The organism is Bordetella tumbae, assembly GCF_054780995.1.
In genome coordinates this window covers 57,672-110,559 of the sequence record NZ_BAAGVG010000019.1, presented here as the reverse complement: position 1 = coordinate 110,559, position 52,888 = coordinate 57,672, and the positions used below count along the sequence as shown (strand labels likewise).

General features: G+C 60.2%; 45 protein-coding genes (1 of these 45 running past the window's edge). 15 read left to right on the top strand and 30 right to left on the bottom strand.

The features are described from left to right. From ACYVI2_RS20605 to ACYVI2_RS20585, 5 genes are all read right to left on the bottom strand, one after another. Positions 1 to 645, bottom strand: a 645-nt coding sequence (locus tag ACYVI2_RS20605; RefSeq protein ID WP_460490347.1) for an ABC transporter ATP-binding protein, incomplete at its 3' end; no start/stop codon positions are given. Then, a complete protein-coding gene (locus ACYVI2_RS20600; protein WP_415822553.1) occupies positions 639 to 1,454 on the bottom strand; it encodes an ABC transporter ATP-binding protein in 816 nt (271 codons plus the stop codon). The genes ACYVI2_RS20605 and ACYVI2_RS20600, both read right to left, overlap by 7 nt. After that, the gene (locus tag ACYVI2_RS20595; RefSeq protein WP_415822551.1) at positions 1,451 to 2,407 is read right to left on the bottom strand and encodes a branched-chain amino acid ABC transporter permease; all 957 of its coding nucleotides are present in this window, start codon (positions 2,405 to 2,407) and stop codon (positions 1,451 to 1,453) included. The genes ACYVI2_RS20600 and ACYVI2_RS20595 overlap by 4 nt, the downstream gene beginning before the upstream one ends. 3 nt (positions 2,408 to 2,410) lie before the next feature. Then, positions 2,411 to 3,325: a branched-chain amino acid ABC transporter permease gene (locus ACYVI2_RS20590; RefSeq protein WP_415822550.1), complete on the bottom strand. Its 915-nt coding sequence runs from the start codon at positions 3,323 to 3,325 to the stop codon at positions 2,411 to 2,413. Between the two features lie 128 nt (positions 3,326 to 3,453). After that, entirely contained in the window at positions 3,454 to 4,617 is a 1,164-nt protein-coding gene (locus tag ACYVI2_RS20585; protein ID WP_415822549.1) for an ABC transporter substrate-binding protein, read from the bottom strand. Positions 4,618 to 4,804: 187 nt separating this feature from the next. Here ACYVI2_RS20585 and ACYVI2_RS20580 point away from each other — a divergent pair, with 187 nt between their 5' ends. The 4 genes from ACYVI2_RS20580 to ACYVI2_RS20565 all read left to right on the top strand — a co-directional run bounded on the left by ACYVI2_RS20580 (position 4,805) and on the right by ACYVI2_RS20565 (position 8,689). Beyond that, positions 4,805 to 5,293 (top strand): MarR family winged helix-turn-helix transcriptional regulator, encoded by a 489-nt coding sequence (locus ACYVI2_RS20580; RefSeq protein WP_415822548.1) that lies wholly within the window; start codon positions 4,805 to 4,807, stop codon positions 5,291 to 5,293. 275 nt (positions 5,294 to 5,568) lie between these two features. Beyond that, on the top strand, positions 5,569 to 6,795 hold the full coding sequence (gene argJ / locus ACYVI2_RS20575; RefSeq protein ID WP_415822547.1) for a bifunctional glutamate N-acetyltransferase/amino-acid acetyltransferase ArgJ: 1,227 nt from the start codon (positions 5,569 to 5,571) through the stop codon (positions 6,793 to 6,795). Positions 6,796 to 6,867: 72 nt separating this feature from the next. Then, positions 6,868 to 7,734, top strand: coding sequence for an ATP-binding protein (locus ACYVI2_RS20570; RefSeq protein ID WP_415822546.1), 867 nt, complete (start codon positions 6,868 to 6,870; stop codon positions 7,732 to 7,734). Further along, positions 7,727 to 8,689, top strand: a complete 963-nt coding sequence (locus tag ACYVI2_RS20565) for a Nudix family hydrolase (protein ID WP_415822545.1) — start codon at positions 7,727 to 7,729, stop codon at positions 8,687 to 8,689. Before ACYVI2_RS20570 ends, ACYVI2_RS20565 begins: the two co-directional genes overlap by 8 nt. Positions 8,690 to 9,673: 984 nt before the next feature. Here the strand turns inward: ACYVI2_RS20565 and ACYVI2_RS20560 are convergent. The 7 genes from ACYVI2_RS20560 to ACYVI2_RS20530 all read right to left on the bottom strand — a co-directional run bounded on the left by ACYVI2_RS20560 (position 9,674) and on the right by ACYVI2_RS20530 (position 21,371). Next, on the bottom strand, positions 9,674 to 11,170 hold the full coding sequence (locus tag ACYVI2_RS20560; RefSeq protein ID WP_460490346.1) for an efflux transporter outer membrane subunit: 1,497 nt from the start codon (positions 11,168 to 11,170) through the stop codon (positions 9,674 to 9,676). Between the two features lie 41 nt (positions 11,171 to 11,211). Then, positions 11,212 to 14,328, bottom strand: a complete 3,117-nt coding sequence (locus ACYVI2_RS20555) for a multidrug efflux RND transporter permease subunit (protein ID WP_415821873.1) — start codon at positions 14,326 to 14,328, stop codon at positions 11,212 to 11,214. Continuing rightward, positions 14,325 to 17,501, bottom strand: coding sequence for an efflux RND transporter permease subunit (locus ACYVI2_RS20550; RefSeq protein ID WP_415821872.1), 3,177 nt, complete (start codon positions 17,499 to 17,501; stop codon positions 14,325 to 14,327). Before ACYVI2_RS20550 ends, ACYVI2_RS20555 begins: the two co-directional genes overlap by 4 nt. Then, positions 17,498 to 18,799, bottom strand: coding sequence for an MdtA/MuxA family multidrug efflux RND transporter periplasmic adaptor subunit (locus ACYVI2_RS20545; protein ID WP_415821871.1), 1,302 nt, complete (start codon positions 18,797 to 18,799; stop codon positions 17,498 to 17,500). Before ACYVI2_RS20545 ends, ACYVI2_RS20550 begins: the two co-directional genes overlap by 4 nt. Before the next feature lie 115 nt (positions 18,800 to 18,914). After that, positions 18,915 to 19,667, bottom strand: coding sequence for a cell division protein ZapD (zapD, locus tag ACYVI2_RS20540; protein WP_415821870.1), 753 nt, complete (start codon positions 19,665 to 19,667; stop codon positions 18,915 to 18,917). Between the two features lie 41 nt (positions 19,668 to 19,708). Further along, on the bottom strand, positions 19,709 to 20,356 hold the full coding sequence (coaE, locus tag ACYVI2_RS20535; RefSeq protein ID WP_415821869.1) for a dephospho-CoA kinase: 648 nt from the start codon (positions 20,354 to 20,356) through the stop codon (positions 19,709 to 19,711). 142 nt (positions 20,357 to 20,498) lie between these two features. Further along, a complete protein-coding gene (locus ACYVI2_RS20530) occupies positions 20,499 to 21,371 on the bottom strand; it encodes a prepilin peptidase (protein ID WP_415821868.1) in 873 nt (290 codons plus the stop codon). A gap of 179 nt (positions 21,372 to 21,550) precedes the next feature. Here ACYVI2_RS20530 and ACYVI2_RS20525 point away from each other — a divergent pair, with 179 nt between their 5' ends. Next, positions 21,551 to 22,288, top strand: a complete 738-nt coding sequence (locus ACYVI2_RS20525) for a copper resistance protein NlpE N-terminal domain-containing protein (RefSeq protein ID WP_415821867.1) — start codon at positions 21,551 to 21,553, stop codon at positions 22,286 to 22,288. Positions 22,289 to 22,759: 471 nt separating this feature from the next. After that, entirely contained in the window at positions 22,760 to 24,796 is a 2,037-nt protein-coding gene (locus ACYVI2_RS20520; protein WP_460490345.1) for a PIG-L family deacetylase, read from the top strand. Positions 24,797 to 24,884: 88 nt separating this feature from the next. On the opposite strand, the gene ACYVI2_RS20515 is transcribed toward ACYVI2_RS20520, so the two are convergent. The 4 genes from ACYVI2_RS20515 to ACYVI2_RS20500 form a co-directional block, all read right to left on the bottom strand. Beyond that, complete coding sequence (locus tag ACYVI2_RS20515; protein ID WP_415821866.1) at positions 24,885 to 25,118, bottom strand: LuxR C-terminal-related transcriptional regulator; 234 nt, start codon at positions 25,116 to 25,118, stop codon at positions 24,885 to 24,887. A gap of 186 nt (positions 25,119 to 25,304) precedes the next feature. Then, positions 25,305 to 26,147 carry a pantoate--beta-alanine ligase gene (gene panC, locus ACYVI2_RS20510; RefSeq protein ID WP_415821865.1) on the bottom strand — a complete coding sequence of 281 codons (843 nt, stop codon included), beginning with the start codon at positions 26,145 to 26,147 and terminating at the stop codon, positions 25,305 to 25,307. Positions 26,148 to 26,180: 33 nt separating this feature from the next. After that, positions 26,181 to 27,068 carry a segregation and condensation protein A gene (locus tag ACYVI2_RS20505; RefSeq protein WP_415821864.1) on the bottom strand — a complete coding sequence of 296 codons (888 nt, stop codon included), beginning with the start codon at positions 27,066 to 27,068 and terminating at the stop codon, positions 26,181 to 26,183. Positions 27,069 to 27,100: 32 nt separating this feature from the next. Next, positions 27,101 to 27,289, bottom strand: a complete 189-nt coding sequence (locus ACYVI2_RS20500) for a DUF3460 family protein (protein ID WP_415821863.1) — start codon at positions 27,287 to 27,289, stop codon at positions 27,101 to 27,103. Positions 27,290 to 27,454: 165 nt separating this feature from the next. Between ACYVI2_RS20500 and ACYVI2_RS20495 the strand changes: the two genes are divergently transcribed. Together ACYVI2_RS20495 and glpK are read left to right on the top strand one after the other, a co-directional pair. Next, positions 27,455 to 28,819, top strand: coding sequence for a DHA2 family efflux MFS transporter permease subunit (locus tag ACYVI2_RS20495; protein ID WP_415821862.1), 1,365 nt, complete (start codon positions 27,455 to 27,457; stop codon positions 28,817 to 28,819). 132 nt (positions 28,820 to 28,951) lie between these two features. Then, a complete protein-coding gene (gene glpK / locus ACYVI2_RS20490; protein ID WP_415821861.1) occupies positions 28,952 to 30,493 on the top strand; it encodes a glycerol kinase GlpK in 1,542 nt (513 codons plus the stop codon). A 17-nt stretch (positions 30,494 to 30,510) separates the two neighbouring features. Here glpK and ACYVI2_RS20485 read toward each other — a convergent pair whose 3' ends face one another. Continuing rightward, on the bottom strand, positions 30,511 to 31,539 hold the full coding sequence (locus ACYVI2_RS20485; protein WP_415821860.1) for a Bug family tripartite tricarboxylate transporter substrate binding protein: 1,029 nt from the start codon (positions 31,537 to 31,539) through the stop codon (positions 30,511 to 30,513). A gap of 191 nt (positions 31,540 to 31,730) precedes the next feature. Between ACYVI2_RS20485 and ACYVI2_RS20480 the strand changes: the two genes are divergently transcribed. After that, complete coding sequence (locus ACYVI2_RS20480; protein ID WP_415821859.1) at positions 31,731 to 33,794, top strand: TonB-dependent copper receptor; 2,064 nt, start codon at positions 31,731 to 31,733, stop codon at positions 33,792 to 33,794. A gap of 67 nt (positions 33,795 to 33,861) precedes the next feature. On the opposite strand, the gene ACYVI2_RS20475 is transcribed toward ACYVI2_RS20480, so the two are convergent. From ACYVI2_RS20475 to ACYVI2_RS20440, 8 genes are read right to left on the bottom strand one after another with little or no spacing between them, the layout of a single operon-like run. After that, positions 33,862 to 34,383 carry a MarR family winged helix-turn-helix transcriptional regulator gene (locus ACYVI2_RS20475; protein ID WP_415821858.1) on the bottom strand — a complete coding sequence of 174 codons (522 nt, stop codon included), beginning with the start codon at positions 34,381 to 34,383 and terminating at the stop codon, positions 33,862 to 33,864. Positions 34,384 to 34,438: 55 nt separating this feature from the next. Next, a complete protein-coding gene (locus tag ACYVI2_RS20470) occupies positions 34,439 to 35,413 on the bottom strand; it encodes a hydroxymethylglutaryl-CoA lyase (RefSeq protein ID WP_415821857.1) in 975 nt (324 codons plus the stop codon). Then, a complete protein-coding gene (locus ACYVI2_RS20465; protein ID WP_415821856.1) occupies positions 35,410 to 37,071 on the bottom strand; it encodes an AMP-binding protein in 1,662 nt (553 codons plus the stop codon). Before ACYVI2_RS20465 ends, ACYVI2_RS20470 begins: the two co-directional genes overlap by 4 nt. A gap of 5 nt (positions 37,072 to 37,076) precedes the next feature. Continuing rightward, positions 37,077 to 37,838: an enoyl-CoA hydratase/isomerase family protein gene (locus ACYVI2_RS20460; RefSeq protein ID WP_415821855.1), complete on the bottom strand. Its 762-nt coding sequence runs from the start codon at positions 37,836 to 37,838 to the stop codon at positions 37,077 to 37,079. Between the two features lie 20 nt (positions 37,839 to 37,858). After that, entirely contained in the window at positions 37,859 to 38,842 is a 984-nt protein-coding gene (locus ACYVI2_RS20455; protein WP_415821854.1) for a Bug family tripartite tricarboxylate transporter substrate binding protein, read from the bottom strand. 24 nt (positions 38,843 to 38,866) lie between these two features. Further along, complete coding sequence (locus ACYVI2_RS20450; RefSeq protein WP_415821853.1) at positions 38,867 to 40,063, bottom strand: CaiB/BaiF CoA transferase family protein; 1,197 nt, start codon at positions 40,061 to 40,063, stop codon at positions 38,867 to 38,869. 1 nt (position 40,064) lies between these two features. Beyond that, positions 40,065 to 40,802, bottom strand: a complete 738-nt coding sequence (locus tag ACYVI2_RS20445) for an enoyl-CoA hydratase/isomerase family protein (RefSeq protein ID WP_415821852.1) — start codon at positions 40,800 to 40,802, stop codon at positions 40,065 to 40,067. 44 nt (positions 40,803 to 40,846) lie between these two features. Then, positions 40,847 to 41,803: an NAD(P)H-dependent flavin oxidoreductase gene (locus ACYVI2_RS20440; RefSeq protein WP_415821851.1), complete on the bottom strand. Its 957-nt coding sequence runs from the start codon at positions 41,801 to 41,803 to the stop codon at positions 40,847 to 40,849. A gap of 219 nt (positions 41,804 to 42,022) precedes the next feature. Here ACYVI2_RS20440 and ACYVI2_RS20435 point away from each other — a divergent pair, with 219 nt between their 5' ends. After that, positions 42,023 to 43,126 carry a mandelate racemase/muconate lactonizing enzyme family protein gene (locus ACYVI2_RS20435; RefSeq protein WP_415821850.1) on the top strand — a complete coding sequence of 368 codons (1,104 nt, stop codon included), beginning with the start codon at positions 42,023 to 42,025 and terminating at the stop codon, positions 43,124 to 43,126. 188 nt (positions 43,127 to 43,314) lie between these two features. After that, positions 43,315 to 44,154 (top strand): tripartite tricarboxylate transporter substrate binding protein, encoded by an 840-nt coding sequence (locus ACYVI2_RS20430; protein ID WP_415821849.1) that lies wholly within the window; start codon positions 43,315 to 43,317, stop codon positions 44,152 to 44,154. A gap of 68 nt (positions 44,155 to 44,222) precedes the next feature. On the opposite strand, the gene ACYVI2_RS20425 is transcribed toward ACYVI2_RS20430, so the two are convergent. The 4 genes from ACYVI2_RS20425 to ACYVI2_RS20410 all read right to left on the bottom strand — a co-directional run bounded on the left by ACYVI2_RS20425 (position 44,223) and on the right by ACYVI2_RS20410 (position 48,461). Then, positions 44,223 to 44,963 (bottom strand): amino acid ABC transporter ATP-binding protein, encoded by a 741-nt coding sequence (locus ACYVI2_RS20425; RefSeq protein ID WP_415808803.1) that lies wholly within the window; start codon positions 44,961 to 44,963, stop codon positions 44,223 to 44,225. A gap of 60 nt (positions 44,964 to 45,023) precedes the next feature. Further along, positions 45,024 to 46,124, bottom strand: coding sequence for an amino acid ABC transporter permease (locus ACYVI2_RS20420; RefSeq protein ID WP_415821848.1), 1,101 nt, complete (start codon positions 46,122 to 46,124; stop codon positions 45,024 to 45,026). A 1-nt stretch (position 46,125) separates the two neighbouring features. Next, positions 46,126 to 47,316, bottom strand: a complete 1,191-nt coding sequence (locus ACYVI2_RS20415; protein ID WP_415821847.1) for an amino acid ABC transporter permease — start codon at positions 47,314 to 47,316, stop codon at positions 46,126 to 46,128. Between the two features lie 128 nt (positions 47,317 to 47,444). After that, positions 47,445 to 48,461 (bottom strand): amino acid ABC transporter substrate-binding protein, encoded by a 1,017-nt coding sequence (locus ACYVI2_RS20410; protein ID WP_415821846.1) that lies wholly within the window; start codon positions 48,459 to 48,461, stop codon positions 47,445 to 47,447. A 214-nt stretch (positions 48,462 to 48,675) separates the two neighbouring features. Here ACYVI2_RS20410 and ACYVI2_RS20405 point away from each other — a divergent pair, with 214 nt between their 5' ends. The 3 genes from ACYVI2_RS20405 (at position 48,676) to mutY (ending at position 51,577) form a co-directional block, all read left to right on the top strand. Beyond that, complete coding sequence (locus ACYVI2_RS20405; protein WP_415821875.1) at positions 48,676 to 49,344, top strand: cell division ATP-binding protein FtsE; 669 nt, start codon at positions 48,676 to 48,678, stop codon at positions 49,342 to 49,344. Beyond that, positions 49,341 to 50,249, top strand: coding sequence for a cell division protein FtsX (locus ACYVI2_RS20400; protein WP_415821845.1), 909 nt, complete (start codon positions 49,341 to 49,343; stop codon positions 50,247 to 50,249). Before ACYVI2_RS20405 ends, ACYVI2_RS20400 begins: the two co-directional genes overlap by 4 nt. 269 nt (positions 50,250 to 50,518) lie before the next feature. Further along, entirely contained in the window at positions 50,519 to 51,577 is a 1,059-nt protein-coding gene (mutY, locus tag ACYVI2_RS20395) for an A/G-specific adenine glycosylase (RefSeq protein WP_460490344.1), read from the top strand. 14 nt (positions 51,578 to 51,591) lie between these two features. Here the strand turns inward: mutY and ACYVI2_RS20390 are convergent, their stop codons facing one another. After that, positions 51,592 to 52,413: a helix-turn-helix transcriptional regulator gene (locus ACYVI2_RS20390; protein WP_415821843.1), complete on the bottom strand. Its 822-nt coding sequence runs from the start codon at positions 52,411 to 52,413 to the stop codon at positions 51,592 to 51,594. A gap of 99 nt (positions 52,414 to 52,512) precedes the next feature. Here ACYVI2_RS20390 and ACYVI2_RS20385 point away from each other — a divergent pair, with 99 nt between their 5' ends. Beyond that, positions 52,513 to 52,888, top strand: partial view of a class I SAM-dependent methyltransferase gene (locus ACYVI2_RS20385; RefSeq protein WP_415821842.1) — the beginning only. Its footprint extends 395 nt past the window's final position; 376 of the gene's 771 nt are visible here — the first part of the coding sequence; the start codon lies at positions 52,513 to 52,515; the stop codon falls past the right edge of the window.

The following is a 52,888-nucleotide window of genomic DNA, read 5'->3' as shown; positions in this document are numbered from 1 at the left end:
CGCCCAAACCACCCGCCCCCGTTCCAGCACCACGTGATAATCCGCCAACCCCAGCAGCCTCTCCACGTACTTATCAATCACCAAAATCGTCTGCCCCGCCTCCCGCAACGTAGCCACACAATTCCAGATTTCCTCACGCACCAACGGCGCCAGCCCCTCGGTCGCCTCATCCAGAATCAACAGTCTGGGATTCGTCACCAACGCCCGCCCGATTGCCAGCATCTGCTGCTCGCCGCCAGACAATTGATTCCCCATATTGCCCGCCCGTTCCTCCAGCCGAGGAAACAGCGCAAATACCCTCTCCACCGTCCAGGGCACCCCAATATCCGGATTACGTGCCGCGACAAAAGCCGTCAGATGTTCTCGCACCGTGAGATTCGGAAAACACTGCCGCCCCTCGGGCACAATCGCCAGCCCCGCGCGGGCAATGCGGTCCGGCGCCCAGCCGCCGATATCCTGGCCCGCAAAACGAATAGTGCCGGCCCGCAACGGCAACTGGCCGAACATCGTCCGTAACAGGGTGCTCTTGCCCATGCCATTGCGTCCCAATAGCGTGACCACCTGCCCCGCACTGATATCCAGGTCCACCCCGAACAACACCTGGCTGGCCCCGTACCCGCTCTCGACAGCACGCATACTCAACATGGCGCTTGCTCCTGTGTACGTACCTCTCCGGCGTGAGGAGAATCATCGTCGCCCAGATAGGCCTTGCGCACTTCAGGATTGGCGCGGATCTCCTCTGGCGTCCCGGTCGCGATGATGCGCCCATACACCAGCACCGAGATGCGATCGGCCAGCCGAAATACCGCTTGCATATCGTGTTCCACCAACAGCATGGTGGTCTGCCCTCGCATTGACTCGATCAGGTCGGTCAAACGCAATGTTTCATCAGGCCCCATGCCCGCCATAGGCTCGTCCAATAACAACACGCTCGGCCTGGCAGCCAAGGCCAACGCGAACTCGAGCTTGCGCTGCTCGCCATGTGGCATGGTCGCTGCGGGACGATCGAGCAACGCATCGTCAATCGCACATTGACGAGCCAGCGCATGCGCCGTGTCGTATAGCGAGGTATCGGCCGTGCGCGGTTTCCAGAAACGGAAACTGCTGCCCGCATGCGCCTGCGCCGCGAGCAACAGGTTGTCGAGCACGCTGAACGACTTGAAAATATTCGTGATCTGATACGAACGCGACAAACCGGCCGCCACGCGCTGGTGCGCATTCAGGCGCGTCACATCGACGCCGCCTAACACCAGGCTGCCCTCATCGGCCGGCAAGGTCCCGGACAATAAATGGATCAAGGTTGATTTGCCGGCCCCATTGGGACCGATCAGGGCGTGGATCTCGCCAGGCGCCAGCGACAACGACACATGATCGGTCGCCAGCAACGCGCCGAAACGTCGAACCAGGCCCGTCGCTTGCAACACCGGCGCCGAGGTCTTTGCTACACCAGTCATGCCCGACCTCCCCGCACTCTCGCGCCCGCAAACCACGGCGCGACCAAGCCTGCCAAGCCACGTGGAGCCCCGAACACCACGCACAACAGCAAGATGCCCAACGGCAGATGCCAGTATTCCGTCCACATGCGCAAGACTTCCTCCAGCGCCAGCATCACCACGGCGCCCACCACGCCGCCGTAACGCAGGCCGATGCCGCCTACCAGCACCATAACCAGCAGATTGGCCGACTGCGTCCAATGCATCAGGCTGGGTGAAATAAACAGGTTGTGATTGGCCAGCAACGCCCCCGCCAGCCCCGCCACGGCGCCGCTGATGGCAAATGCCGCGAGCTTCAATCGAAACACGGGATAGCCCAGCGCCTCCATACGCGATTCGTTTTCGCGTATCCCTTGCAGCGCAGTGCCGAATCGCGAGTTCACTAACCGCCCGAAGGCCCACATCAGCACGGCGAATAACACCAGGACAACGTAATAAAAGCTGTTGCTGTCGGCCAGATCCACGCCAGGCAAGGATGAATACCCCGCCAGATTCAGGCCGTCTTCTCCGCCATACTGACGCAGCGAGATGAAGACGTAATACACCATCTGTGCAAAAGCGAGGGTGATCATGATGAAGTAGACCCCGCGCGTGCGCAGCGACACGGCGCCGATCAGTAATGCCAGGACGCCTGCCAGCGCAGCGGCGGCGGGCCAGACGATCAGCCCCGCCTGGACGCCGTAGGACTCCAGAATTCCCACGACATAAGCTCCCGCACCAAAGAACGCCGCATGGCCCAGCGCCACCATGCCGCCATAACCCAGGATCAAATTCAAACTCGTCGCTGCTACTGCGTAGATCAGCACCCGCCGTACGACTGACACATAAAAATCCAGCCCCATGGCCTCGGCCACCAGCGGGAATGCCGCCAGGGCCAACAGCACGATCCAACTGCCTATGATTGCTTTACGCATCGCTCACCCACGCGCCGGAAACAGCCCAGCCGGCCGGAATACCAGCACCACAGCCATGAGCAGATAAATGGAAATCGCCGCGAACGTCGCGGCCAGGCTGGACGCCATCGCAGGCGGCAAGACTTCGCGCAACAGCATGGGCAGAAATGCCCGGCCAGCGGTATCGACCATCCCGACCAACAAGGCGCCGACAAACGCGCCGCGTATCGAGCCGATGCCACCGATCACGATGCATACCAGTACCAGAATCAGGATTTCTTCGCCCATCCCGACTTGCACTGCAGTGATCGGCCCCAGCAATGCGCCCGCCACCGCAGCCAGCATGGCGCCGATGGTGAATACTCCTAGAAACAGCAATGGCACGCGCACGCCCATCAGCGTCGCCATTTGCCGATTGGAGGCGCCCGCTCTCACCAGCACGCCCGCGCGGGTACGCGTCACGAACCAGTACAAGCCGACCGCTGCGGCCAGCCCGCAAGCGATGATCATCAACCGGTAAGCGGGATACATCAGATCGGGCAGCAAACGCACGGGCCCGGACAAAGCGGCCGGCAAATTCAACATCACCGGCGCAGGGCCCCAGATAATTTTGACCAGATCATTGGCAATCAAGATGACGGCATAGGTGCCCAAGACCTGCGCCAGGTGATCGCGCACAGCGAGGCGGCGTATCAAGAGGCGCTCCAGCACCAGGCCCACTACCCCCGTCGCCAACGCGGCGACCAGAACCGCGGTGAGAAAAGAACCAGTGCGCTGCATGGTTTCGGCTGCGACATAGGCGCCCGCCATGTACAAAGAACCGTGCGCCAGGTTCATGATGTCCATGATCCCGAACACCAACGTCAACCCGGCGGCAATCAAAAACAACATCAGCCCGAACTGCAGGCCGTTTAGCAACTGCTCGACCACTAGCGTCATCTATTACTCCGAGAACCTCGGGTCTGCGCAGGCAGTTGCAAACGCCTGCGTCAACTCAGGATCCGGTCAAGAAACCTGTTTTCCCCATTGCCGCGGGCCAGCACCGGCCCGCGGGGCGGTCTACATGGTTACAGCTTGCACTGGCCCACGTATACGTCCTGATAATTGTCGAATACCTTGCCTACCAGCTTGTTGGTGATGCGGCCATCGCCGTCTTTTTCGATCACGCGCAGGTAATAGGCCTGAATGGGGTAATGGTTCTTGCCGTAGGTGAACTTGCCGCGCACCGAGGGATAATCGGCCTTGGCGAGTGCCGCCACGACGGCTTCGCGGTCAGAGGCCTTGCCGCCGGCTTGTTTCACGGCTGCATCCATGGCCATGATGACGTCATAGGCCTGCGCCGCATAGACGGACGGATAACGGCCGCCGTATTCTTTGCGGAAAGCTTCCACAAACTGCTTGTTTTGCGGCACATCCAGATCGTGAGCCCACTGTGCGGTGTTGAACATGCCCAGCATCGGGTCGCCGACGGCCTGGATCACATCCTCGTCAGCCGAAAAACCCGGACCGATGAGTTTCACGCTTTGCGACAGGCCCGTCGAGACGAATTGCTTGACGAAATTAATGCCCATGCCGCCCGGCAGAAAGATAAACACCGCATCCGGCTTGGCCGCACGGATCTGCGCCAACTCGGCCGCGTAATCGAGCTGGCCGAGCTTGGTGTAGACCTCTTCGGCGACTTCGGTCTTATAGCCGCGCTTGAATCCTGTCAGTGCATCCTTGCCCGCCGGATAGTCGGGCGCCATGATCAGCACTTTCTTGAAGCCCTTGTCCGCGGCGACTTTGCCTGCGGCCTCGTGAAACGCGTCGTTTTGATACGAGGTGCCGAACCAGTATTGATTGCAGCGATCACCGGCAAACTGGCTGGGGCCAGGATTATTGGAAAGATAAGGCACCTTGGCGGCGAACAACGCGGGGCCCACGGCGAGCGCGACATTCGAGCCGATGGGGCCGGTAAAGAAATCGATCTTGTCGCGCTGGATGTAGCGTGACACCAGCTGACGCGCCTGATCGGGGTTGCCGCCCATGTCTGTTTGCAGGAACTCGGCCGGCTGGCCGCCCAGCTTGCCGCCCAACTGCTTGATCGCCAGATTGAACCCGTCGCGTGCCTCGGCGCCAAGCGCAGAAAACGGACCCGATATATCATTAGCAATACCGACCTTGACGGGATCGGCAGATGAGAGGGCCGGCAGCAGCACAATAGCAGCCGCCAAAGAAGTCATGAAACGCATCGTGGTACTCCTGCGCCGCGGGCGGCGGATGTTTTTTATAAGGGAATGCGAATGCGAAACGGCTGTCGCTGGCCTGAGCACATCTCCCGGACGACACAAACAGGACTAGCGTGTCTCATAGTTTAGGTTTAAAGTATCTGGCAAGACAAGACTAGGGTTTTTACCGAGACTCGCTCTGCGCCATATCATGACCGACACGCCTGACCTGGAAACACGCGCTGCGCCCGATGATCACCATGCGTTGCGCCTATGGCTGCGCATGCTGACTTGCTGCAATCTGATCGAGTCTGAGATTCGCAGCCGCCTGCGCACCGAATTCGACACCACCTTGCCCCGTTTTGACCTGATGGCGCAACTGCAGCGAGCGCCCAAGGGGATGAAAATGGGCGAGCTGTCGCGCCGCATGATGGTCACCAACGGCAATATCACCGGCATCACCGACCAGCTCGAAAAAGAAGGCATGGTCATGCGCACCAAGGTGGAAACCGACCGGCGCAGCTCCGTCCTGAAACTCACCCCGCAAGGCCGCCGGGTGTTCACCCGCATGGCGCGCGCCCATGAGGGCTGGGTGAAAGGGATGTTCGCCGATCTGCCCGAGGATCATCGGGATGCCCTGTATCAGGCGCTGGGCGAATTGAAACTGCAAGTCGTCGCCGCTCGCAAACACGATCGCTGATCGCAACCGCCGCTGCCCTGGCTTCAGTTCAGCGTCGCGAATATCGCGGGCTTACACGATCACGGTCGGCCACCGCACGTTGCGCTGCGGCGCCTGAGACAAGCCTGCCCTGAGCCGCCATACGCCCAGGAGTGTTGACTGCGTGAGGCAGGAAAATAAGGCAACCCCGGGCAATCCCTTGGCCCGTCACTCGATGGTGGGATAATACGCGGAGCCCCCGTCCGACGGACGGGGTTTTCGAGATTCCTTTTGCCCCCCGCCACAGAGACGAAGTCATGGCCGTTAACCTGCAGATCCCCTCCGAGTCCGATATTTTTCCCGTTGCCGGCGTAGACATCGGCGTTACCGAAGCCGGTATCCGCAAGGCCAACCGACGTGACTTGACCGTGTTCCAGCTGGCGCCTGGCTCCAATGTGGCGGGCGTGTTCACCCGCAACCGTTTCCGCGCCGCACCGGTGCAGGTCTGTGAGGCGCATCTGGCCGCAGGCGGCCCGATCCGCGCTCTGGTGATCAACACCGGCAACGCCAATGCCGGCACCGGCGCCGAGGGCCTGAAAAAGGCCCAGGACACCTGCGTGGCTCTGGGCAAGCTGCTGAACGTTCCCGCCCAGCAGATCCTGCCGTTTTCGACCGGCGTCATTCTTGAGCCCCTGCCCCTGGACCGCCTGACCGCCGCCCTGCCTGCGGCCCTGGGCAATCTGGGTCCGAACGAATGGTTCAATGCCGCCCACGGCATCATGACCACCGACACGCAACCCAAGATCCACTCGCAGCGCCAGCAGATTGGCGGCAAGACCGTCACCTTTACCGGCATCAGCAAGGGCGCAGGCATGATCCGCCCCAACATGGCCACCATGCTGAGCTTCCTGGCTACGGACGCGGGCATTGCGCAGCCCGTGCTGCGCAAGCTGGCCCTGGAAATCGCCAACCAGTCGTTTAACCGCATCACCGTCGACGGCGATACGTCCACCAACGATTCGTTCATCATCATTGCCACCGGCCAATCGGGCGTGGAGATCGCCTCCGAGGCCGATCCGCACTATGCGGCCGTGCGCGATGCGCTGGCCGCGGCTGCACTGGACCTGGCACAGAAGATCGTGCGCGACGCCGAAGGCGCGACCAAATTCATGACCGTGCGTGTCGAAGAGGCCCTGACCACCGAAGAAGCCCTGAAGATCGCTTACTCGGTTGCCCACTCCCCGCTGGTCAAAACGGCGTTTTTCGCCTCCGACCCCAACCTGGGCCGCATCCTGGCTGCCATCGGCTACGCCGGCGTAGACGATCTGGACGTCTCGAAGCTGCGCCTCTGGCTGGACGACGTACTGGTCGCCAAAGACGGCGGCCGCAACCCTGACTACCAAGAGGCAGACGGTCAGCGTGTCATGAAGCAGGCGGAAATCACCGTACGCATCGCACTGGCGCGTGGCCAGGCGGCTGACACCGTGTACACCTGCGATTTCTCGCACGAGTACGTCAGTATCAACGCCGATTACCGCTCTTGATACATTGATCGCTGAGGGCGCCTGATCTCGCGCCCTTGTTGTCTTGTTGTTGTCCCTGCAGGAAATACTGACGTGAGTGCTGCTGATTTTTCCGTTCTGATCGAACGTGCCGAACGCGTGCTGGCCCAACTGGAAGCCTGGCTGCCCGCCGCACCGCCCGAGATTGATTGGTCCGCCCATGCCTACCGCTGGCGCAAGCGCGGCGCCCGCGGCTGGCTGGATGCCGTGCGCCACGTGGCCCGGATCGACATGGCTGATCTGCAGCACATCGAACGCCAAAAAGGCATCATCGATCGCAACACGCGTCAGTTTCTGCAGAAAAAGCCGGCTAATAATGTGCTGATGACCGGCGCGCGCGGCACAGGCAAGAGCTCGCTGGTCAAGGCCATGCTGGCCGCCTATGGTGATCAAGGGCTGCGTTTGATCGAGGTCGACAAATCCGACCTGGGTGACCTGGCCGACATTGTCGAGCTGATCGCGGCGCGTCCTGAACGCTATATCGTGTTTTGCGACGATCTGTCTTTCGAGGAAGGCGAAGCCGGCTACAAGGCCCTGAAATCGGTGCTGGATGGCTCGGTGTCGGCATCGGGCGACAACGTGCTGATCTATGCGACGTCCAACCGGCGTCACCTGATGCCGGAATACATGAGCGAAAACCTGCAGGCCAAACACCAGGCCGATGGCGAGATTCATCCGGGCGAAACCGTCGAGGAAAAAATCTCGCTGTCCGAGCGTTTCGGGCTGTGGCTGTCATTTCATCCGTTCAAGCAGGATGACTATCTGGATATCGTGTACCACTGGCTAAAAGAACTGAACTGCCCCGCAGATCAGATCGAGGCCAGCCGCACGGAGGCGTTGCAATGGGCGCTGGAACGCGGCTCGCGCTCAGGCCGGGTGGCCTATCAATTTGCCCGTGATTGGGTGGCACGCCATGTCTGACGGCATCATCGACGTCGCCGCTGGCCTGATTCTGCGGCCCGACGGCCAGCTCCTGCTGGGGCAACGGCCCGAGGGCAAACCTTGGGCAGGCTGGTGGGAGTTGCCTGGCGGCAAACTGGAGCCGGGCGAAACCGTGCTGCAAGCGTTGGCGCGCGAGCTGCAAGAAGAAATCGGCATCGAGGTCACGCAAGCGGTGCCGTGGGTGACTTATGTGCACGCCTATCCCCACACCACCGTCCGCTTGGCGTTTTGCCAAGTCACGGGCTGGAAAGGCGAGCCGCGCAGTCTGGAAAATCAGCGTCTGGAATGGGTCAATCCCGCCGAGGCGTCGAGTGTCGGCGATCTGCTGCCGGCCACGCTGCCGCCCTTGCGCTGGCTGCAGTTGCCCAACACTTACGGCATCACGTCCATCGGCGGGCGTGCAGGATTGCCCGCATTTCTCGAACGGCTGGAACGTGCCCTGGCGCGTGGCCTGAAGCTCATACAAGTGCGCGAGCCGGATTGGCCGGATGGTCCTGGGGCCACGTCGCTACGCGATGCGGTACAGACCATCGTCAAGCTTTGTCATGCTGCAGGTGCTCGTGTGCTGATCAACAGTGCGCATCCGGCAGCCTGGTGGCGTCAGGCAGACGGCGTGCATTTACGCACGAACGATGCAGCCGCGTTGCATACGCGGCCGGAGTTGCCTGAGGGCGCTTTAGTCGGCGTATCGGCTCACGACAATGCGCAGATCGTGCATGCACGGGAAATGGGTGCGGATTTTGCGGTGCTGGGGGCAGTGTTGGAAACACCTTCGCATCCGGGGCAACCTGGGATGGGATGGGATGGTTTCGTTGCCGGCAATCGGGATGCGGGGCTGCCTGTGTATGCGTTAGGGGGGCAGTCTGGCGATACCCTGGATGAGGCGCGTCGGCATGGGGCGCATGGCATTGCGGGGATTCGGGGGCTGATTTAGCGGGTTTCTTTTGTCGTTTCGTTAGTGGTTATTGGGCTCACAGTGTTGAGTGTCTGGGGGTGTGGGGTCTTAGTGCTATTGGCGTCGATGCGGGGCAGTGGCCGCGTGGGGGCTTCACGTGGCCGGTCCGGCGCCCTGCGCGCCGGACACCGTGTTCGCTCGCTTCGTCCGGCCCCTTCGGGCCTCCCTTCAGCGTCCGCTCCACTCGGCCACGAGGCGCCCCCACGCGGCCACTGCCCCGCATCGACTCGCACTGTCTCTAATTTCCCGCATCGCCGGCACGAACTTCTTGCTTGGCATTTTTCTGCATCAGCCGGGGTAGAGAGAAGGATCTTGCAGGGCTGCGATTTTCGGGGGCCCTGCACCCCCGAAAATCGCATTCGGGATCGGCATGCACAGGCTGTGGCACCGTTGCATGACAAAAGATCTCTCGAGTCACATTGACGTAATGCCACCCATGGCACTCGTTGTAGCGCCATCATGGTGAGCGCAAATCATGTCCGCGGCGATGAACTCTGATCCAGAGCACAGGCATGCTATGGATACCCCGCCAAAAAAAAGTGCCCTACGCATCATCGCCGCATGCATCAAACGCAGCCAAGCAGATCCTCCAACCAGGCACCACGCCACCCCTACCGCATGCCCGGACCGATCGCTTGAGGGGGACGCGCTGGGCGTCCGCCGAAAGCAGCACCGCAAGATCTTTCTCTCTACCAATGCGGCTGCGAAAAAACGCCAAGCAAAAAGATCGTGCCAGCGATGCAGAGAATTCTAATTGCTGCCAGTCGAGCCGAGGCAATCGGCCCGGCCGGGCGCCTCAAAGTCGAGTGGAGCGGACGCTGAAGGTAGGCCCGTAGGGGCCGGACGAAGCGAGCGAACACGGTGTCCGGCGCGCAGGGCGCCGGACCGACTTTGTGAAGCCCGGCCGGGCCGATTGCCTCGGCTCGACGACCAATAGAACTCCACCCTCACGCAAAAACACCCTCACTCCTCAGCAACCACCCCCTCCCATCCCCCACCCAGCGCCGCAATCAACTGCACACTAGCCGTCAACCGATTAGCCATCAACGTCAACGCTGTCCGCTCGCTATTGAGCGCCCCAGCCTCCAACGTAGCCACATCCAGATAGTCAATCGTCCCAGCCTGGTATTGATTCCGAGCCAACTGCAACGATTCCCGCGCCGCTTCCAGTGCCCGATGCTGCACCACCTGCTCTTGTCCCATTACCCGCAATTGGATGAGATAGTTCTCCACCTCTTGCAAGGCGCTCAATACCGTTTGACGATATGCAGCAGCCTGCGCATCGTAGGCTGCGCGGGCCTGTTCCAATTGAGCCTGCCGTGCGCCGCCATCGAACAAGGTCAACGCCAATGCAGGCCCCAGGGACCAGAAACGCGCCGGTGCCGTCAGCCATTGTGCAAACTCACCGCTGCGAAATCCGCCACTGGCGCTTAACGTCAGATCGGGAAACCACGCCGACTGCGCCACGCCGATCTGTGCATTCGCAGCCGCCGTCAAACGTTCAGCCGATGCGACGTCCGGACGGCGTTCCAGCAATTGCGATGGCAATCCCACAGGAATCTGAGGAATCACCTGCGCGAAAGGCTGAGCCGCCAGCGTAAAGCGCGATGGCGCCAAACCGATCAACACCGCGATCGCATGCTCATACTGACCACGTTGCCATTCCAGGTCCACCAACTGTGCGCGCGTACCCTCTAATTGGGCCAATGCCACCGTCACGTCTGATTTGCCGACAACACCTGCGTTATAGAGGTTTTGCGTCAATTTCAACGAGCGCTCATAGGCTGCGACTGTCGACTCCAGCAATCGCTTTTGCTCATCCAGCACGCGCAATTGAAAGTAGTTTTGCGCGAGCGATGACTGCGTACTCAACCGGGTATTCGCCAAATCCGCAAAACTCGCTTGGGCCTCGGCACGGCTGGCTTCGACCTGGCGGCGCACGCGTCCCCAGATGTCGACCTCCCAACTGACCGATGCATTCAGGTCGTATTCATTGCCGGTGCTGCTGGTAGAGCCGCTGCCCGATCCTGATCGGGTCGCGCCGGCACCCGTCCCGACATTAGGGAAAAAGCTGGCACGCGCGCCACGCACCAACGCCTGCGCCTGCCGGTAGTTGGCCTCGGCCTGCACAATGGTCTGATTCGATGCGTTCAACTGGTCCATCAGACCGTCCAGCGTGGCGTCTCCGTAAATCCGCCACCATGCGCCACGTTCGGCAGCGTCCTGCGGTTTCGCCGGCGTCCAGCCGTCCGTTTGGACGGCGTCATTGGGCGGCTGAGCCTGAGCGTCCTTACCCTGCATAGCAGGGCTCGATGGGACAGACACCTGACTCTCGGCTTGCCTATACCCTTCGCCCACGTCAATCTCGGGACGCTGATAATCCGGCCCGACCGCGCACGCAGCCAACAAAGCGCAACACGTCATGGCCGCAGTCAAACGCGGTAAACGTACATCGGCCATTCGACCAGGCCGGAACGATAAAAAAGAAAAAGATGCGCGACTCATTGGCGTTCTACATCAGGTTGCGGGCCTATCGTGCGACGTGCAGCACGGCGGCGAGCCCATAAACGGAAGCGGTCCAGATAAAGATAGACCACAGGCGTGGTGTACAGCGTCAAAATCTGGCTGAGGATCAGACCGCCCACGATCGTCACCCCCAGAGGCTGGCGCATCTCTACACCTGCCCCCGTGGCCAGCAACAACGGCAGCGCCCCGAAAATCGCCGCCATCGTGGTCATCATAATGGGCCGGAACCGGGTCAGGCAGGCCTCGAAAATCGCATCGCGCGGCGACAGATTCAACCTGCGCTCCGCATCCAAGGCGAAGTCGACCATCATGATGGCGTTCTTCTTGACAATGCCGATCAGCAAGAACACTCCTATCAACGCGATGACCGTGAACTCGCTGCCCACCAGCATCAACGCCAACAGCGCCCCGATACCGGCCGACGGAAGCGTCGACAGAATGGTCAAAGGATGCACGAAGCTCTCGTACAAAATCCCAAGCACGATATACATCGTGACCAGTGCGGCCAGAATCAGCCATGGCTGCTGGCTCTGCAAGGCCTGCTGCGCCGCAGCTGTACCGAGGAAACCGGCCTGGATCTGGTCCGAAGGCAGTCCAATACGTGCGACCGCAGCATCGATCGCACGTATTGCCTGGTCTTGCGACACACCCGGCGCGAGGTTGAAAGAGATTTCGTCGGCGGCAAACAAGCCATTATGTTGCACGCTCAATGGTGCGTTGCCCATTTCAAATCGCGCAAAGGCCGCCAATGGCACACGAGACCCGTCGCTCGTAATGACATGCACCTGCTTGAGCGACTCGGCATCCTGGGCAAAGCGCTGATCCACACCCAACACGACGCGGTACTGGTTCAACGGCCCATACATCACCGACACCTGGCGTTGGCTGAACGAGTTGTTCAACACCGCCGAAATATCCGACATATTGATGCCCAGCCGTGTCGCCGCCTCGCGATCAATGATCAAATCGACCTGGCGGCCTTTGTCTTCAACGCTGGAATCCACATCCGTCAGCTCGGGTAACTCGGCCATGGCCTGCCGGACCTTGGGTGTCCACGTGCGCAGCAACGACAGCTCTCCGGCCAGCAGCGTGTAGTCGTACGAACCACTACCCTGCCCGCCGCCCAAAAAGATATCCTGCTGAGGAATCAGGAACACGCGCGCGCCAGCGACGCTCTGCAATTGCCCTCTCAGGCGATTCACGACATCGACTGCACCGGCTTTCCGCTCGTCCTGCGGCTTGAGCTGGATCATCATAAAGCTGCTGTTACTGCCACCGCGGCCGCCCGCGTGAACCGTAATACTCGCCACTGCCGGATCGGCCAGGATGACTTTGCGAAAGTACTCCAGCTTGGGAACCATGGCTTGAAACGAGGTGCCTTGGTCTACGCGAAAAATCCCGATCAATTGCCCCGTATCCTGCTGCGGGAAAAATCCCTTTGGTACGGCGGTATACAGGTACACGTTCAAGCCGATGGTCACTGCCAGCAACACCAGCATCAGACGCCCATGCGTCAACGCCCACGCCAGCGAGCGGCGATAGCCACGCAGCAATGCGTCAAAGAATGACTCGAGCATCCGCCACACACGGCCAGGAGGCTGCTGTTCTAATGCCTGCTGACGCAGCAGCCGTGCGCACATCATGGGCGTCAAGGTCAGTGACACGACCATGGATACCATGACCGATGCCGACAGCGTCACGGCAAATTCGCGAAAAAGCCTGCCAACCACGCCGCCCATCAGCAAGATCGGAATGAAAACCGCCACCAGCGACAGGCTCATCGACAACACCGTAAAGCCTACCTCACGCGATCCACGCAAGGCCGCCCGCAATGGCGACGCACCACGCTCGATATGCCGCATGATGTTTTCAAGCACCACGATGGCATCGTCCACCACAAAGCCGGTCGCCACGATCAACGCCATCAGCGAAATCGTATTCAACGTAAAGCCGCACCAATACATGATGCAGAACGTGCCAATCAACGATACCGGCACTGCCACGCTGGGAATCAGCGCCGCACGCCAATGCCGCAGGAACAGCAGCACCACCAGCATCACCAGGCCGACCGCCACCACCAGCGTGAGTTCAGCCTCGTGCAATGAGGCGCGGATGCTGGGCGTGCGATCCTGTGCAACGGTCAGATCGACATCACCCGGCAAGAGCGCCGCCAACTGCGGCAATTGCGCCCGCACGGCCTCGACCGTCTCGATGATGTTGGCGTCTGCCTGACGCCGCATGATGATCAGAATGGCATTGCGATTGTTGTAGTAGCCCGTCTGGAACAGGTCCTCGACCGAGTCCTCGACGGTCGCGACATCCGACAGCCGGACAGCCGATCCATCGCGCCATGCCACGATCAGGGGTCGATATTGTTCGGCGCGATCGAGTTGATCACTGGCCATGATTTGCCAGTGATACTCGTCGCTTTCGATCATGCCCTTGGGTTTGTTGGCGTTGGCTTCGCTCAGGGCCGTGCGTACCTCGTCCAGCGACACGCCGCGACTGGACAATGCACCAGGAATCAAATTGACGCGCACAGCGGGCAAGGAGCTGCCCCCGACGGTGACTTCGCCGATGCCGTTCACCTGCGCAAGCTTTTGCGCCACGATGGTCGAGGCCAGGTCATACAGTTTGCCCTGGCTCAATGTTTCCGACGTCATGGCCAGCACCATGATGGGCGCCGACGATGGGTTGACCTTGTGATAAGTCGGGTTGCTGCGCATCCCTGTGGGCAGCAACGATCTCGCCGCATTGATGGCGGCCTGTACATCTCGGGCGGCGCCGTCGATATCGCGGCTCAGGTCAAATTGCAGCGTGATGCGCGTAGAGCCCTGCGAATTACGCGAAGTCATTTCGGTAATGCCGGCAATGCTCCCGAGGGAACGCTCTAATGGTGTCGCCACACTGGAGGCCATCGTCTCGGGACTCGCGCCGGGCAAACTGGCCGACACGGAAATGATCGGCAAATCGACTTGAGGCAGCGGCGCGACAGGCAGCAGGCGAAACGCCAGCACGCCTGCCAACACCATCCCCAGGCACAACAGTACGGTGGCGACCGGACGAACGATGAACGGCGCCGACAAAATCATGGCTGCTCCGCCGCGACGCGCGCGCGGCCCCCGCCTCGTCGCGCCAGACGGTCAAACATCAGGTAAATCACCGGCGTGGTGTAGAGCGTCAGGATTTGGCTCAACAAGAGTCCGCCCACCATGACCAGGCCCAATGGCTGGCGCAACTCCGCCCCCGTTCCGGTGGATAGCATCAACGGCAATGCGCCAAACAACGCCGCCAACGTCGTCATCAGAATCGGACGAAAACGCAGCAAGGCGGCCTCGTGTATCGCGGCTCTGGGCGCGAGCCCGCGCTTGCGCTCGGCCTCCAGCGCGAAATCGATCATCATGATCGCGTTTTTCTTGACGATGCCGATCAACAGGATGATGCCGATGATCCCGATCATATCGAGCTGCGTACCGCTGATCATCAAGGCCAGCAAAGCACCCACCGCCGCCGAAGGCAAGGTCGACAGAATCGTGATCGGGTGGATATAGCTCTCATACAGCACGCCCAGCACGATGTACATCGTGACAACCGCTGCCAGGATCAACCATAGCGTGCTCGACAACGAGTTCTGGAATGCCAGCGCCGCCCCTTGAAAACGCGTCTCGATGCCTGCCGGCATGCCGATTTCTGCCTCTGCTGCAGTAATCGCCTCGACCGCGCCCGATAGCGATGCGCCCGGCGCCAGATTGAACGACAACGTCGTCATCGGGAACTGATCCAGCCGGCTGATCGCCAGCATGGTGTGCCCCTCTGAGATGTGCGCCACCGTGGACAGGGGGACTTGTGTACCCGATTCGGATGTCAGGTAAACCTGATTCAATGATTCAGGCGATTTGCTGAATTGAGGCAAGACCTCCAGCACCACACGATACTGATTGGACTGAGTAAAGATGGTCGAGATCAGCCGCTGGCCAAAGGCGTTGTACAGCGCCTCGTCGATCGCTGATGTGGTGATCCCCAAACGCGCCGCCGCATCGCGATCGATATCGACCCAAGTCTGCAACCCGTCGTTTTGCAGATCGTGGGTCACGTCCGTCACCTCCGGCAGCGCAGACAGGCGATCGACCAATTTTGGGGCCCATTCGGCCAACACGTCAATGTCCGGATTGGACAGCGTCATCTGGTATTGCGTGCGGCTGACGCGATCCTCGATGGTCAGATCCTGCACCGGCTGCATATATACCGTCAGCGGCGGTTGCGTCGTCGTGGTGGCCTGGAGCGCTGGCGCAGCCCCTGACACATCGCGGCCAGAGGCGGCCGTTCCTGGTGATCCAAAATGGTCTTTCAAGGCGTCCTGCAACCGCTCGCTGATGGTAGCCAGATCGGCATCACGCTCCTTGTTCGGTTTCAGCGCAATCTGTATGCGGCCGCTGTTCAGCGTGGCGTTCGTGCCGTCCACACCGATGAACGACGACACGGACTCGACGTCTGGATCCTGCAGGATGATTTGTGCGGCCTCTTGCTGGCGTTTTGCCATCGCCGCAAACGAGATCGAAGCCGGCGCCTGAGTGATCGCCTGAATCATGCCGCTGTCTTGCTGCGGAAAGAAACCCTTGGGGATCGCGATATACAGCAGCACAGTGAACGCGAATGTCCCCAACGCCACCAGCAGTGTCAGCGGCTGATGGCGCAGCACCCATTGCAACGAACGATCATAGCCGGCAATGCATCTATCGATAAACGCTCCCGTCGTCCGGTGAAAGCGTCCATAGCGATGCTCCGATTCCGGGCGCAACAAGCGTGCGCACATCATGGGCGTCAACGTCAGCGACACCACCAGTGAGATCAATATCGCCACTGCCAAGGTAATGGCAAACTCGCGAAACAGCCTGCCTACCACCTCGGTCATGAACAGCAGAGGGATCAGTACGGCGATCAACGAAAAGGTCAGCGACACCAGCGTAAAGCCGATTTGCGCGGCGCCTTTTAACGCGGCTTGCATCGGCGTTTCGCCGTCCTCCAGGTGACGGGCGATGTTTTCGATCATGACGATGGCATCGTCCACCACAAACCCGGTCGCGATCGTCAACGCCATCAGGGTCAGGTTGTTGATACTGAAGCCCGCCAGATACATGATGCAGAAGGTGCCCACCAACGACAGCGGCACCACCACGCTCGGGATCACCGTGGCGGTCAAGCTCCGTAAAAAGACAAAGGTCACCATCACGACCAGAGCCACCGCCAGCAACAACTCGAACTGCACATCGGCCACGGACTCACGGATCGTCTGCGTCCGATCGGAAACCACACTGAGGTCCAGCGTAGCGGGCATCGATGCCTGCAACTGCGGCATCATGGCGCGAATCTGGTCCACCACATCAATGACATTGGCGCCGGGCTGCCGCTGCACATTCAATAGAATCGCAGGATTGCCGCCTGCCCAGGCCGCTTGGCGAACGTCCTCGGCGCCTTGCACGGCGGTCGCGATATCGGACAGGCGCAGCGGCGCATTATTGCGATAGGCAATGATCAGATCGTTGTACTCGGTGGGAGACTTCAACTGATCATTAGCGTCGATCGTCGTCGAGCGCTCGGGCCCATCCAGATTCCCTTTAGGCTGATTGACGTTGGCCCCCACCACAGCCGTGCGCAAATCCCCCAATGACATGCCGGTCGAGGCCAACGCAATGGGATTGACCTGAATACGCACAGCAGGCCGCTGGCCTCCGGCCACACTGACCAGCCCCACACCCGGCACCTGCGAGAGTTTTTGCGCCATCCGGGTATCGACCAGATCACGCACCTGCGGCAGCGGCATGGTCGGAGAGCTGATGGCCAGCGTCATGACAGGCGCATCGGCCGGATTGACCTTGTTATATACGGGAGGCACCGGCAAATCGCTGGGCAGCAGATTTGACGCGGCATTGATTGCCGCCTGCACTTCTTGCTCGGCCACATCCAGCGCCAGGTCCAGGCTGAATTGCAGCGTAATCACCGATGCGCCGCCCGAGCTGGTCGACGACATCTGATTCAGGCCAGGCATCTGGCCAAATTGGCGCTCCAGAGGCGAGGTCACCAACGAGGTCATCACATCCGGGCTCGCCCCCGGATACAGAGTCACCACCTGAATCGTGGGGTAGTCGACCTCGGGCAGCGCCGACACCGGCAGCAAACGATAGGAAATAAAGCCGGCAATCAGGATTGCCACCATCGATAAGGTGGTGGCAACCGGCCTCAGGATGAACAGGCGAGAGAGACTCACGGCGTCTTCGTTGCAGGTTGGCCTTGAGCGGGGCGCCCTGATGGCCCTGTGCCCATGGCCTCACCCGGTGTTGCGGGAATGGGCGCGGTGCCCGTCACGATGCTTACCTTCGCTCCCGTGCGCAATCGATCGGTACCCTCAACGACTACACGATCTCCGGGCACCAGGCCTTGATTGACGCCGACACGGTCGCCATTGATAGGCCCCAATTGCACTTGCCGGACTTCGACGGTCTTGTCCTCACGCATCAGGAACACAAAAGGCCCTGCCGACCCTTGCTGCACGGCGGCGGTGGGAATCACCGTCGCATCGTCACGTGTTTGCACCAGCAACCGCACATTGACGAATTGATTGGGAAACAACAGATCGTCCTTGTTATCGAAACGCGCCTTGAGCTTCACGGTACCCGTGGTGATGTCTATCTGATTGTCGACGGTTTCCAATTGCCCCGTGGCAATCACTTTTTCATCGGCACGATCATAGGCCTGTACTTGCAACGTATGGCCCTGTCGAACCTGCGCCAGTACCTCTGGCAATTGCGTTTCAGGCAACGAAAACACGACCGCGATGGGCTCTGTTTGCGTGATCACGACCAACCCGTCGGTGTCCCCAGTCGACACCAGGTTGCCCGGATCGACCTTGCGCAGGCCCAAACGGCCACTGATGGGCGCGGTGATCCGGGTATAGCTCAATTGCAGCTGAGCATTGTCGACAGCAGCCTGGTCGACTTTCTGTGTGCCTTCGTACTGGCGGACCAGTGCCGCTTGCGTATCGAGTTGCTGGCGTGCGATGGAGTCTTGTTTGAACAAGGTCTGATACCGCTGCAAGTCACGCCGAGCATTCGCTAATAACGCCAGGTTCTGTTGCTGCTGGCCCTGGGCCTGCGCTAATGCCACCTCGTAGGAACGTGGATCGATCTGCGCCAGCAAATCCCCCGCCTTGACGCGTTGGCCCTCGTTGAAATTTACCCGGATCAATTCCCCGTCGACACGGCTGCGCACGGTCACGGTGTTATACGCGGTCACCGTGCCCAGAGCACGCAGCACGATGTCGATATTCTGAGTCGATGCTGAGGCGACACGTACAGGCGTTTCAGCCATCGCGCCGGCCCCCATGCCGCGCATTGCCCCGCCTGCCCCGCGCCCATTGCCGCTACCGCGCTGCGCAGCGGGGGTCGATGCCGTCGGCTCGGCGGGCTTGTAAAAGACCCACCACACGACTACAGCGGCGACTGCCAGCAGGATGATGACAACCCATAGGGTCTTGCGGCGAGGCGTGGCAGATCGGCTTTCAGGCATAAGAGGTCAAGACGGACTTCGGGAGCCGATATTGTCCCCTAAGTCAGTGGAATTGCCATATCCACAAAACCGAACTGAAATACGCCGCAACAGATATCAGAGCCGCCTGGAAACGCTAGGCACTGCAAAGCGACATCTGAAACTCGATGTCTTTTGCCACTTGCTGGGGTTTGGCATCACCGTCCTGAGACGAGAAGCGGATCCAGATCATGTACTTATTGGCGCTGATTTCCGGGAAAACACCGCGGGTCGGGTCCACCCAGACGCGTAACAGTTGGAATAGCTTGCCCGCGAGCATTTGCTGATAACCGCCCTGCTCGGCCACGATATCGGTCCGGCGGCCAGACTCTCGCAGTAAACGCAGCGCCATGGCAACCGCATCGTATAAAGGCCGCAGAGGGGAGATCCAGGCTTGCAGATCTGCGACACGGTCTGCTTCGGATTTGTGTTGCCACGCATGATAGGACGGCATATCGACCTGGGTGGCGCCTCCGGGAACGGCCAGCCGGCCGCGCAGGCTGATCAACCATTCGTTTTCGCGCAAAGGCTGGCCCGCACGCCCTTGGCCCGCCAATGCGCTGACGGTACGCTCCATGTCGCCCAGCATGGCTTCCAGGGCATCCTGCGCGACACCGGGGTGATCACGCAATGCGACCAGCGCCATGCGCTGGCGTTCGAGGTCTTGGAGGACGGAGGTCTTGACGTCGGCCCGTTCGGTGGCATCCAGGATGTCGAACAAGGTCGAGACAGCAATCTGATGATGATGGGGGTCGCCTTCGCCGGCGAAAAAGAAAAGCCTATCGAATAGATATTCCAGCCGAAGGTAGGCTCGGATGCGTTCGTTAAATGGATATTCGAAAAGAATCACGCTTGCTACAGGCCTGTTGGTGATCGGCCTCATGGGCCGGATTATTCAGGGAAGCCGTCCACACCACTACGATGCGGCCGGCGCGATGCCGCCGCCATGTGGCACCAGCGGTCATGCAGAGCCTTTGCCCGCGCGCGCAACTGTTCGGCAGTGGTCGCACCATCGTTCACGATGACATCGTCCGCTGCCGCCAGCCGGGTAGCCCGCGCGGCCTGTGCTGCCATGATACGCTGGATAGACTCTGGCGTCAGCCCGCTGCGTGCCTGCACCCGGGCAACCTGGGTTTCCGGATCGCAATCGACGACGCAAATGCGGTCGACCCGGTCGCGCCAACGCCCGGACTCTACCAATAACGGCACGACGTACACGAGATACACGCCCTGGGCTTGTGCAGCGGCACGCTCGGTATGCAGGCCGATGAGCGGATGCAGTATGCCCTCCAGCCGCGCACGGGACTGCGGTTCGCGAAACACCAGGTCCCGCATCCAGGCGCGATCCAGCGCCCCCTCAGCGGTAGCGGCCTCGGCCCCGAACGCCTCAATGATAGCGGGCATCGCCTCTCCGCCCAGTGCGGTCAGGGTATGGGCGATGGCATCGGTATCGACCAACGCTGCCCCCCATTCGGCCAACATATCTGCCACCCGCGTCTTGCCGGACCCGATCCCGCCGGTCAAGCCGATTTTGTACATACCAAGTCATCCAGAGAGTCTTGTTCGTTACCAGATGCCCCTCAAGGAGCGAGGAACCCGTATGTTCCTGAACAGGATACGCCGCCGGGATATTTGGCCGCAATGGCTACGCTGATACGCGATAACCTTGCCGCGATCCGGCTTAGAACCAAGCAGGACGCCCTGCCACCGCAAACAACGCGACCACCCCTGCCAGCGCCAGGTAGGGACCGAAAGGCAAAGCCTGGCCCCGCTGAGCATGGCCGGTGACGCGCAGGCAGCCAGCCGCCAGCACCCCGGTCAGCGACGCCACCAACAATAACGAGGGTAGCGCCGCCAATCCAAACCATGCCCCTAATGCCGCCAGCAGCTTGAAATCGCCATAACCCATGCCCTCGCGCCCAGTTAGCAAACGAAACATGTGAAACAGCAGCCACAAGAAAACATAGCCCACCGCCGCCCCCAACACCGCCAAGGGTAGAGGCGCCAAGGCGTCATTGAGATTGATCAACAACCCGGCCCACACCAGGGGTAAAGTGATTGCGTCGGGCAGCAGGCTGGTTTGCAGATCGATCCAGGACAGCACCACCAGCGCCGCACACAACCCCATGGCACATAGGGCGATCGGCGTGGGTCCGAAACGCCACGCGCACAAACCGAATAGCAACGCGGTCAATATTTCGGTCAACGGATAACGCCAGCCAATATTGCGCCGGCAAGACTGGCAGCGCCCCCGTGCGAGGGTCCAGCCCACGAGCGGTACGCGGCGCCAACCTCGCACCGGCGCCGCACAGAACGGACAGTGCCAACCTGGCCGCCACAAGCTATAGGAAGAACGTGCGGGCGCCGCATCGGAACCATCCGAGAGACTGTCCTGCTGCCCTTGCTGGGATTCCTGGACCTGCTGCAGCCAGTCGTGCTCCATCATGCGCGGCAACCGATGCCCCACTACCGTCAGCCAGCTGCCGACCAGCAGGCCCAATATAGTGGCCAGAGCGACAGCCCAGGCAGGATCAATAGCAAAGGTGTGCCACATAGCAATCAGAACACGGCCGCGAGGGCTCACCAGGAAAGGCGCCATTATTCCGGCATGCGTGAAATTGTTCAAACGGACCGTGACCATTGGGGCACACGCGGTCGATCACCCGGCCGTATCGGAGGCGCACATAAATGCGTAGAATTCGGGACATACTCACTATTTATGCTGCGCCCGCCATGTCCGATTCCGCGCCTGTTCCGTTTCGCCGAAATTCCCTGATTCTGATCGCGACCGTCTTGGCAGGTGCCACGATGGCCGCCGGCTGCGCGCAGCAGCGCTCTGAGGGGTACTACAACCCGCCCCGAGAGAGCACGGTCACAGATGCGCAATACCAAGGCCAGGGGGCCGGTTACCTCCCGCTGGTGCAGGCCCCCTCGCAACTGCAGATCCAGTTGAAAGCCCCGCCTCCGGGCCAGCCTCGCAAGCCCGCCCCGACCGAGGAACAAGCAGCGCAACAAGCCGCCGTCGCCGACGCACAGGCAGAGGCCGCCGCCACGGCTGCGGGCAGCACCTCGGTAGCCGCTCATGCACTCGTGCCCCAGGCTCAGACCTATATGGGTACCCTGCCGTGCATGTCTCCTTCGGCGCAATGCGCTGCCCAGCGCGTCACGCTGACCTTGGCCCCCAACGGCCGTTGGCGCAGCCGCTCGGCCTATCTGGATAATGCAGGCAACCAGGGCACGCCTTCTGCCGAACAAGGCTGCTGGGATGCAACTTCGGAGCGTCCGCCTAGAGTGTTCCTAGCTGATGCTTCCGGCAATCAGCGCGTGGAATTTGTCGTCGCAGCCAATAACGTGCTGCGCGTCAGATCGGTATTGGGCGTCACTCCCAATCTGAACTACAGTTTGACGCGCCAGCCGGACTTGGACCCCATCGACGAACTGTCGCAACAGGCCGCGCCCAAGTGCCCCTGATACCCCTGCATCGGGGTCGGACAGCGGGGATTTCCTCCGCCCTGCTGTCTCACCCATTGCTCCGAGAAACCTCGTCATTCATGCCGGGGAGGTAACGGGCGCAGCCGTAAGGCTGCAAGATTGGTCTGATTTGAGTTGGTGCCTGGATAGATATCCAGTTTTCTGGCTTGGCTTGGATAGTATCTCGGGCATGCAAAACCATTAGCCGCCGGGCTGGCGGTGTTAGCCCATGGAGAAACGGTAAGACCTGAGTGCATGAGTGATGATGTACAACGGCTCGGTTCTGTGAAGTGGGAATCCCTTTCCTTTAGGGAAGGGAGCAGTCAAAGCAACACCCAATAGCGCAACGGCGGGCAACCGGCTACACTCGCCGCGCACCCTCTTCCTGTGTCGCTGGCGCATCGTGTGACAGGAGGGCGCGGCATACGATGCCTGCCCTTCGGCATCGGGTTATCGGCTGCCGGCTCCTTCATGCATTCCATCTTCGTCAGCGCTGCCCGCGCCATGCGCCTCGTGTCGCCATGGCTGGCCGGGTTTGCGATATTTTCCCAGGCATATGCCGCCCCCGAACTCATCTCGCCCCCTCCTGCCTCGCTGAGCGAATGTCACGGCGTTAAAGACCTGACGTTTGTCGCTCACCTGGACGACGACTTGCTGTTCATGAACCCCGATATCGCGTCGAACATTCAGGCGGGAGCCTGCGTGCAAGTGGTGTATCTGACCGCGAGCGATGCCGGTGAAGGCGAAGGCTATATGTTGGGCCGCGAGCGCGGCGTGCGCGCCGCCTATGCCTACATGGCCAAGCAGCCGGACCTGTGGAAAGAAGACATGGTGCAAGTCGGCACCTACCATATCGCGCGCTTTACCCTGCAAGGCAACCCGCATGTGCAGTTGTGGCACATGCGTCTGAAAGACCCCTGGCTGGGCAAAGGCTGGGGCAGCCTGACGCCGTTGAGCCGCATGGAGTCCGTCGCCAACATGACTGCGGACACGTTGGGCCACTATCACGATGTCTACACGCGCGATGAGTTGGTACGCACACTGGCCGACATCATCAACGGATACAACCCGACCACGGTACGACACCTGGATGACACCATTGCCGTGCCCTATACCCAGTTATGCTGGCGTTGTGCGGGTCACGGGCACCCCGATCATATTGCCAGCGCCCGGCTGGTCCGCGACGCGATTGCCCAAGCCCCCGGCAACTATGCAGAAACAGGTTATATCGACTATCCCAGCCAGGAGCACGAGGCCAATCTGGCCGACGCCGAAGCCACCATCAAATCCGAGATCTTCCGGCGCTATGCCTGGGATGATTACCACTATTGCTCCGGACAGCAGGGATGCCAGGAGCCGGCCGGCCCTGCGGCAGCGTGGGTGAAACGCTCATACTATGTGTCGCGCCACGACGTGGCGCCCGACCTGTTTTCAGACTCCCAAGGGGGACTGATGTTATTTGCCGCCGGTGAAAACAACGATGCCGTCAATATGTGGGATGGCCGCAATCATCGTTGGAATACGCTGGGTGGCCGCACCGCCGGTCCGCTCGTGTCCTTTGCCTATCCGGACTCGACGGCGGGGCTCTTTGCCCGCGATACCTTGGGCGGGCTGTGGGTCAACAAACAAAACCCCGACGGATCCTGGAAAGGCTGGCAGGCCATGGCAGGCCTGCGAGTGACCCGCTCTCCCGCCGTTGCCCCCAATGGCGACGCGGCCGCAATCGCCATGGGCAACGATGGCCTGTATTACTGGACGGCCCTCAAAGGCCTGGATAGCGGATGGTCTGCGTGGCAGGCTTTGCCTGCCCTGCCTCATGCACGGGGTAACGCCGCCATTGCCAAGACGCCCGACAATCGTTTCGTCGCCTTTGCGGCCGATCGAGCAGGCCATGTGTACATGAGCGCTCAACGCCATGCGCAGTCCGTGAGCTGGAGCCCCTGGCAACGCGTATCCTCGCCTGTCAGCGACGGCGGATTGGCCGCCATACGCAATAGCCACGGGCAGGTCGAACTGTACTTGCGTGATCGGCATAGTCGCCACCTGGTGCGCATCATCCAGTCTCCTCCGCAGGCTGCCGATGCCACCGATACCGCAGATATCCGCCGGGCTGCGATCACTGATCTGGGCGTCAGCTACGTGGGCAAACCCGCTATCGGCCTGGACCATGACGGCGAAGTCCTGGTCGCCGTGCTGGAACGCCCGGATGGGCCGCTCTGGCTGATTGACGACGGACAGGCCACCCAACTGGAGGCCAAAGCTGCCTCGCTGCCGGCTATGCGCTCACTGCACGGAACCCTCTATGTCGTGGCCCGCAGTGCCGGGCGCGTACAGTCGTACCAGGTGATGGCGCGCAACCGTGATGGCATTTGGGCGACAGCGACGGCCATTGACGCCTTGCCCGACGCTGGCGGCGGACCCTTTGTCGGTATGGCGGCAAACGAATCCGGCATGCTGGCAACGTCTGGTGTCAATACGATAGCCACCCGGGCCGCCACGGTGCATTAATCAATGGGAGGTACGGCGATCAATGCGCCGCTACCCATGACCGCAGCCAGCAGCCGGATAGCGCGCGATCGGCACAGCAAGCCTGACCTCATCGACGGCAGCCGCCATGACGGCACAAGCTGCATGCCAGTTCCACCGTATTACGTACGCCCAGTTTACGGAAAATGCGTGCACGGTGCGCCTCGGCCGTACGCAATGAAATACCTAACTCAATCGCGACGACCTTGTTGGGCCGTCCCGTCGCCAGATACGAGGCGACTTCGCATTCGCGAGGGGTCAATAAACGAGCCGCGGTAATAGGCAGCTCAGGGGAATTCGGCATCTGTCTCTCTCTTGTGCATCGCAATATTGCAAGAGAGTCTGCCAGGGCATACGCAGTTCCAACAACTGTCAGTCCTGACAGGCGGACAAAATGCTCACACTACCCAGGCGCGCCAGATACCAGTCCGGTGGCGACCGCGGAGGCGGGCGCGGGCAAGCCGCGCGGTCGACAGCCGCCGCCTCGGACTTACAGTTCCAGGTTGTCGATCAGACGCGTCGATCCCAGTTTGGCCGCGGCCAGCGCTACCAGCGGCTCGCTCGCCGCAATCTCGGCCAGCTCAGGACGTTGCAGATCGCGCTGGCGGCGTACTGCCAGGTAATCAACCTGCCAGCCGCGCCCGGCCAAGGCCTGCATCGCCTCACGCTCAACCACGGACAAATCATGTTCGCCGGCAGCGATCCGCTGTTTGATGCTTTGCAACGCCGCGTACAGCGCAGGCGCCTCGGCGCGATCCTCGGCCGACAGATAGCGGTTGCGTGAAGACAAGGCCAAGCCGTCGTCGGCGCGAACCGTCTCATGCGCCACGATGTCTACGGGCAACTGGAATTGCCGGCACATCTGACGCACGATCATCAATTGTTGGTAATCTTTTTTGCCAAACACCGCCACGCGCGGCTGCACGCAAGACAGCAGCTTCAGGACGACTGTGCTGACGCCGCCAAAAAATCCGGGGCGGAACTCTCCCTCGAGAATATCGCCCAGGTCATCGGGCGGCTGCACACGATAGCTTTGCGGCTCGGGATACATCTCGCGCTCGTCGGGCGCAAACAGCACATACACGTCACGCTCGCGTTCGAGTTTCTCGATGTCATCGCGCAGCGTGCGAGGATATCGATCGAAATCTTCGTTGGGGCCGAATTGCAGACGATTCACGAAAATACTGGCCACCACCGGATCGCCGTGCTGGCGCGCCAATTTCATCAGGGCCAGGTGACCCTCGTGCAAATTGCCCATGGTGGGTACAAACGACACGCGGTTCTGCCCGCGCAAATGGTCACGCAATTCCTGAATCGTGTGAACGACTTTCAAAAGATTCTCCGAAGACGAGGGCCCGCCGCGCGCTCACGCGGCGGCGGCAACGCTGGTATAGGCCAGGCGCACGTATATGGGCGCATAGGGCTCGGCCTGAGTGATATCCAGAAGCGATTCGCGTGCCAGTTCCAGCATGGCGATAAAGTGCACCACCACCACGGCGACAGGAGCGCCTTCGAGGATGCGCTCCATGAAGAGCTCGCCGAATTCCATGAACCGCACGTCGTTCAGACGGCGCAGGATGTGCGTCATATGATCGCGCACCGAGAGCTGTTCGCGAGTGATGTGATGGTGTTGATTGAGCTTGGCGCGCTTGAGAATATCGGCCCATGCCGCACGCAGGTCATCGAGATTGACCTCGGGCTGCATGCGCTCGAAACTGATATCCGCTACGGCTTGAGCGCTTTTGAAGTCCCGGCCCAATTGGGGCATGGCATCGAGCTTCTGGGCGGCCAATTTCATTTGCTCGTATTCGAGCAGGCGCCGCACCAACTCGGCCCGCGGATCCTCGGGCTCTTCGCCGGTGTCGGTCTTTTTGACCGGCAGCAACATGCGTGACTTGATCTCGATCAGCATGGCCGCCATCAACAGGTATTCGGCCGCCAGTTCGAGGTTGTGCACCCGAATCTGCTCGACATAAGACAAGTACTGACGCGTGACATCCGCCATGGGAATGTCGAGCACGTTGAAGTTCTGCTTGCGGATCAGATACAGCAGCAGGTCGAGCGGCCCCTCGAAAGTCTCGAGAAAGACTTCCAGCGCATCCGGTGGGATGTACAGATCGGTGGGCAGCTGAAACAGCGGCTCGCCGTACAGACGCGCGAACGCGACGGTATCGACGACATCAGGCGTGCTGTCTACCGGGGGTTCCACCAGAGCGGCCAGTGCATCGCCGGAAACCGGCGGTTTGGAGGGCATCAGAGCGCGTTACGAGCGTCGCCGACTGAGCATCAGTCGGCTTGGTACACATAAGGCCTTTGCGGCACGCGAGCGGCGCGAAAGCCTTCGAGGAGCTCGGGATTCTGCGGCTTGTCCCAGAGACGGGCACGCCCTTCGAGCTGGCGCTGCTCGACATCGGGGTGCGATGCCTTGTAGTCCTTGAGGAAAAGCGTGATTTCGGATTCGTAGTTCTTGGCCATGACACCAGCATCAACAGGTTACGGATAACCCAAGTTTACTTCAGCCCGGCCAAAACTCGGCGTTACAATCGACAGGCCCCCGAACCTCTCGCCGACATGCCCTCCGAATCCGCCAGTACTGCCTCGCCACCCAATTCCGCCCAGGACACGACTCGTGCAGCCCGAATGATCCCGTTTATCGTGGGATGCGCGCTGTTCATGCAGATGCTCGACTCCACCGTCGTGGCGACCGCGCTGCCGGCGATGGCGCAGGCGCTGGGATCGACGGCAGTACGGCTCAATGTGGCGATCACTTCCTATCTATTGGCCGTGGCGGTATTTGTGCCCATCAGCGGCTGGGCCGCCGATCGTTACGGCGCCCGGCGCGTATTCATGGCGGCCATCGCCCTGTTCACCCTCAGCTCTGTGGCCTGCGCACTCTCTCAAAACCTGATCCACCTGGTGCTGGCCCGGATCGCCCAGGGCATTGCCGGGGCGATGATGGTGCCGGTCGGCCGCATCATCCTGCTGCGCGTGGTACCCAAGCACGACCTGCTCAAGGCCATGTCGTTCCTGTCCATCCCTGCCTTGCTAGGGCCTGTCATCGGGCCGCCGCTGGGGGGGTTTATGGTCACGTACATGTCGTGGCACTGGATCTTCCTGATCAATATTCCGATCGGGGCGATCGGGATCATGCTGGTTCGACGTTATGTCCCCGAAATCCGCGAAGCGTCGGTGCCCGGGCTGGATTGGCTGGGTTTTCTGCTGAGCGCCGTCTGTCTGGCCACCCTGGTCAGCGCCTTTGAGGCGTTGGGGCATAGCCTGATTCCGCCTACAGCCGTCCTCGGCCTGGCCGCCGTCGGACTGATCTGCGGGTGGCTCTATGTGCAACACGCCAAACGCGCCGAACACCCCATTCTGGACCTGACGCTGATGCGTGAGCCGACCTTTGCGATTTCGGTGCTGGGCGGCAATCTTTGCCGGTTCGCCGTAGGTGCGATGCCATTTTTATTGGCGGTCCAGTTGCAGGTGGGTTTCAACATGACGCCCTTTGCCGCCGGTCTGATTACCTTTGCCAGCGCGGCCGGCGCCCTGCTGATGAAGTTCGTCGCTACGCCTATCGTGCAGCATTTCGGTTTTCGCCGTGTGCTGACGATCAATGCCGTGTTGACCGGCGTGTTCATCATTGCTTGTGCGGCGTTTACACCCACGACCCCGGTCTGGCTGATGATCGCTATTTTGCTGGCAGGCGGCTTTTTCCGGTCGCTGCAGTTCACCGCCGTCAACACCCTGACCTATGCCGACATGTCGCCTGAACGCATGAGCCGTGCCAGCAGTTTCGCAGCGATGGCGCAGCAACTGGGCATCAGCCTGGGCGTCGGCGTGGCGGCTGTCACGCTGAATCTCAGCATCGCCGCGCGCGGCGCTGACAAAGTCGCGATCGGCGACGTCATGATTGCCTTTGTGGTCATCGGCGTCCTGTGCTCGGCCGCCACGTTCTCGTTTCAGCGCTTATCAAGAACCGCGGGAGCGCAGCTACAGCAAGCGTAAAGCGCCAGTAAGGGCCCGGCTACGGCCGCGGGCGCTGACTACCCCTTGTTCGCAACGTCGGTCATACTTGCGGATATAGGCAAACCAAGAACAGCACCCTACGAGACAACGCATTCCCGAGGCCCGAGCAATATGACCAAATCGTTCATCCTGGCCCTGGACCAGGGCACCACCAGTTCACGTGCCATTGTGTTCGACCGCCAAGGCACGGCCCGCGGCCTGGGTCAGCGCGAATTCCGGCAGCACTACCCGCAACCCGGCTGGGTGGAGCACGATGCCAACGAAATCTGGCAAAGCCAGTTGGAGGTCGCCCGTATCGCGCTGCGCAATGCTGGCGCCACGGCGGCCGACGTCGCGGCGATCGGCATCACCAACCAGCGCGAAACCACATTGATCTGGGATCGTGCCACCGGCCAACCACTGGCCCATGCATTGGTCTGGCAAGACCGCCGTACCGCCCCCCTGTGCGATCAACTGCGCGCGCAGGGCCACGACAAGTTGCTGCAGGAACGCACGGGGCTGGTGCTGGACGCGTATTTTTCCGGCACCAAGCTGGCATGGTTACTGGATAACGTCCCCGGCGCACGCGCGGCCGCACAACGGGGCGAAGTCGCTTTTGGCACGATAGACAGCTGGCTGATCTGGCATCTGACTGGCGGCGCCGTACACAGCACAGACCCCAGCAATGCCTCGCGCACTCTGTTATTCGACATTCATACGCAAGACTGGAGCGACGAGATCCTGGCCTTGCTCGACATTCCGCGCAGCGTCCTGCCATCGATCGCCCCCAGCAGCGCCGTGATCGGTCATGCGCTGCCTGACTGGTTCGGTGGCCCCATTCCCATTGCCGGCGTCGCGGGCGACCAACAGGCGGCGACCTTTGGCCAGGCGTGCTTCAAGCCAGGCATGGCCAAAAACACCTATGGCACGGGATGTTTCATGCTGATGAATGTCGGCGATAAACCCGTGGTGTCGCACAACAATCTACTGTCGACCATAGGCTGGGGGTTGCCTGGCGAACAGCACGGATCGAATGCCTCCACGCCCTCTGCCGGGACGCCCACTTACATGCTGGAGGGCGGAGTCTTCATGGCAGGTGCTGCCGTGCAATGGCTGCGGGACGGACTGAAGATCATTCAACGCTCCGACCAGATCGAGGCCTTGGCAGCCAGCGTAGCCGACACGGACGATGTTTTCCTGGTTCCCGCCTTTGCGGGCTTGGGGGCCCCCGACTGGGATCCTTATGCTCGTGGCACGCTGGTCGGGCTGACCCGCGGTACGACACACGCTCACGTCGCACGGGCCACACTGGAAGCCATCGCACTGCAAAGTGCCGAGTTGATGACCTGCATGAAGGCCGACAGCAACATTGAATTGTCTGAACTGCGTGTGGACGGCGGCGCGGCGCGCAACGATCTATTAATGCAAATGCAGGCCGATCTGCTGGGTGTCGCGGTCGTCAGGCCGCGCGTGTCGGAATCCACCGCACGCGGCGCAGCGGGGCTGGCAGGGCTGGCCGTCGGTTTTTGGTCAGGGCTGGACGAATTTGCCAGTCAGTGGGAAGCCGAACACCGCTTTGAACCGCAGTGGAGCGCAGATCGGCGCGCCGCAAGACTGGCGCGATGGCGCCAGGCGGTAGAACACGCCAAAGGCTGGGCACGCCCAGGCAACTGAATGCCCGGGCGACGCGCTTAATTCAGGCTGGCGCCGGAAAGTTTGACGATTTCCTGGTACTTGGCCTTTTCTTTCTTCACAAATTCCGCAAAAGCCTCAGCCGTCATGGGCTGAGCCTCAGAACCCATGGCGAGCAGGCGTTCGCGGATATCCGGTTGGCGCAGGGCATCGGCGTAGGCCTTATTCAGCTTTGCCACCACATCGGGCGGCGTGCCGCCAGTAGTAAAGACACCGAACCAGGTCCCCAGGTCAAACCCTTTGACGCCAGCCTCGTCCATCGTAGGAACGTCTGGCAAAAGCGAAGAACGCTGCAGGGTCGTGACGGCCAGGGCTTTGACCTTGCCGTCCTTGATCATGGGGGCCGAGGCCGCCAGATTGTCGAACATGAAATCCGACTGCCCAGCCAGCAGCGCCAGTTGAGCAGGCGACGCCCCTTGATAGGGAACATGTACCGCCTGGACGCCGGCGCGTGCCTTGAGCAACTCTCCTGCCAGATGGCCAGCGCTGCCGTTGCCGCCTGAACCGTAGTTCAAGCGATCAGGGTTTTTCTTGGCGTAATCGATCAGGTCAGCCAGCGTATTGATGTGGTTGGCCTTGGCGAAATCGACATTCATCACCAGGACATTCGGCACCGCGGCCACGATGGTGACCGGCGCAAAATCCTTGATGGGGTCGTACGGCAAATTGGCGAACAGCCAAGGATTGATGGCATGCGTCGCCACGGCGCCCATGACCAAGGTATAGCCGTCTGGCGCGGCCTTGGCGACCAGATCGGCGCCAATGTTACCGCCCGCACCGGCGCGGTTTTCCACGATGACGGGCTGCCCCAGCGAAGCGCGGACTTTCTCGGCCAGCAAACGGGCTGAAGAATCCAACGGCCCGCCGGGCGGATAAGGCACGATAAAGCGCAAGGGCTTGGTGGGGAAATCGGTGCTTTGTGCAACGGCCGGCGCAACGCTGGCCAGGCCAGTCACGACAGCGGCGGCCCCGAGCACCAGCGTGCGGCGCACTGTCGAAATAAGTGAATGCGATGGTGATTGGAACATGGCGTTGTCTCCACGGCATGGGTTTTTGTAAGGCCCGCAGCATACTCCATGCGATCTCAGGCCGCCAGGCGAATCGAGCAAAGAATGACACGCGGTCCTATTTTGAACACAAAGATACTGCTCCTATACACGCCTGCCGCCGAATAGGGTACCTGTCACCACTGACCCTGTTCACACCACGCTGTGCCCTCATGCAAAATCCCCCCACTTGGCTCCATGTGAGCCGCCTTGCCGCCGCACTGATGTGCATCCATCCCGCCGTGACTCACGCTGATGACGCGCCCGGCGCTGTTTATCAGCCAAGCCCCATCGTCATCACCAGCGCATCACCGAGCGCGCCGCTGGTCTTTGTCACCGATCCCAAGCTGCCTCGCCAACCGCTACCCGCCAGCGATGGAACCGACTATTTGAAAACGATCCCCGGGTTTTCCGCGATAGGCAATGGCGGCACCAATAGCGACCCGGTATTACGCGGACTATTCGGCTCGCGCCTGAATATCCTGAGCAATGGCACCTCCATGCCAGGCGCGTGCGGAGGTCGGATGGATCCGCCCACCTCCTATATTTCCCCATCGAACTTTGATCAATTGACGGTGATCAAGGGCCCTCAGACCGTGCTGTGGGGCCCGGGCGCATCGGCTGGCACCGTCAAATTCGATCGAGACACACCGCGCTTTACCGAATCGGGCGTCCGCTTCGATGGCAGCCTGGTTGGCGGCTCCTTTGGCCGCAATGATCAAGCCGCGGATCTGACCATGGGCAATGACAAGACATACGCCCGCGTGACGGCCAACCACTCGCACTCTCAAGACTACAAGGACGGCGACGGCAACACCGTTCCGTCGCGCTGGGACAAATGGGGTGCCGAGCTGACGTTAGGCTTCACGCCCGATGCCGACACGCGCTACGAGTTGACGGCCGGCACCGGCGATGGCGAGGCACGTTATGCCAGCCGCGGCATGGACGGGACACAGTTCAAGCGAGAGAGCTTTGGTTTCCGTTTTGAAAAAGACCACCTGGGCCATACGTTGAGCACCATACAAACGCAGATGTATTACAACGATGCCAATCATGTCATGGACAACTTCACGCTACGCACGCCGGACCGCATGAGCCCCATGTCCATGGCTCATGCCTCGAACGTCAATCGCACGACTTGGGGCGGCCGGGTTGCTGGCACCTGGACAGTGTCGGATCACACCAGCCTCATCACAGGGCTCGATTTCCAACGCGGCCGGCATCGTGTGCGCCGCGGCACGGACACTGCGTCCTATCGCCGTGAATCGTGGACCACGAATGCGACCTTTGCCAACACGGGTCTGTTCGGCGAAATGACTTGGCATCTCGCAGAAGACGCACAGCGCGTCATTACCGGTGCACGCCTGGACTGGGCGCAGGCCACCGATTTGCGCGGCGCGAAACGTCCCGCCATGCGTGTGTCCAACGCCACGACGGGCGCGCGCCGCAGGGACACGCTGCCCAGCGGCTTTCTACGTTACGAACACGATATGGCGACAGCCCCTGCGACGTGGTACGTCGGGCTGGGGCATGTCGAACGTTTTCCCGATTACTGGGAACTGTTTCCTCCCAGCCGCGGCCCCCAAGGGTCGGTCAATGCGTTTCAGGGCGTCAAGCCCGAGAAAACCACGCAATTGGATATAGGCGCACAGTACCAGACCGACACGTTCGGCGCATGGTTCTCGGCCTATGCCGGCCACATCCACGACTTCATTCTCATGAAATACCTCGAGGCGGGCAAGATGGGCGGCACACAGGCCACCAACATCGACGCGCGCATTTTCGGTGGTGAATTCGGCACCCGCTATGCACTCACGCGCACCTGGACGACGACGGCCACGCTGGCTTATGCCTGGGCCAAGAACACCAGCGATGGCCGCCCCCTGCCGCAAATCCCGCCGCTGGATGCGCGCCTGATGGCCAGCTATGACGATGGCCTGTGGACAGCGGGCGTCTTGTGGCGCCTGGTCGCCCCGCAACACCGCTATGCGTTAAACACAGGCAACGCGGCCGGCAAAGACTTCAGCGCCAGCAGCGGATTTGGCGTGATTTCCCTCAACGGAGGCTACGCTGTGAACAAGCATGTTCAACTCACAGCCGGGATAGACAATCTATTGAACAAGACGTACAGCGAGCATCTGAATCGCGCGGGCAACGCGGCGTTCGGATATTCGGGGAATACTGCTTTTAACGAACCAGGACGTGCGGTGTGGGCGCGGGTGGGAGTGGCTTACTAGGCCTGCGCTGAATGACGGAAGGAACTGGCACCCGCCATCCTTCCCGCACACCCATCCCCCCGAAAAATCAAGTTTCCTTCTTACGCTTGGACGTCTTGACACGATCCAGCGCTAAAGTCTGCTGCGCATGCTCGGTGAGCCGAGTCAAGGCACGCTCGAAGATCTCTCGTTCTGCCGGACTCAAGACTGACAACAAAGCCTCATTGCGCTCCACCGCCTTGGGAAAGACCTTGCGATAGAGATTCTTGCCTTTAGTCGTCAGGCTCAGCTGTACACCGCGGCCGTCGTTCTCATCCGAACCACGCCGCAGCAAACCGCGCTCGATCATTAATGACACCGCCCGGCTCGCCAGGCTTTTGTCGATATTGACCTCTCTGGCCAGTCCCTGCAGCGACATCGGTGCGTAAGCTCCCAGCATGCCCAGAATCCGCCACTCTCGCGGATCCAGATCAAAATCACGCTGGTTCGATTCGGCTGCCAGGCGGCTCCAGTGGTTGGCCAGCATATTCAGGCGAAACGAGACCAGTTCCTTGAAGTGACTCGCGACAGTGGGCGCGGATTCAGGCGAGGGGGCGTCGGTATTAGGCATGGGCGCAAGTATAAAAAATCCCGGTCAACAGTGAAAGAAGCACCGACCGCCGCAATCAATCCCGGTGGTTCAACGCATTGCGCAGCGGATTGAGCCCACTGCGTGCCACACGCCCTTGCAGCTCTCGTCCCAGCGCGGCTTCGCAAGCCTCCACCGTCTCCAGCAAGGCATCGATGTTCACACCGGTTTTCACCCCCATGTTTTCGAATAGATCGATCAGGTCTTCGCTAACGACATTACCGGTGTGTCCGCCGCCATATTTCACCTTGACCGGATGGCCACCCACGCCGCCAATGGCGCAGTCGAAATGGCGCACATTCTGATCCAGCGCCGCCACATAATTGACCAGGCCGGTGCCGCGCGTATCGTGAAAATGCGCGATAGGATGCACATCCGGATAAGCATTGCGCATACGGCGAAACAGGTCTGCCGTCGTCCGCGGTGTGGCAGTGCCCGTGGTATCGCCCAGGGCGATATGGCGTACCCCCGCGTCTCGAAATCGCCCCACATCGGCCAGCACACTTTCTGGATCGACGCGCCCTTCGAATGGACAGCCAAAGGCCATGGAGATCGTGCCGATCAAACGGAAACGGTCTGCAGCAGCTGCCGCCATCTCGGCAACGTTACGCCATTGGTCGGCCCGGCTGCGTGCCAGGTTTTTCTGCGAATGCGTGTCGGTGGCAGATACCAGCAAGCTGATCTCGTTCGCACCAAAACCTGCCTCGGCATCGGCCAATGCACGCTCAACCGCGCGCATGTTGGCACACGTGGCTTTATAAAAGACCCCGGGTTTGCGCGGCAGCGCCTGCAGCATGGCCGACGCATCGGCAAACTGCGGAATCACCTTGGGGTTGGAATAGGACGTCGCCTCGACGCGGGCGAACCCCAGTTCAGCAAAGCGAGTGACCAAATCCACCTTGGCCGAGGTCGCCAAGTGATTTGGTTCATGCTGCAGCCCATCGCGGGCAAAGCATTCGCATAGCACGACATCGCGGCCGTCGTCTTCAAGCGTGAACGCATCGATTGTCATGAAGCCACCGTATCCGAACGAATATTCCACAGCTCGATGGCGTGCTCGCGCAGCTTGTTTTTCTGAACCTTGCTGCTGCCCGTCATGCCGATATGCTCAAACGTATCAACCTGAGCAATATATCTAGGCACCTTGAAATTGGCGCATCGTGCCTTGCACCATGCTACCAACTCATCGTTGGTCGCTTGCTGCCCCGGCTTGAGCAAAATGAATGCGCCAGTCACCTCACCCAACCGGGCATCGGGCACACCGATCACCTGCGCCTGCCGGACGGCAGGATGCGCATGCAGAACCTCCTCGACCTCTGCCGGCGCGACATTTTCCCCACCGACACGGTACATGTCCTTCAGACGACCCACCATGCGCATTCGACCATCGGCGCGCTGCTCTCCCAGGTCGCCTGTGCGCAACCACCCATCGGCAGTAAACGCCTTGGCAGTCGCCTCGGGCATGTTGTAGTAGCCACGCATCACGTTCCAGCCGCGAACCTGGATTTCTCCTTGGCTGGCGCCAGGCGCCAGCACAGCCCCCGTTTCTGCATCTGCAATGCGTACCGCAACACCCGGATGAGGCAACATGAAGCCATCGCGGCGCAATGCGAAATCGTCGGTTTTGTCGCTGACGAGCACGTTAGGCGAAGCCTCGGACTGACCATAGGCATTGCAGACATACGGCACGTTCATTACATCGCGGATTTTCTGCATGACTTCCGGCCCCGCGGCCGCCCACCCACCGGTCAAGTGCAATCGCGCCGGATCGAAATCTTCGTGGCCCATCAACATCAGGAAAATCGTGTCATTGCCAGAGGTCAACGTACAACGCTCTGTGTCCAGCACACGCAAAGCCTCAGCCACGTCGAACTTGGGCATGCTCAGCAGACAGCAACCCGACACCAGCGACACAAGCACCGACAAGGTACTGCCGGCCACATGGAAGAACGGACGAATGCTGAAATAGCGGTCCTCTTCACACACGCCCATGCGCCTGGCGACGCTCGCCGCATCACCGAGCATGTTCGCATGGCTCAACATCACCCCTTTGGGAAATGACGTCGTACCGGAGGTGTACTGAATCAGCAGCACATCGTCGGGCACAACGCGAGCCATCATCGGATCGATCTCTTCGTCGGAAATTTTCTCGGCCGCTGATAAGAATGCGTCGTAAGACACAGCGCCAGCAGGAACGCCCGCACCGCCTACGGTGACGACACGAGCCAGCGCAGGCAACACCGCACCCGGCAATTTCTCGTCGATCGCGGGCTCCACCTGGCGCAGCACCCCTGTGAAATCGATACCCAAGAAACTGTCTGCATAGATCAGCAGCTTGACGTTCGATTGCTGCAGGCAAAACAAGAGCTCTTCGGCCTTGAAGCGCGTATTGACGGGAACAGTCACGGCCCCGATGGAGGCGCAAGCAAAAAACGCCGCGATCCAGCCGCCGGAGTTGCCCAGCATCAGCCCGACATGATCGCCTTTTTTGATCCCGGCAGCGTACAGTGCCTTTGCGATACGGCGGCTATCGACCGCAAGGGCCGACCAGACATGACGCTCACCCGGCCCCACATAAGCCTCATGATCGCCCCGGCCGGCCACCGTCTCTCGCAGCACCTGCGACAGCGTTGTGGGCACCGGAATCCCTGCATCATCCAGCAATCGCATCGTCTTCAACCTTTCTTGCCAAAATTCTCGATGGCTTTTTTCCAATCGCTATGGCGCAGGTTTTCCTGAATCGCCAATAGCTCGATCGCCATCGCTCCCTCGCGCGTAGTCTCCAGACCGTTATCGATGCTGCGCTTGGTCAGTTTCACCGTCAACGGATTTGCGGCGGCAATTTGCGTGGCCATCTCCGTCACCCGCATATCAAATGTCTCTGCATCAAACACATGGTTGACCAGGCCCAATTGTGCGGCCTCGCTGGCGTCGACGAGCCGGCCAGTGAACAAGAGCTCCTTTGCCATGCGCCGCCCCACAATGCGCGGCAAACGCTGCGTCGCACCTACCGTTCCCCAGCCCACTTCGGGATACTTGAAAACGGCGGCAGGGCTGGCCAGCACAAAATCACACGCTGCCGCAATCTCGCAACCCGATCCGAACGCCGGGCCATGCACCGCCGCGATAACGGGTTTGGACACCGCCTCGATCGCAGCATAGGCGGTAAAGCCATTGACGCGCCGCGCCACCATCTCGGCAGGACTCATGCCCTGGCGTTCCTTGAGATCGGCTCCGGCGCAGAATGCGACGCCTTCGCCACGGATGACGACGACCCGTACCTCGCTGTCGTTTTCGAGCGCTTCGCACGCGGCCGTCAACTCCTGGCACATCGCGACGTTCAAAGCGTTGCGGCTATCTGGGCGCGCCAACCACAGCGTGGCTACGCCTTCGGTGATTGCCAAACGTAATGTGGTGAATTCCGGATAAGTCTGCATAGTCAAAGCTACCTTGGATCTCAGTTCTGCAATTTCATGCCAGTAACGCGCACGAGCTCGGCCAGCCGCTGCCCATCCGCGCGGATGTATTCGGTCGCCTGCGCCTTTAGCTGAGGCATGGTTTCGGCATTCTGGATGGCCAGCGTCTTTTGAAACTCGGGCTTGGCCTGTACCGTCTGCAAGGCTGTCGCGAGCTTGTCCACCACCGCAGCCGGCGTCTTGGCAGGTACTGCCAGCGAATACCAGCTGCCCATTTCCAGATCAGGCAGCCCCGCCTGCGCAAAAATCGGTACATCGGGCAAGTCCGCCAGGCGCTTGCTGCCACCATAAGCCAGCGCACGCAAACGGCCGGATTTGATCAATGGCAATACGGCAGAGACGTTCAAAAAACCGGCTTGCACGACGCCGGCCACCATATCATTGGCGGCTGGCGCAGCGCCCTTGTAGGGCACGTGCATCAGATCGACGCCAGCGGCCTTCTTGAACATCTCACCGCCGATATGCGGTGAACTGCCCATCCCTGCCGAACCATAACTGATCTTTCCTGGTTCGGCCTTGGCCAAGGCAATGAATTCCTGCACGGTTTTAGCAGGCACCGACGGATGCACCGTCAGCACATTCGGCACATTGGCCACCATGCCAATGAACTCGAAATCCGTAACGCCGTCATAAGGCACGTGAGTGGCCAGTGGCGTCACCGTGTGAGCGGCAGCCGTTCCCAACAGCAAGGTGTAGCCATCGGGTGCGGCTTTGGCGACATAGGCAGCGCCGATCGAGGCTCCACCGCCCGCCTTGTTTTCAACGATGATGGATTGGCCAAGGACATCACCCAGCTCTTTAGCCAACGCGCGGCCCAGCAAATCTGCCGGCCCTCCGACGGCATACGGATTGACCAGGGTAATAGGGCGGGATGGGTAGTTGTCTTGCGCCATGGCAGCCGGCGTCACTACACCCATGGAAAAAAGCAGTAATGCGTTTTTCAACAAGCGAATACTTTTTCTCATCATTGTCTCCTTGTCTGGAAAAGCTCAGATCGCACCCTCGGCGTGCAAGCGTTGAATCTCCGCATCGCTGAGCGACAGCTTTTCGTGCAGGATGTCGTGGGTGTGTTCACCCAGCATGGGCGGGCGCGTGACGCTGGGATCGTCGAACCCGTCAAAGCGAAACGGAATTTTCAGGCCATGAAAACGGCCGATTTGCGGATGCGGATACTCGACCACCATGCCCCGCGCAGCCACGTGCTCGTTGCCGAGCACTTCGTCGACCTGCAAAATAGGGCCAGCCGGCACGCCCACCGCGTCGCAACGGCGGCATAGCTCATCTCGATCCAGCCGGCTGATCGCTGCTTGCAAGCCTGCCATCACCTCCTCGCGGCGCGCCAGGCGGCCGGCATTTTTCGTGAGCCCGGCATCGCTGGCCCAGTCTTCCAGACCTAGCAAATTGCACAAGGGCACCCAATGTTGATCGCTGCCGGTAATCTGCACCCATTTGCCATCGCCGCAGACAAATGCCGCTGACGGGATGCGCCCAGGATGTTCCGTGCCGAGACGCTCGGGGACTTCTGCAAGGGCGAACCAGCGTGCGGCGGCAAGCGACAACAAGCCCACCTGGCCATCGAACATCGAAAAATCCACATGACTGCCTTTGCCCGTCTTGTCGCGTCCTGCCAGCGCGGTCAGCACAGCAATCGTCACCCAGAGTCCGGAACTCAAATCCGCCACAGGCAAGCCGGGTTTGACTGGACCGCCGCCGCGCTCGCCTGTCAGGCTCATGATGCCCGCCATTGCTTGAAATACGGTGTCGTAGCCTTTGCGATTGGCATAGGGCCCCGTCATGCCAAAGCCTGTGCAACTGACGTAGATCAATTGCTCGTTGACAGCACGCAGCGCCGCATAGTCCAGGCCATACTTGCTCAAGGTCCCGACGGGGAAGTTCTCTAGCACTACGTCCGCCTGCGTCGCTAACTGACGCACGATGTCCTGCCCCTGAGGAGATCGCAGGTTGACCGTGATAGAACGTTTGCTGCGATTGAAGGCGAGATAGTAGGCCGACACCGCTGCCGTGTCGCCCTGCACCATGGGTTCGAACGATCGAGTTTCATCGCCAGTCTTTGGCTGCTCGACCTTGATGACCTCCGCACCCAACTCCGCGAGTATCATCGACGCGAACGGGCATGCCAGTACGCGCGACAGATCCAGAATGGTGATTCCTTCGAGTGGCCTCATTTCACGCCCCCTTGGCCTTGCGAAAGCCTCGCATCATCACGTTGGCGTCGCGCCCGATCTCCAGTGCCGGCGCCAGCGCCAGATCGGCCACCCGGTGAAAGCTCCGTTTGGTCGTTGCCATGGCGATGGGGCTCCAGCCGGCGATCGTGCTGGCCAATGCCAAAGCCACATCGAGCACCTGTGCATCAGGAACCACGCGATTGCATAGCCCCATCGCTTTCGCAGCATGGCCATCCAGCGGCTCGGCTAAAGCCACCAATTCGAAAGCCTGTTTACGCCCGACCTGCCGGACCAGATTCGCCATCACCACGGCAGCCACAATGCCATGCTTCAGTTCCGGATAACCGAATCGCACAGTCTCGGACATCACTGAGAGATCGCAGGCGATGGCGAGGCCTGCGCCGCCACCCAATGCGTTGCCGCGCACAGCCGAAATGACGGGTTTGTTCATCTGCGAGAAAACGAGATGCAGTGCCGTAGTCAAATCCGCGCGCGCGGTCACGGCCTGAGGGTCCTCTGGTGTCAGTGCCGAAAACTCGGTCGTGTCCGCGCCGGCGCAGAACGATTTTCCGGCACCCGTCAGCACCACCGCATTGATGGCAGGGTCGCTATCTGCCGCGCGCAGGCTATCCAGCAATGCCTGCGTCAATGCCGTATTCAAGGCGTTATGTTTTTCCGGACGATTCATCGTCAAAATGCGAACTGCGCCGCGGTCTTCGATGAGCAGGTGTTCCATCATGGTTTGGTATCTCGTGTTATCAACAAGAAAGGCCTGACATGCCGTCAGCCCCTCAGATCCATCTCGTGCAGCCGGGCAGTGGCCTGCCTGAGCTCTTGAGCCAATTGCTCGACCACCTCGGCGGCCGGTCGAATACTGGAAATGAGGCCGGCCGACTGTCCGAGCTCGACCTTTCCCCATTCGATGTCGCCATCCAGGGCCGCCTGCTTGAGCGTGCTTTTCTTGAATAGCGCGTCGTAGTTTTCTTGAGGCATCTGTTCGCGTTCGGCGTCGAATACCGCTTGTGCAAAGGCGTTGCGTATTCCTCTGACGGGCAGGCCTCTGCGTCCGATCAGTGCGGTGTCATGCACGTCGGCTGCCAGTACGGCCGCTTTGTAGCGTTCGTGTACGCCGGCCTCCTGCGTGAGCAGAAACCTCGTCCCCAACTGCACGGCGTCGGCCCCTAACGCGAGCAACGCCGCAATGCCCCAGCCGTCGGCAACGCCTCCACCCGCGATAACGGGAACGGAGACCTCTTGCAGGACGCGGCGCACAGTGACGAGCGTACTGACCTCATTGGCCGGCGGATGTCCGCCCGCCTCGCCGCCTACAACCACCAAGGCATCGACGCCCGCATCGGCCGCCTTTTTGGCATGCTCGAGCGTCGACACCACTTGAATCCACACCGCACCGTATTCCCGGAATCGCGGCAAATGCGCTTTCGGGCCGCCCTGAGAAGCAATCACCACGGGCACACGGCGCGCAGCCATGGCATCCAGTAGCTCGGCAGCCTGAGGTCGATACAGCGGAATATTGACCGCATACGGCTTGTCAGTCGCCGCCGCCAGAGCGTCCAACGTACGGCTGAAATCGTCTACCCGCAGCGGCCCCGCAGCTAGCACTCCGAGCGCACCGGCATTGGACACGGCAGCGGGCAACGCAACATTTGACGACGCCCAGCTCATCCCTGCCTGCACGATGGGGTGCCTGATACCTAACAAATTCGTAATACGGGTAGCCATGAAAATTTCGCCAGACCAAAACTAGTTGATAATTTAAACTACTTTAAAAATCACAACAAGATCAAGCCTGAAAAATAATTTGAATTTTTCTATCCATACTTGCCAATGAAAAAACCATAATTGATTGACATGTGAAACTAATTAGTGGATAAAATCAACTTTATAGAGAAAACAAAAAACAAAGTTTTCCACACCCTCACAAGGCCCTGGAACCTCATCATGAATGCCCCTAGCCCCGCCCCTGGCGAATCGATGATCATTGAGTCGGCCACATACACTCCATGCTTGCAACGCCAGGAAGATCCCTCGTGGAGATTCTCCCGAGGAGGCATCCCGCAGATCCTAGGCTGGATCGTGACCCTCACATCGCGTTCAGGAGAACAAGGCTGGGGACATGTACTCACCACCCCGATAGCCAATCCGGATGCAGCCCGCACAGAAAGCGCGCTCAAAGCGGCATTACCGCTCGTCGTAGGGCATCGCCCGCTGGACCAACAACAGTTGCATGCAGTACTGGCAGAATCCTGCCGCGACCTGCCTTGCATTCAGTCAGGCATCACCTCCGCCGCATTGGAACTGGCCGCACGTTGTCTGAGGGTGCCCTTGCATGCGCTATTGGGAGGCACAGTCCGCCATCGCATCCCGGCCACCAGACTGATTCCGATCAAGTCACCAGAGCTCATGGCAACCGAAGCCCTGCAATTGCAAAGCCAGGGATATCTCGGCCTGAAACTCAAGCTCAATGGCGAAGCTGACACCGACATTGCTCGCGTACGCGCCGTTCGCGCAGCCGTAGGGGCCGACTTGTTGCTCACTGTTGATGCCAATCAGGCTTACGACGCCGACACCGCAATCGAGGTCTGCCGTGCCTTGTCCGAACAACAGGTCACGCTCATGGAACAGCCTGTGCCCGCCGCAGACCGCGATGGCCTGCGGCGTATTACACAAAGCGGCGTGATGCGTATCGAAGCCGATGAAGCCATCGGCTCGTTGCGTGGTTTGGTCGAACTCATCGCCATGGGGGCTGCGCACTCGTACAACTTGAAGGTGCCTTATATGGGCGGCCTGCGCAACACGCTGACTGCCGCACGGCTGTGCGAAGCGGCAGGTGTTCAGTGCCGGCTCGGCGCCATTTTCGGCCCTCGCCTGGCATCGGCTCAGGCGGCCCATCTGGCCGCTGGTCTGCAATCCATAGAAGGCGGAGCCGAGATTGCCGAATCCGAACATTTGCTGGACGACCCATTTGCCGGATTCGACGCTCAGGACGGTCACGTTCTGGTCTCGGACAGCCATGGCAGTGGCGTCAGCCTGCGTGCCCGATAGCAGCTAAATACACAGGAGATGGGAGATGATCACCAAAAAAATAGGCAGCAGAAAGCGACGCAGCCTGCTGCAAGGACTGGCCGCGCTGTCCATGGCGCCGGCCATCGCTGGCAAATCCAGTTGGGCAAGAGAGCCCTATCCCTCGCGTGCGCTGCGCATCGTTGTTCCTTATCCACCTGGCGCAATCAATGATGTGCTGGCGCGCCATTGGCGAACGTTTGACCGCATCGATGGGCAAGGCTGTCATCGTAGAGAACAAACCCGGCGGCAATACCCTGATCGGCACGCAATTTGTCGCCAAATCCGACCCGGATGGCTACACGCTGCTGCAAGTCCCCGCCGCGCATGCCATCAATGCGGCGCTACAACGCCGTTTGCCCTATGACCCAGTCAAGGATTTCAGCTTTATCACCCTGGCTGCCCGGGCGCCCTTTTTGCTGGTCGTCAGCAACGATTCACCGATCAATTCCGTACAAGATCTAGTAGCTGCCGCAAAGAAAGCCCCCGACGCCATCAGCTTTGCCTCATCCGGTACTGGTGGTAATGCGCACCTGATGGGAGAACTGCTCAATAACGTGGCGGACATCCAGATGCTGCACGTACCATACAAAGGCACGGCCGCTGCGATCAATGACATCATTGGCGGTCAAGTCCAATGCACATTCAGCACCTACTCGGGTGCAGCGGCGGCCATCCAGGCGGATCGATTAAAAGTATTGGCGGTGACCAGTGCAAAACGGGCGCCCGTCTTTCCCGATATCCCTACGATTGCCGAATCTGGGTACTCGAGTTACGACGTCGTGGGATGGTGGGGATTCGCAGTGGCGGCCGGAACGCCAACCGTCATCATCGACAGGCTGCACGACGAAATCATACAAGCCTGCAATACGCCGGCCTTGAAAGAAAGACTGGCTGCCGATGCCGTTGAACTCGTGGGCAGTACGCCCGAGGAATTCATAGCCTATCTGAACAAGGACATCGCATTATGGCGTGACCTGAGTCAGAAGGCGCGTATCACGTTGGAGTGAAGAAAGGCGCTGGGGGTGATTGAAGTGGTACGAAACCTACTAAAACCACCCGTGCCAGCGACGAGCAATTAATGCAGAATCTGACTCAAGAAATGCTGCGTACGCTCGTTCTGCGGATTATCAAAGAACTGATCCGGACTATTCTGCTCGATGATTTCACCACGGTCCATAAAGATGACCCGATCAGCGACCTTGCGCGCGAACGTCATTTCGTGCGTCACGCACAGCATGGTCATGCCGCTTTCCTGAGCCAGCGTCACCATCACATCCAGCACCTCTTTCACCATTTCCGGATCCAGCGCCGAAGTCGGCTCATCAAACAGCATGATCTTGGGGCTCATGCACAAGGAACGCGCAATCGCCACACGCTGTTGCTGGCCGCCTGAAAGCTGACCCGGATACTTATTGGCCTGCTCCGGAATACGAACACGCTCCAGATATTTCATGGCCGTAGCCTCAGCCTCGGCACGTGATTTCTTGAGCACCCAGGTCGGACCCAGCGTCAGGTTTTCCAGCACAGTCAAATGCGGAAACAGATTGAAGTGCTGAAACACCATGCCGACATCGCGGCGTATGGTTTCGATCTGCTTCAGGTCATTGGTCAACTCAGTGCCATCGACAATGATCTGACCTTGCTGGTGCTCTTCCAGACGATTGATGCAGCGAATCATCGTCGATTTACCCGAGCCCGACGGACCGCAGATCACAATACGTTCGCCTGGCGTCACATCCAGATTGATATTGCGCAGCACGTGGAACTGACCGTACCACTTGTTCACGTTCTGCAAGCGGATGATGGCATCACTCATGCCTGTACTCCCAAAAGGTGCGCCTGCCCGAGCCGCCGTGAGCGGTCTCGGGCCAGGCAGCTATCGTTTCTGTCCGGCCGCCAAACGCGTTTCCAGACGTTGACTGTATTTCGACATCGAAAAGCAGAACACGAAATAGATCAGTGATATGAATACGTAGGCCTCAATCCCGAAGCCGCGCCATGCCGCATCCGACAGCGCAGCCTTGGCAGCCAGCGTCAGATCGAAAATACCGATGATCACGACCAACGACGTGTCTTTGAACAACGCGATAAAGATGCTGACCAAAGGCGGAATCACAATACGCAACGCCTGCGGCAAGATGATCTTGCGCATTTGCTGCCAGTAGTTCAGCCCCAGCGAGTCGGCGCCCTCATATTGCCCCTTGGGAATGGCCTGCAAGCCGCCCCGCACGGTCTCGGCGATATAGGCTGCCGCGAACATGATGATGGCAATCTGCGCACGCAACAACTTGTCGATGGAAAAGCCCACCGGCAAGAACAGCGGCAACATGACCGAAGACATGAACAACAGGCTGATCAGCGGCACGCCGCGAATCAACTCGATGTACACGACGCACAGGGCCTTGATGGCCGGCATTTTCGATTTGCGGCCCAGGGCCAGCAACACGCCCAGCGGGAAAGCAAAAGCAATACCGAAAGTCGAAAGGATCAAGGTCAGCGGCAAGCCGCCCCACAACGAGTTCTCGACGTAGGTCAGCCCAAACACACCGCCCCACATCAGCAGCGCCACAGCCGTCAGGCCGACCACCCAGATCAGCGCCAGGCGTGCGTTCCAGAAACGGCGCAAGCCGCTGCACACGATGACAGCAATCAAGATGATGGTGGCGATCAGAGGCCGCCATTGTTCATCGTAGGGATAGGTGCCAAACAGGATCAGCCGATGCTTTTCGGCAATGAAGGCCCAGCATGCGCCCGCGGCCTTGCGGCATTCCTGCGCAGTCGACGAGGTGAAGTCCGCCTGCAAGAATGCCCAATCGACCAACGCTGGCACCGCCATGATCAGTATCCAAGCCGTCAACACGGTGGCCAGGATGCTCAAGGGCGACGAGAACAGGCGTTCTTTCCACGTAGGCCACAGGCCCACCTGGTTTTTGGGCGGAGGCAGACCTTCGCTGGGGATAGGCGTAGTCGTACTCATATCAACGCTCCACCAGCGCAATGCGCTTGTTGTACCAGTTCATGAAAATCGAGATCGACAGGCTGACCGTCAGATAGGCCGCCATGATGATCAAGATGCCCTCGATCGCCTGGCCCGTCTGATTCATCATAGTGTTGACCACCGACACGATATCCGGGTAACCGATTGCCACGGCCAGCGAGCTGTTCTTGGTCAAGTTCAGGTACTGGCTGGTCATCGGCGGGATGATCACGCGCAACGCCTGCGGCAATACCACCAGACGCAGCACTCGGGAACGGCGCAGGCCCAACGAGCCGGCAGCCTCCCACTGGCCATGGTTCACCGCCTGGATACCCGAGCGCACGACTTCTGCGATAAAGGCAGCGGTGTAGATCACCAGGCCCGCGAGCAAGGCGGCAAATTCAGGCGACAGCGTCAAGCCGCCGCTGAAGTTGAACCCCTTGAGCTCCGGCATATTCAATGACAGCGACGCGCCGCTGACAAGCCAGCCCAGTATCGGCAAGCCGATGAACAGTGCCAGTGCGGCACGTCCCAAGGGGAAAATCCGGCCGGTGGCCTCTTGGCGTTTCTTGCCCCAGTGCGCCACCAGAATCGTGCCGACAATCGCCAGTGCCAGACCGCCGAGTATCCAGTCCATGGAGCTGCCTTCCAGACCGGGCACCTTCAGGCCACGGTTGGAAATAAACACCCCAGGCAATGGGTTGTATGCCTGGCGCGGACCGGGCATGTTTTCGGTAATCAGCGCGTACCAGAAAAACAGCTGCAACAGCAGCGGTACGTTACGCATCACCTCGACATAGACCGAGCAGACTTTGGCGATCAACCAGTTTTTGGACAAGCGGCCCACGCCGATGAGCGTGCCCAGAATTGTCGCAAAGATAATGCCCAGCACCGCAGCGCGCAGGGTATTGAGCAGGCCTATCCAAATGGCGCGGCCATACGTGTCTGCAGGACTATAGGCGACCGGAGTCTCGCCGATCGCGAATCCAGCCTCTCGATCGAGAAAACCAAAACCAGTTGAAATATTGCGTACCTGCAGATTATGCAGAGTATTAGAGACCAGGAACCACACGGCCCAGGCAACGAGGGCCAGCGCGACAACCTGATAGACCACGGCGCGCACACCGGGATCGTTCCAGCTGAGGCGGCGCTTGGGCGCGGCCACTGGAGCTTTTGGGTTGTTTGTCGTCATGAAAAGCTTCTACAGAAGTCAAAACAGGAATGGCCTGGAACCCGCCGCAGGCCACCTCACTCCTGCCGTCCGCATCGTGCGGACATCAAGGCAAGACGGGATGATCCCGTCTTGCCCGGCAGCGATGCTTAGCGCACCGGCCAACCGTACATAATGCCGCCGTTCTTGTACGAAGCATTCAAGCCGCGTTCAAGTTTCATGGGGCTGTTCATCCCGAGCGTGCGCTCAAAGCTTTCGCCGTAGTTACCGACTTGCTTGATGATGTTGTAGGCCCACTTGTCGTCCACACCCAGGTTCTTGCCCATGCCCGGGGTCACACCCAGGATGCGTTGAATATTGGGGTTGGAATTCTTGGTCATTTCGTCGACGTTCTTGGACGTAATGCCATACTCTTCGGCTTCGATCATGGCGTTCAGCGTCCAACGAACGACGTTGAACCATTGCTCGTCGCCCTGGCGCACCATGGGACCAAGCGGCTCTTTCGAGAAGTCTTCCGGCAAGATGACGTAATTGTCGGGTTTTTCAAGCGTGGTGCGGCTCGATGCCAATTGCGACTTGTCGGTCGTGAAGGCGTCGCAGCGGCCAGCCGAGAAAGCGCGGATGATTTCGTCGTACTTGTCGATCACGACCGGTTTGAACTCGATCTTTTCGCCACGGAACCAGTCGGCCAGGTTGAGCTCGGTGGTGGTGCCAGGCTGAACGCAAACGGTGGCGCCGTTCAGTTCTTTCGCGCTCTTGACGCCCAGTTCTTTGGACACCATCACGCCTTGGCTGTCGTAGTAGTTCACGCCAGCGCCAATCAGGCCCAGGGTGGTATCACGCGTCAGCGTTTGCGTCGTATTACGAGTCAATACATCGACCTCGCCTGACTGCAGTGCAGTAAAACGCTGCTGCGTATTCAGCGGGGTGACTTTGAATTTGGTCGCGTCATTGAACATCGTGGCTGCGACGGCGCGGCACATATCGATGTCGATCCCTTGCCATTGCCCTTTGCTGTCGGCCATGGAGAAACCAGAAATCCCCGTGGACACGCCGCACTGGACGAAACCTTTCTTTTTGACGCTATCAAAAGTGGCCCCCGCATGCGCGGTCGCCGCAGTGGCTAATAATGCAGCAGCCACCGCGGCTAATTTTAGTGCTTTCATTTGGATCTCCTGTAAGAAACGCTTGCTTGCAACGTAATCCGGCAATTCAAGCATCGCCGGGGATGGTAGCGGCTGGAGATATTCGGGGACATGGGGGAAATCCCTCGACAAGTTGAGCAAAAAAAAGGGACGCAAGAAATATGCAACAAGCGTGACACGTCCCACTAACCGGAATACACACGGTACTATTGCTGCTTCATCCTTTCTTGCCGCCATGATCGAATTCCAGCACGTTTTCAAATCGTATGGGCGCGGCCGTAACATCCTGGCCGACATCAATTTCCGCGTAACCGCCGGCGAGTTCCTGTTTGTCTCAGGAGCGTCGGGCGCGGGCAAATCCACCTTGCTGAAACTGATCGGCGGGCTGGAGCCTGCCAGCCGGGGCTCGATCCAGGTCAACGGCCAGCGTCTGGACCAGCTCTCGGCACGCGCACGGCCCTATCTGCGACGTGCCGTGGGCGTGATCCTGCAAGACACTCACTTGCTGTTTGATCGCAGCGCTCTGCAAAACGTCATGCTTCCCCTGGCAGTCACCGGTCAGGCACACGGGCCTGCCAGTGCGCGCGCCCGCGCCGCCCTGGACAAGGTCGGCCTGGCAGGTAAAGAAGATATGAATCCGATCGAACTCTCTGGCGGCGAACAGCAACGCCTGGCGATCGCGCGCGCTATCGTGAACCGGCCTGCGATTCTGATTGCGGACGAACCGACGGCAAACCTGGACCAGGATACGGCGCGACGCATTCTGAATGTGTTTCGCGACTTCAATCGCGTCGGCGTCACGACGCTGATTGCTTCACACGATCAGGCCCTGATGGCGCAATACGCCACCCGCACCCTGCGGCTGGAACCCGGCAAATTTTTTGATTCGGGAGCCCGCGAATGAAATCCTGGTTGCGATTGCATCGCTATGCGCTGATAGTCACCTTGCGCCGATTGGCGGCGCAGCCTTTTTCCTCGTTGGCGAATCTGGTAGTCATGGCTCTGGCCTTGGCCTTGCCGCTATTGGGAGCGGCGATTCTGGTCTCTGCCCAGCCTGTCGCCCGCCAAGTGTCGGTGACGCCAGAGGTCACGTTGTTCCTGAAGACATCCGCCCCCGATGGCGCTGCCGCCGCGATTGCGCAACGCATCCGCGACGACAATGCCGATCAGGTGCAAGCAGTACGTGTCGTGCCGCGCGACGAAGCACTGGCCTCGTTGCGCAACGATCCCACTTGGGATCAAGCCCTGGCCGTGTTACCTGGCAATCCGCTGCCGGATGCCGTGGTCGCCACGCTGACCGAGGGCGAGCAACTCGCGGAGCGCGCCAACACGCTCGCCGATACGTGGCAAAAATGGGAACACGTCGATATGGTGCAGTTGGACAGCGCGTGGGTGCAGCGGCTGGAAGCCATTCTGCGTTTTGCGCGCGTGGGCCTGATATTCCTGGCGGCATGTGTCGCGGCAGTTGTGCTGGCAGCCGTCTTCAATACGGTACGCATGCAGGCCATGCTGCAACGAGAGGAGATCGCTGTGGCGCGTCTGGTGGGCGCTACGGAGTCCTTTGTCCGCCGGCCCTTCCTGTATCTGGGCGCCCTGTCTGGTGCGTTGGCGGCCTTGATCGCCATAGGCGCGGCAGCCGCCGCCCTGACTCCGCTGAATAACGCGCTGGTGGGGCTCGCCCGTAGTTATGGGGCAAACTTTGCCCTGCATTTGCCGGGTTTGCCGATACTGGCGATTGCGGTGGTGGGCACGGGTATCCTGGGCGCACTGGCGGCACGCTGGTCAGTGACCCGTAGCACTCGATTTTAATCGGGGACACATTAAAAGACGGCCGTGCCATGAGACCGATTTTTCGCGCTCATGGCAGGGAAATTCGGCACATATTTTTAATTTTCAGTTACATAGAGACAACAAAAGTTTCGCGCGATTCGTTGCGACGAATGTTCTATGACCATGGCTACATAACTCGTATATATAGTCAGGCCTTTTTTTAAATCATCCAATTATGTACCCATGCTTCGGCGCCTTTGTGGGCGAAGGCGCTGCTCGGCAGGCCCGGGGTGCGATAATCCCGCGCTATGGATTTCGCCCTTCGCATCGTCGCCTGGCAAGCTAGCCACGGCCGCCACGGACTCCCCTGGCAACATACGCAAGACCCGTATCGGATCTGGCTGTCAGAGATCATGCTGCAGCAAACGCAGGTCACGACGGTCATTCCGTACTATCAGCGTTTTCTGGAACGGTTCCCCGACATTGCAACGCTGGCGGCTGCCGACCAGGAAGCGGTCATGCCGTATTGGGCGGGCCTCGGATACTACGCACGCGCGCGCAACCTGCACCGTTGCGCGCAAACCATCATGAACGACTGGGGCGGACGCTTTCCGCCCACGGCCGAGCAGATCGCCACGCTGCCGGGCATAGGCCGATCCACGGCAGCCGCGATTGCAGCCTTTGCGTATGGAGAGCGGTCCCCCATCCTGGACGGTAACGTCAAGCGTGTATTCACGCGGCATTTCGGTGTCGAGGGAGAGCCCACACGGCGTGAAGTCGAACAGCGTTTGTGGGAACTGGCAGATGCGCAAGTCGCTGAGGCGCCCGGCCTGAACATGGCGACCTATACCCAAGGCTTGATGGACTTGGGCGCCACACTATGCACGCGCGGCAAGCCCGACTGTACACGCTGCCCTGTATCCGAGACCTGTATCGCGCGCCGTGATGGGCGCCAGAGCGAACTCCCCACCCCCAAGGCCCGCAAAGCCATCCCCGAACGCCAGACCGGCATGCTGGTACTGCAACGCGATGGTGCAATTTTGCTGGAACAACGGCCGTCGCCGGGTATCTGGGGTGGACTGTGGAGCTTGCCGGAATTCGACGTGGGCGCCGATCCGACCCAGGCCGCACGACAATTGGGTCTGGAGCCCACCCAACGATACGAACTGGCCGCGTTTGCGCATACGTTTACGCATTATCGATTGCATATCAAACCGTGGTATCTGCCCGTGAGCCAGGCTGCGAGCATAGCCGAGCCGACGATGCCGCAGCGCTGGGCGAGCCTGGCGGAGCTGCCATCGCTGGCGCTGCCGGCACCGATACGCAAGCTGTTGGAAGGGCTGCTGGAAGCAGGCTTGCCTGAGTAGGAATTCCAGATTACTCACGCGCCCTTCAACAACATCACCAATTTCAAATCCGGATGCGTCGCCAAGCGAAACGTCGTTTGCTGATAAGCCAGCCGGCCATGACTCGGATGCTGAAACTCGCGTAGACCGCCCTCGCGCTCCACCACGGCGTGCCGTGTCCACCAATGCGCAAACACGTCGCTGTCTCGATTCAGCTCATCGAGCAGCGTCAACACATCCGGCTCATCCAGATGCGCACCCGCATCGGCCCGGAACTCGGCCACGACGCGGCGCGCGCGTTGATCCCAATCCACCACCAACTGACGCGCGGCCGGATCGAGAAAGATATAACGCAATAAATTCGGCTGAGGATCGCGTATGGGCCAATCGTCAAACAGTTCGCTCATCGATGCGTTATGCACCAACACATTCCATGCACGATCGAGCACATAAGCCGGTGCGGTGATTGCATCCACGCACTCACGCAGCAGCCCCGGCGCCTCGCTGCCATCGTCGCGCGGGTGCTGTGGATCCGCGCACTCGGCCAACTCGAACAGGTACGCACGCTCGGCGCGCGCCAACTGCAGCACGCCTGCAATCCGCGCCCACACGGCAGGTGACACGGATACTTCGCGTCCCTGTTCGATCCAGGTGTACCAGGTCACGCTGATCCCGCATAACTGCGCGACCTCTTCGCGTCGCAATCCAGGTGTGCGGCGTCGCATCCCCTCTGGCAACCCGGCCATCTGGGGCGTAATCCGCGCCCGTGCGGCGCGCACGAACTCGCCCAAGGCGTGACGGCGGCGGGTCGAACTGTCAGGTGATGCCGGCAAACCGGCTTGGGGGGAAGCATTCATACCAGGATAAGTAATGGTCTTGTACGCGTATCAACGGACATTTATCTTAACTCCTGGCACGTCATGCCATCTGTCTCAACGCCGTTTTCGGAGTCATTAATGACCCTCTCTGCTTCTCACGACGCCGCTGTCGAGCGTCAGTTCAGTCCACAAGCTGCCGCATATTTGACCAGCTCGGTTCACGCGCAGGGCGAAGACCTGCAACAACTGGCCAGCCTGGCTCGGGGGCAGCCAACGGCTCGTGTCTTGGATCTGGGTTGTGGCGGCGGCCATGTGAGTTTTCTCGTTGCCCCCTTGGTTCAACACGTCACTGCTTACGATCTGTCCCAAGCGATGCTTGATGTGGTCGCCGCCGAAGCTGGCCGCCGCGGATTGCACAACCTGGACACCTGTCAGGGCAAAGCGGAACGTCTGCCATTCGACGATGAGCAGTTCGATCTGTTGCTGTGCCGCTATTCGACCCACCATTGGCAGG

Excerpts from the sequence above, each read along its gene's own strand:
- ACYVI2_RS20470 (WP_415821857.1), bottom strand. The coding sequence starts at position 35,413 with ATGACAATCGATGCGTTCACGCTTGAAGACGACGGCCGCGATGTCGTG.
- ACYVI2_RS20390 (WP_415821843.1), bottom strand. The coding sequence starts at position 52,413 with ATGAATGCTTCCCCCCAAGCCGGTTTGCCGGCATCACCTGACAGTTCG.
- mutY (WP_460490344.1), top strand. The coding sequence starts at position 50,519 with ATGGATTTCGCCCTTCGCATCGTCGCCTGGCAAGCTAGCCACGGCCGC.
- ACYVI2_RS20415 (WP_415821847.1), bottom strand. The coding sequence starts at position 47,316 with ATGACGACAAACAACCCAAAAGCTCCAGTGGCCGCGCCCAAGCGCCGC.
- ACYVI2_RS20400 (WP_415821845.1), top strand. The coding sequence starts at position 49,341 with ATGAAATCCTGGTTGCGATTGCATCGCTATGCGCTGATAGTCACCTTG.
- ACYVI2_RS20440 (WP_415821851.1), bottom strand. The coding sequence starts at position 41,803 with ATGGCTACCCGTATTACGAATTTGTTAGGTATCAGGCACCCCATCGTG.
- ACYVI2_RS20580 (WP_415822548.1), top strand. The coding sequence starts at position 4,805 with ATGACCGACACGCCTGACCTGGAAACACGCGCTGCGCCCGATGATCAC.
- ACYVI2_RS20460 (WP_415821855.1), bottom strand. The coding sequence starts at position 37,838 with ATGCAGACTTATCCGGAATTCACCACATTACGTTTGGCAATCACCGAA.
- ACYVI2_RS20560 (WP_460490346.1), bottom strand. The coding sequence starts at position 11,170 with ATGGCCGATGTACGTTTACCGCGTTTGACTGCGGCCATGACGTGTTGC.
- ACYVI2_RS20425 (WP_415808803.1), bottom strand. The coding sequence starts at position 44,963 with ATGAGTGATGCCATCATCCGCTTGCAGAACGTGAACAAGTGGTACGGT.
- ACYVI2_RS20520 (WP_460490345.1), top strand. The coding sequence starts at position 22,760 with ATGCATTCCATCTTCGTCAGCGCTGCCCGCGCCATGCGCCTCGTGTCG.
- ACYVI2_RS20600 (WP_415822553.1), bottom strand. The coding sequence starts at position 1,454 with ATGACTGGTGTAGCAAAGACCTCGGCGCCGGTGTTGCAAGCGACGGGC.
- ACYVI2_RS20405 (WP_415821875.1), top strand. The coding sequence starts at position 48,676 with ATGATCGAATTCCAGCACGTTTTCAAATCGTATGGGCGCGGCCGTAAC.
- ACYVI2_RS20465 (WP_415821856.1), bottom strand. The coding sequence starts at position 37,071 with ATGCGATTGCTGGATGATGCAGGGATTCCGGTGCCCACAACGCTGTCG.
- ACYVI2_RS20555 (WP_415821873.1), bottom strand. The coding sequence starts at position 14,328 with ATGATTTTGTCGGCGCCGTTCATCGTTCGTCCGGTCGCCACCGTACTG.
- ACYVI2_RS20455 (WP_415821854.1), bottom strand. The coding sequence starts at position 38,842 with ATGAGAAAAAGTATTCGCTTGTTGAAAAACGCATTACTGCTTTTTTCC.
- ACYVI2_RS20420 (WP_415821848.1), bottom strand. The coding sequence starts at position 46,124 with ATGAGTACGACTACGCCTATCCCCAGCGAAGGTCTGCCTCCGCCCAAA.
- ACYVI2_RS20450 (WP_415821853.1), bottom strand. The coding sequence starts at position 40,063 with ATGAGGCCACTCGAAGGAATCACCATTCTGGATCTGTCGCGCGTACTG.
- ACYVI2_RS20595 (WP_415822551.1), bottom strand. The coding sequence starts at position 2,407 with ATGCGTAAAGCAATCATAGGCAGTTGGATCGTGCTGTTGGCCCTGGCG.
- glpK (WP_415821861.1), top strand. The coding sequence starts at position 28,952 with ATGACCAAATCGTTCATCCTGGCCCTGGACCAGGGCACCACCAGTTCA.
- coaE (WP_415821869.1), bottom strand. The coding sequence starts at position 20,356 with ATGTACAAAATCGGCTTGACCGGCGGGATCGGGTCCGGCAAGACGCGG.
- ACYVI2_RS20590 (WP_415822550.1), bottom strand. The coding sequence starts at position 3,325 with ATGACGCTAGTGGTCGAGCAGTTGCTAAACGGCCTGCAGTTCGGGCTG.
- ACYVI2_RS20410 (WP_415821846.1), bottom strand. The coding sequence starts at position 48,461 with ATGAAAGCACTAAAATTAGCCGCGGTGGCTGCTGCATTATTAGCCACT.
- ACYVI2_RS20500 (WP_415821863.1), bottom strand. The coding sequence starts at position 27,289 with ATGGCCAAGAACTACGAATCCGAAATCACGCTTTTCCTCAAGGACTAC.
- ACYVI2_RS20565 (WP_415822545.1), top strand. The coding sequence starts at position 7,727 with ATGTCTGACGGCATCATCGACGTCGCCGCTGGCCTGATTCTGCGGCCC.
- ACYVI2_RS20505 (WP_415821864.1), bottom strand. The coding sequence starts at position 27,068 with ATGCCCTCCAAACCGCCGGTTTCCGGCGATGCACTGGCCGCTCTGGTG.
- ACYVI2_RS20485 (WP_415821860.1), bottom strand. The coding sequence starts at position 31,539 with ATGTTCCAATCACCATCGCATTCACTTATTTCGACAGTGCGCCGCACG.
- ACYVI2_RS20545 (WP_415821871.1), bottom strand. The coding sequence starts at position 18,799 with ATGCCTGAAAGCCGATCTGCCACGCCTCGCCGCAAGACCCTATGGGTT.
- ACYVI2_RS20525 (WP_415821867.1), top strand. The coding sequence starts at position 21,551 with ATGTCCGATTCCGCGCCTGTTCCGTTTCGCCGAAATTCCCTGATTCTG.
- argJ (WP_415822547.1), top strand. The coding sequence starts at position 5,569 with ATGGCCGTTAACCTGCAGATCCCCTCCGAGTCCGATATTTTTCCCGTT.
- ACYVI2_RS20515 (WP_415821866.1), bottom strand. The coding sequence starts at position 25,118 with ATGCCGAATTCCCCTGAGCTGCCTATTACCGCGGCTCGTTTATTGACC.
- ACYVI2_RS20495 (WP_415821862.1), top strand. The coding sequence starts at position 27,455 with ATGATCCCGTTTATCGTGGGATGCGCGCTGTTCATGCAGATGCTCGAC.
- ACYVI2_RS20430 (WP_415821849.1), top strand. The coding sequence starts at position 43,315 with ATGATGTGCTGGCGCGCCATTGGCGAACGTTTGACCGCATCGATGGGC.
- ACYVI2_RS20435 (WP_415821850.1), top strand. The coding sequence starts at position 42,023 with ATGAATGCCCCTAGCCCCGCCCCTGGCGAATCGATGATCATTGAGTCG.
- ACYVI2_RS20445 (WP_415821852.1), bottom strand. The coding sequence starts at position 40,802 with ATGATGGAACACCTGCTCATCGAAGACCGCGGCGCAGTTCGCATTTTG.
- ACYVI2_RS20475 (WP_415821858.1), bottom strand. The coding sequence starts at position 34,383 with ATGCCTAATACCGACGCCCCCTCGCCTGAATCCGCGCCCACTGTCGCG.
- ACYVI2_RS20480 (WP_415821859.1), top strand. The coding sequence starts at position 31,731 with ATGCAAAATCCCCCCACTTGGCTCCATGTGAGCCGCCTTGCCGCCGCA.
- ACYVI2_RS20585 (WP_415822549.1), bottom strand. The coding sequence starts at position 4,617 with ATGCGTTTCATGACTTCTTTGGCGGCTGCTATTGTGCTGCTGCCGGCC.
- ACYVI2_RS20530 (WP_415821868.1), bottom strand. The coding sequence starts at position 21,371 with ATGTGGCACACCTTTGCTATTGATCCTGCCTGGGCTGTCGCTCTGGCC.